The organism is Vibrio sp. A1-1, from assembly GCF_021728175.1.
GTDB lineage: Bacteria > Pseudomonadota > Gammaproteobacteria > Enterobacterales > Vibrionaceae > Vibrio > Vibrio diabolicus.
Genome location: NZ_JAKKCL010000006.1, coordinates 1 through 57671 on the forward strand (window position 1 = coordinate 1; position 57671 = coordinate 57671).

General features: G+C 46.9%; 42 protein-coding genes (1 of these 42 running past the window's edge). 21 read left to right on the forward strand and 21 right to left on the reverse strand.

The features are described 5' to 3' along the window. Positions 1-260: 260 nt before the first annotated feature. From L3V30_RS10635 to L3V30_RS10650, 4 genes are all read right to left on the reverse strand, one after another. Positions 261-1874, reverse strand: coding sequence for an alpha-amylase family glycosyl hydrolase (locus L3V30_RS10635; protein WP_085342494.1), 1614 nt, complete (start codon positions 1872-1874; stop codon positions 261-263). Between the two features lie 120 nt (positions 1875-1994). Further along, positions 1995-2501 (reverse strand): glycosidase, encoded by a 507-nt coding sequence (locus L3V30_RS10640; protein WP_104972966.1) that lies wholly within the window; start codon positions 2499-2501, stop codon positions 1995-1997. A 317-nt stretch (positions 2502-2818) separates the two neighbouring features. Beyond that, positions 2819-3628: a MalM family protein gene (locus tag L3V30_RS10645; RefSeq protein WP_005398230.1), complete on the reverse strand. Its 810-nt coding sequence runs from the start codon at positions 3626-3628 to the stop codon at positions 2819-2821. A 100-nt stretch (positions 3629-3728) separates the two neighbouring features. After that, entirely contained in the window at positions 3729-5000 is a 1272-nt protein-coding gene (locus L3V30_RS10650) for a maltoporin (protein WP_006740823.1), read from the reverse strand. Positions 5001-5446: 446 nt separating this feature from the next. Here L3V30_RS10650 and glgX point away from each other — a divergent pair, with 446 nt between their 5' ends. Next, positions 5447-7438 (forward strand): glycogen debranching protein GlgX, encoded by a 1992-nt coding sequence (gene glgX, locus L3V30_RS10655; protein ID WP_237308880.1) that lies wholly within the window; start codon positions 5447-5449, stop codon positions 7436-7438. A gap of 78 nt (positions 7439-7516) precedes the next feature. On the opposite strand, the gene L3V30_RS10660 is transcribed toward glgX, so the two are convergent. Together L3V30_RS10660 and L3V30_RS10665 are read right to left on the reverse strand one after the other, a co-directional pair. Then, positions 7517-8887, reverse strand: a complete 1371-nt coding sequence (locus L3V30_RS10660; RefSeq protein WP_237308881.1) for an L-serine ammonia-lyase — start codon at positions 8885-8887, stop codon at positions 7517-7519. Positions 8888-8898: 11 nt separating this feature from the next. Further along, entirely contained in the window at positions 8899-10440 is a 1542-nt protein-coding gene (locus tag L3V30_RS10665) for a sodium:solute symporter (RefSeq protein ID WP_005374777.1), read from the reverse strand. Positions 10441-10779: 339 nt separating this feature from the next. Here L3V30_RS10665 and L3V30_RS10670 point away from each other — a divergent pair, with 339 nt between their 5' ends. The 7 genes from L3V30_RS10670 (at position 10780) to L3V30_RS10700 (ending at position 18419) form a co-directional block, all read left to right on the forward strand. Further along, positions 10780-12075, forward strand: coding sequence for an MFS transporter (locus L3V30_RS10670; protein WP_237308882.1), 1296 nt, complete (start codon positions 10780-10782; stop codon positions 12073-12075). Between the two features lie 101 nt (positions 12076-12176). Continuing rightward, complete coding sequence (locus L3V30_RS10675; RefSeq protein WP_005374772.1) at positions 12177-13193, forward strand: nuclear transport factor 2 family protein; 1017 nt, start codon at positions 12177-12179, stop codon at positions 13191-13193. Between the two features lie 177 nt (positions 13194-13370). Continuing rightward, positions 13371-14456, forward strand: a complete 1086-nt coding sequence (locus L3V30_RS10680; RefSeq protein WP_134646186.1) for a porin — start codon at positions 13371-13373, stop codon at positions 14454-14456. A 257-nt stretch (positions 14457-14713) separates the two neighbouring features. Further along, on the forward strand, positions 14714-15721 hold the full coding sequence (locus L3V30_RS10685) for a LacI family DNA-binding transcriptional regulator (RefSeq protein WP_237308883.1): 1008 nt from the start codon (positions 14714-14716) through the stop codon (positions 15719-15721). Positions 15722-15869: 148 nt separating this feature from the next. Continuing rightward, the gene (locus tag L3V30_RS10690) at positions 15870-16514 is read left to right on the forward strand and encodes a recombinase family protein (protein WP_237308884.1); all 645 of its coding nucleotides are present in this window, start codon (positions 15870-15872) and stop codon (positions 16512-16514) included. Further along, positions 16511-17695 (forward strand): multidrug effflux MFS transporter, encoded by a 1185-nt coding sequence (locus L3V30_RS10695; protein ID WP_109169268.1) that lies wholly within the window; start codon positions 16511-16513, stop codon positions 17693-17695. The genes L3V30_RS10690 and L3V30_RS10695 overlap by 4 nt, the downstream gene beginning before the upstream one ends. 79 nt (positions 17696-17774) lie before the next feature. Next, a complete protein-coding gene (locus tag L3V30_RS10700; RefSeq protein ID WP_174856113.1) occupies positions 17775-18419 on the forward strand; it encodes an START domain-containing protein in 645 nt (214 codons plus the stop codon). 16 nt (positions 18420-18435) lie between these two features. Here L3V30_RS10700 and L3V30_RS10705 read toward each other — a convergent pair whose 3' ends face one another. Beyond that, positions 18436-18609, reverse strand: coding sequence for a DUF3955 domain-containing protein (locus L3V30_RS10705; RefSeq protein WP_237308885.1), 174 nt, complete (start codon positions 18607-18609; stop codon positions 18436-18438). A gap of 435 nt (positions 18610-19044) precedes the next feature. Between L3V30_RS10705 and L3V30_RS10710 the strand changes: the two genes are divergently transcribed. Beyond that, a complete protein-coding gene (locus tag L3V30_RS10710; RefSeq protein WP_237308886.1) occupies positions 19045-21291 on the forward strand; it encodes a CehA/McbA family metallohydrolase in 2247 nt (748 codons plus the stop codon). A 90-nt stretch (positions 21292-21381) separates the two neighbouring features. On the opposite strand, the gene L3V30_RS10715 is transcribed toward L3V30_RS10710, so the two are convergent. Next, the gene (locus L3V30_RS10715; RefSeq protein WP_237308887.1) at positions 21382-23136 is read right to left on the reverse strand and encodes a hypothetical protein; all 1755 of its coding nucleotides are present in this window, start codon (positions 23134-23136) and stop codon (positions 21382-21384) included. A 428-nt stretch (positions 23137-23564) separates the two neighbouring features. Between L3V30_RS10715 and L3V30_RS10720 the strand changes: the two genes are divergently transcribed. Then, positions 23565-24518, forward strand: a complete 954-nt coding sequence (locus L3V30_RS10720) for a M23 family metallopeptidase (RefSeq protein WP_005395595.1) — start codon at positions 23565-23567, stop codon at positions 24516-24518. Then, positions 24422-24874 carry a polymer-forming cytoskeletal protein gene (locus L3V30_RS10725; protein WP_074190324.1) on the forward strand — a complete coding sequence of 151 codons (453 nt, stop codon included), beginning with the start codon at positions 24422-24424 and terminating at the stop codon, positions 24872-24874. Before L3V30_RS10720 ends, L3V30_RS10725 begins: the two co-directional genes overlap by 97 nt. An 88-nt stretch (positions 24875-24962) precedes the next feature. Here the strand turns inward: L3V30_RS10725 and L3V30_RS10730 are convergent, their stop codons facing one another. Continuing rightward, positions 24963-27713 (reverse strand): M16 family metallopeptidase, encoded by a 2751-nt coding sequence (locus L3V30_RS10730; protein WP_237308888.1) that lies wholly within the window; start codon positions 27711-27713, stop codon positions 24963-24965. Between the two features lie 364 nt (positions 27714-28077). Here L3V30_RS10730 and L3V30_RS10735 point away from each other — a divergent pair, with 364 nt between their 5' ends. Next, positions 28078-29964 (forward strand): methyl-accepting chemotaxis protein, encoded by a 1887-nt coding sequence (locus L3V30_RS10735; RefSeq protein WP_182035954.1) that lies wholly within the window; start codon positions 28078-28080, stop codon positions 29962-29964. A 117-nt stretch (positions 29965-30081) separates the two neighbouring features. Here L3V30_RS10735 and fecE read toward each other — a convergent pair whose 3' ends face one another. The 6 genes from fecE to L3V30_RS10765 all read right to left on the reverse strand — a co-directional run bounded on the left by fecE (position 30082) and on the right by L3V30_RS10765 (position 38171). Further along, entirely contained in the window at positions 30082-30846 is a 765-nt protein-coding gene (gene fecE / locus L3V30_RS10740; protein ID WP_054575393.1) for a Fe(3+) dicitrate ABC transporter ATP-binding protein FecE, read from the reverse strand. 2 nt (positions 30847-30848) lie between these two features. Beyond that, entirely contained in the window at positions 30849-31820 is a 972-nt protein-coding gene (locus L3V30_RS10745) for an iron chelate uptake ABC transporter family permease subunit (RefSeq protein ID WP_237308889.1), read from the reverse strand. Then, entirely contained in the window at positions 31817-32854 is a 1038-nt protein-coding gene (locus L3V30_RS10750; protein ID WP_237308890.1) for an iron chelate uptake ABC transporter family permease subunit, read from the reverse strand. Before L3V30_RS10750 ends, L3V30_RS10745 begins: the two co-directional genes overlap by 4 nt. Beyond that, positions 32851-33774 (reverse strand): Fe(3+) dicitrate ABC transporter substrate-binding protein FecB, encoded by a 924-nt coding sequence (locus tag L3V30_RS10755; protein WP_140208347.1) that lies wholly within the window; start codon positions 33772-33774, stop codon positions 32851-32853. The genes L3V30_RS10750 and L3V30_RS10755 overlap by 4 nt, the downstream gene beginning before the upstream one ends. Positions 33775-33875: 101 nt before the next feature. Continuing rightward, positions 33876-36014, reverse strand: a complete 2139-nt coding sequence (gene pvuA / locus L3V30_RS10760; RefSeq protein WP_237308891.1) for a TonB-dependent siderophore vibrioferrin receptor PvuA — start codon at positions 36012-36014, stop codon at positions 33876-33878. 120 nt (positions 36015-36134) lie between these two features. Next, positions 36135-38171: a TonB-dependent siderophore receptor gene (locus L3V30_RS10765; RefSeq protein ID WP_237308892.1), complete on the reverse strand. Its 2037-nt coding sequence runs from the start codon at positions 38169-38171 to the stop codon at positions 36135-36137. Positions 38172-38421: 250 nt separating this feature from the next. Here L3V30_RS10765 and L3V30_RS10770 point away from each other — a divergent pair, with 250 nt between their 5' ends. The 5 genes from L3V30_RS10770 to L3V30_RS10790 are packed head-to-tail and all read left to right on the forward strand — an operon-like array spanning position 38422 to position 45670. Then, positions 38422-39633 (forward strand): hypothetical protein, encoded by a 1212-nt coding sequence (locus L3V30_RS10770; RefSeq protein WP_109169277.1) that lies wholly within the window; start codon positions 38422-38424, stop codon positions 39631-39633. Then, positions 39630-41462: an IucA/IucC family protein gene (locus tag L3V30_RS10775; protein ID WP_237308893.1), complete on the forward strand. Its 1833-nt coding sequence runs from the start codon at positions 39630-39632 to the stop codon at positions 41460-41462. Before L3V30_RS10770 ends, L3V30_RS10775 begins: the two co-directional genes overlap by 4 nt. Positions 41463-41468: 6 nt before the next feature. Beyond that, a complete protein-coding gene (locus tag L3V30_RS10780; protein WP_237308894.1) occupies positions 41469-42674 on the forward strand; it encodes an MFS transporter in 1206 nt (401 codons plus the stop codon). After that, positions 42646-44475, forward strand: coding sequence for an IucA/IucC family protein (locus L3V30_RS10785; protein WP_237308895.1), 1830 nt, complete (start codon positions 42646-42648; stop codon positions 44473-44475). The genes L3V30_RS10780 and L3V30_RS10785 overlap by 29 nt, the downstream gene beginning before the upstream one ends. Further along, a complete protein-coding gene (locus L3V30_RS10790) occupies positions 44468-45670 on the forward strand; it encodes a type III PLP-dependent enzyme (RefSeq protein ID WP_237308896.1) in 1203 nt (400 codons plus the stop codon). Before L3V30_RS10785 ends, L3V30_RS10790 begins: the two co-directional genes overlap by 8 nt. Positions 45671-45743: 73 nt before the next feature. Here the strand turns inward: L3V30_RS10790 and L3V30_RS10795 are convergent, their stop codons facing one another. From L3V30_RS10795 to L3V30_RS10805, 3 genes are read right to left on the reverse strand one after another with little or no spacing between them, the layout of a single operon-like run. Then, the gene (locus L3V30_RS10795; protein WP_237308897.1) at positions 45744-46988 is read right to left on the reverse strand and encodes an ABC transporter substrate-binding protein; all 1245 of its coding nucleotides are present in this window, start codon (positions 46986-46988) and stop codon (positions 45744-45746) included. Positions 46989-46990: 2 nt separating this feature from the next. Beyond that, complete coding sequence (locus L3V30_RS10800; protein WP_237308898.1) at positions 46991-48421, reverse strand: ATP-binding protein; 1431 nt, start codon at positions 48419-48421, stop codon at positions 46991-46993. After that, positions 48411-49118, reverse strand: coding sequence for a response regulator transcription factor (locus tag L3V30_RS10805; RefSeq protein ID WP_237308899.1), 708 nt, complete (start codon positions 49116-49118; stop codon positions 48411-48413). The genes L3V30_RS10800 and L3V30_RS10805 overlap by 11 nt, the downstream gene beginning before the upstream one ends. Positions 49119-49371: 253 nt before the next feature. On the opposite strand from L3V30_RS10805, the gene ptsG reads away from it, so the two are divergent. Further along, complete coding sequence (gene ptsG, locus L3V30_RS10810; RefSeq protein ID WP_237308900.1) at positions 49372-50814, forward strand: glucose-specific PTS transporter subunit IIBC; 1443 nt, start codon at positions 49372-49374, stop codon at positions 50812-50814. 95 nt (positions 50815-50909) lie between these two features. Here ptsG and L3V30_RS10815 read toward each other — a convergent pair whose 3' ends face one another. After that, positions 50910-51356, reverse strand: coding sequence for a DUF302 domain-containing protein (locus tag L3V30_RS10815; protein WP_005383492.1), 447 nt, complete (start codon positions 51354-51356; stop codon positions 50910-50912). 227 nt (positions 51357-51583) lie between these two features. Between L3V30_RS10815 and L3V30_RS10820 the strand changes: the two genes are divergently transcribed. The 3 genes from L3V30_RS10820 (at position 51584) to L3V30_RS10830 (ending at position 55246) form a co-directional block, all read left to right on the forward strand. Further along, a complete protein-coding gene (locus L3V30_RS10820) occupies positions 51584-53575 on the forward strand; it encodes a U32 family peptidase (protein WP_237308901.1) in 1992 nt (663 codons plus the stop codon). A 152-nt stretch (positions 53576-53727) separates the two neighbouring features. Then, complete coding sequence (locus L3V30_RS10825; protein WP_047009674.1) at positions 53728-54372, forward strand: class I SAM-dependent methyltransferase; 645 nt, start codon at positions 53728-53730, stop codon at positions 54370-54372. Continuing rightward, the gene (locus L3V30_RS10830; protein WP_237308902.1) at positions 54362-55246 is read left to right on the forward strand and encodes a hypothetical protein; all 885 of its coding nucleotides are present in this window, start codon (positions 54362-54364) and stop codon (positions 55244-55246) included. Before L3V30_RS10825 ends, L3V30_RS10830 begins: the two co-directional genes overlap by 11 nt. 20 nt (positions 55247-55266) lie before the next feature. Here L3V30_RS10830 and L3V30_RS10835 read toward each other — a convergent pair whose 3' ends face one another. Then, on the reverse strand, positions 55267-56268 hold the full coding sequence (locus L3V30_RS10835; protein ID WP_005395558.1) for a glycosyltransferase family 2 protein: 1002 nt from the start codon (positions 56266-56268) through the stop codon (positions 55267-55269). Between the two features lie 39 nt (positions 56269-56307). Continuing rightward, on the reverse strand, positions 56308-57671 hold the 3' portion of the coding sequence (locus tag L3V30_RS10840; protein WP_237308903.1) for a glycosyltransferase family 39 protein. The gene runs 358 nt beyond the window's last position; the window shows 1364 of its 1722 coding nt (coding positions 359-1722); its start codon lies off the right edge, out of view; it ends in the stop codon at positions 56308-56310.

Below are 57671 nucleotides of genomic sequence, written 5' to 3' on the forward strand. Positions count from 1 at the left end.
CACTCGAATTTGGCGGCCAAAGCTTCATAACGGGTGTTCAAGAGCATCAGACTCGGCTGCTTAAGCTTCTTGGTGTTCTGTATGAAGCAGTTTATTCCTAAATTGGCTGCGAAATCTCGGTTGGAAAACCATTAAGGGAAAAGTAAAACGGACGGAAAAAAGCCAAGTGTGCGCCTATGGGGGTCAGCAACAACACTTGGCTTGTGTATGAGAAAAGCTTCTGGTCAGCTCAACTGATGAGCGGTGATTCTGGATACTTCCTAGGGTGTAACCGCAAAGAATCGACCTTGTAATGGCGACATCGGAATTTGATATTGACCATTGCTTGGCGTAATTTTTTCATTCGTGAGCAGATCCACCAACTCACCAGTACTAACACTTTCCTGATTAAGAATAATTGTTCTCGCGCTTTTCGAAGTGTTTAGCGCAAACAGTACTTTGTCTGTACCAGATTGTTTCAAGTCCACATAACTGCCGTTACTCGCAACTAAATTCGTGCGTGACCCCTGATACAATGCTGGGTGCGCACTGCGCATCGTCATCAGCGATTTCACGTAAGCTTTGAGATCGGCTTGGTTTGCGTCAAGTGTCGCCGTCACACCTTCAATTTTTGCACTGCTGCGCGCAACGTGATCATCGCACAAACCTTGAATGGCGCAGGTGTTGTTGTCTTCTTTTGCGGCAAAACCATCCACTTGATCCCCGATTTCATCGCCGTAGTACAGCGTGATTGGCCCAGTGTAGGCAGCTTGGAAGGCAAACGCAGCTTTATGGCGTAACCAATATTCTGCATCATTCACATCCGCCAAGTTTCCGCGTTGCAACAAGTCACCAAAGCGCACTAAATCATGGTTGCCGATCATCAAATTCGGTTGCGCATGCGTTGGATATTGGTTGTGTGTGCTGTAGCCGTTGTCTAGCCAATCCACACCGCGACCACCCACGCCGCTCTCATTCACGGCCAAAGTTTCTACGATGCGATAGCGCATCGGGAAGTCAAATGCAGAGCACAATGCTGGATCGCTGTTCGATCCATACGCCTCATTCGCGATCTCAGACTCCCCTTTCCAAATCTCTGCCACCATGTAACCCAACGGATTCACTTGTTCGCCTTTGCTATTGGTGTACGTGACACCTTGCGAGGCTTCATCGACAGCTTTACGAAGTTGTGTCCAAGCGTCTGTCGGAACTTGATAGGCTTGATCTAAACGCCAGCCGTCAATCTTGAGTTCTTTGATCCAATACGTTGCTACCTCTTTGTAGAAGTCGAGACTGGCCGGGTAATCAACGGGGTTACTCGATCCCGTTGGCAACAAGCCGGAGGGAGATGGTTTGATCAAACCATCTTTGTGATGACCAAATACGCCATCAAAAAACACGTATAAACCGCGCTTGTGTGCTTCTTCGACTAGAGTTTTCGCGGTCGCTAAATCACCAAATTTTGGGTCGATCTTAAAGTAATCTGTCGCAAAATAACCCGTGGCGTCCAAACGATCGGCCCAGTGATCTTGTCCTGCTATCGCTTCAGACTCAAAAATCGGCGTCAACCAAATCGCATTCATCCCTAAATCTTGGATGTAATCAAGTGAATCAATCACCCCTTGCAAATCGCCATTATGGTGACTGGTGCCATAGCCCGTACCGTGACCAATGCTTGCATCACCATCCACAAAACTCTCGACCATGATTTGATAAGTACGAAGTTGGTTACTTTGCGCCATGACATTGGCTTGGCAAGCATAACTGGTATCCGGTAGCGGAGTGCTGCTATTAGTATCGCCACCACCAGAAGAATTACACGCAGATAAAGCACCAATCACACTTAACGCAAGCAGCGATCGATACAGGCGATGGTTACGTCGGACGTTACGCATTTTACTCTCCCTAACTTACTCAAATTAAGTAAAAACATTTGAGTAATAAAATTAACCCCAACATGCTTCCCATGTAGGGGTTAATAAATAAAAACAGATTTTAAATAACTGAATGGAATATTATTGACACTTATTTACCATAACATGAAGCGGTTTGCCTTTTCCTTCAAATTGAAGGCTCCAGACATATTTCCCGTCTTCTTTAATATCAACTGAAGTATCTGTACCGTAACCACCAAATGTTAATGGTGTTAATTCACCAACGTTCATTCGATTCCCTTTAGCGGTAAATTGTGGGAACCACAACTCGGTCGCATACTGCATTTTGTAGGAGCCTACTTTTTCTTGAATCACAGCTTGGTAGAAGTTATTTCCTTTGTAGGTGTATTGACGTTGAGGCACGTGTTTCCAGTCGGAATCCGCAAACGTGCCCACCACAAACAGTGGTTTAGAAATTGGTCCTTTCGCCGTGCTATCTGGGTTGTCACACGCTTTCATGAAAGCAACCACTTCGTCTTGAGACATATTCACAACGGGCTCTGCGGCCGCTTCTGGTTCTGCAGTCGATTGACAACCCACCAAGGCAACAAGTAGGGCAGCAGCAAGAGAGGTCTTCATCATGTTCATTTCACGTAATTCCTTTTTAGTATATCCAAAGCAAAATAAACTCAACGTTTAAAAGAAATATTAATCGTTATTAAAATGGAAATATCAAACGCTAAATAAATATCGTCGGATTGCGAATTTAAATTACTTCGAGAAGTTTATTTATTTCCTAAGTACAAAAAATAAGTTAGGAACTGTCAATAATTATTGATCTAACCAATATAAAAAACAAAACAATAAAAATAATTATGTGAATAAGATAACTCTATGTAGGGGTATTTTTATTGGTTTATATTCTATGAAAAAAGGCCAGCATTTTGCTGGCCTTTTATATTCAATTATTTTTTATTTACGGCTTTCACAAACACTTGTTGCGCACCTTCAATACCCAGCTCTTTTGCTTCATCGAGCAAGGTGAGTGCTTTCGGAATATCGTTCGCTGCCACTGCCGCTTCAATTGAGCTGTGGTAGTAGCTAGTGAGATCCGTACCTTGAGGAATGTTGTCGTTTTTCGCAACAATCTTGGTATTCACGATATCATTTGCGGATACCGACAAACGGAACTGACCCAGTGGGCTGTGTTTCGCTAAAGGGTCTGCAATATCTGGCGGCTGAGTGTGGCGCGCCATGGCGAAGGCTTTTGCAGGATGCAGAACTTGCGTACTGCCTTTTAGATCAGCGGAAGTCGTGTACACCAATACATGCAGATCGTTACCTGTCATGTCTGGAATCACATTGAGATCAAGTACGAATTTATCATTGTCCAACAGTTTTGCTGGTTCGTACTTAAACTTTGAGAAATCTGCTTGGTAAATAGTTTCTCCTGCCGAGTTCATCACTGCGACATTAGGAGCATAAAATTGAAGTTCTTTACTTACGAATGTCTCTAATTTGATATCGAGACTGCCACGGTTGCCCGGAAGAGCAAACGCTGCAATAGCGCCAGCACTGTTACCATCCAACAGCATTTGGCTTTTATCAGTCAAAGCGAATTCAGTAACCACAGGTACATCAACCGTTACCCATTGAATATCACCCGATTGAGTGATCACTTGTTGCTGACCTTTTGGACTCATCTCTACTTGTTCTACGGACGCACAACCAGTAGCCAACATGCCCAGCAGTACGGGAGCAAGCCATTTTTTCATTACTGTCTACCTCGACTCTTTATTGTTTTTTAAATAAATACAGCCAGATAAGTTCTGGCTGTATCATTCTAGGACAATTTAGGACTTAGTGGTTAGATGATTACCACCAAGCTTCAGCTTGTACACCGAATTGGAACGTATCGTCTGAACGACCGTTGTCAAATGTGTTAGAGTTGTCTTCTTTGTCAGCCGTTAGGTAAGAAGCGTAAACACGGATTTCAGGACGAGCCCAGAAGCTAGAACCAGCAGACCATGCTTGAGCAACAGTTAGCTTACCGTATTTGTTTTCGTCGCCGTCGTTATCATCGATAGCGTAACCAGCTTCGAAGATAGTTTTGTGGTTGTCATCCCATTTGTACATTGGACGAACTACAACAGACATTGTTTCCCACTTGTCTTGGCCAGCCCACATGTCTTCACCAACACCGTAAACTAACTGGTGACCCATTTCCCAGCTGTCACCCATGCCGATTACACCCCAGTTGATTAGGCGGTAACCAGATGCACCGTTATCAGCTTCTGCGCCGTACCAGCTACCGTCGCCGTAGAATGCCATTGTTTTTGAGTAGCCTTCAGTACCGTACTGAAGCACTGTTTTGTTGAAACCAGCGTCTAGACCTTGAGTCAATTCTGCTGTGAACATTACGCCGTTTTTCGCATCTTTAGTGCCGTTTGGCGCAGCGTCAGTTTCGTTAAGGATTGCGTAGTTCAAGCCCATTTCTAGAGAACCGTTGTCCCATAGAGGAAGACCTGCATAACGTACGTCTAGAGTGTTAACGTTTGTATCGCCGCCATCGTTACCTGGATCTGCGATATCGCCACGGTCGTTACGAACCCAAGCGAAAGAAACTTTACCTGGACCAGCTTCGATACCTTCAACACCAGCGCCCGCGCCAGAGATGTTCCAGTAGTAGAAGTCAGAGATATGAATGTCGTGACGTTGGTAGTAGCGCTTACCAGCCCAAAGTGTTGCTTCTGGAGCAAAGTTTAGTAGGCCTTTAGCTTGAACGTTGAATTGACGTAGTGCGAATTGTGCATCGTCAACACATTTCACTTCGCCGTTATCCAAACCACAGTTAGCAGAAGTGCTTTCCCAGTCGTTTGAACCATTAGAAGTCATTGCAACCATAGAGTCTACGTAGAACGTTTTGCCGTTGTTGTTGTAAACTTCTTTACCTAGTTGAATCTCGCCGTAGATATCGCTTTCATTACCTAGACGACCGATCTTGTTCTTTTCGAATGTTAATTGTTGACCACCGTCAGCGTTCACGCCAACGCCAGCACGCATGTAACCGTGGAAATCCACTGCGAACGCAGAACCAGCAGCTAAAGTTGCAGCCACAGCAGCAGCAATTGCACTTACTTTTTTCATTCTTAACTCCATTAAGGGTATTTATAATTCTGTCTTCCCTGCTCACTCTTTTAGGTGAATATAGGCAGTAAAAACACACCTAAAGAAAGAGAGGTAAGATGGGAACGAATCCCCGTTTGTTTCAACAGTTATGAGATTACCCGAGGCGTACAAGGATGACTTCCTCCGCCCCAAACTAATTTAGGGGGGATGAGAAGGGAGTAGAAAATTTACCGAATGGTGTTTTTTCGAGTCAGATCACCAATCTAGGGAGGAATTAGTAAGTTTATTCGGTTTTGAGCCGCTACAAAGTGATAGCCATTTCATATTTTTGACTCTAAGCCGTCACATAAAGTAATTAAATTACATGAATATTTTTATATTTAGGGTGGTTGACCTTAGTAAGACAAAGTTTTTAACTTATAGTTTCCTAAAGGTAGCAATAAATATTAAATAAAGTATCTCCGATGACACGACTTCTCTCTCGCCCTTACCCCTTGGGTGCAACTGTAAATAAAGAAGGTTGTAACTTCTCTATTCACGCTCCGGGGAATAAAGACATAAAACTCGCCCTGTTTGCAGGCGATGGCAGTTACGCGCTTCATGATTTACCGAATGAATACGCTGGCATACGTCATACTTTTATTCCGGATATTAAGCCGGGGCAAAAATACGGTTACCTTGTCTCCCACAAGGAAGAGCCACTATTAATTTCTGACCCTTACGCAAAGTCAATTGATAAAGCCCTCCACTACCACCCTCCCTACTCTCCAGCCAAAAGTTTCGATATGCCGAAGTGCATCGTTATCGAAGATAATTTTGACTGGCAAGATACGGATCATCCGCGTATACCAAGAGAAGAGATGGTGTTGTTTGAGACACACGTCAAAGGGCTTACCCAACTCCACCCAGAAGTTGAGGACAAACTGAAGGGGCGTTATTTAGGTCTTGCGTCACCTGAAATGCTGGCCTTTTATGAACAGCAAAACATCAACACGCTGCAATTGCTACCTGTCGCTGCGTGTATGCATGAGCCTCACCTACTAGAGATGGAAAAGGTCAACTATTGGGGATACAACCCTTATCTCTTTATGGTGCCTGATCCGCGCTATGCAGAAAAAGACGCCGTCACAGAGCTCAAAACAACGATTCGAGAACTGCACAAAAACGGCATCGAAGTGATTCTCGACGTGGTTTACAACCACACTGCAGAGGGGGGGGAAGGGCCTACAATTTTCAACCTGAAAGCGCTCGACTCCCGTTTTTACATCAAGCATGGTAACCACTTTGCAAATTACACTGGCTGCGGAAACACGGTCGATCTCACCTATCAACCCGCTTTAAACCTTGTAATGGATACATTGCGCTACTGGGTTAGCGAATTTAAAGTCGATGGCTTCCGTTTTGACTTGGCTGCAACGTTAGGTCGACAGGGCGATGATTACAACCCAGAAGCAGCTTTCTTTAAAGCCGTAGCGCAAGACCCAATTTTGCGTGAAACCAAATTGATTGCCGAACCTTGGGATATTGGTCCAAATGGCTACCAAGTGGGTAACTTTCCATTTGGCTGGAACGAGTGTAATGACAAACTGCGTGATATTTCCCGCAGTTTTTGGCGCGGTGATCAAGGCTATTTAAAAGAGTTTGCCACTCGATTAATGGGCTCTCGTGACATTTATAGTGCAGCGAACTGGCCATACAAACTCACGGTGAATTACATCACGTATCACGATGGCTTCACACTGCAAGATTTAGTGTCTTACAAGCACAAACATAACGAAGCTAATGGCGAAGAAAATCGCGACGGCCACGGTGACAATCGCTCAGAAAACTACGGTGTCGAAGGCGAGACGGAAAACCTGATGATCATCGCCACGCGTGAGAAGCAAAAACGCAACCTTATTGCCAGCTTGCTGTTTGCTTTTGGAATCCCACACATCCTCACTGCTGACGTGCTGTCTCACACCCAAGGCGGTAACAATAATGCCTATTGCCAAGATAACGAAACCAGTTGGCTTAACTGGGGAGAAACGGAGCGTAAGCAACATTTCAAAACGTGGATGTCACAAATGGTCGCCAACCGAAATCAATACATGGTGCCATTTATCCGAGCTTTCAGTGGCGAAAACCGCAATAACAACCGCATTTTCTGGCGCCGAACAGACGGTCGCTTAATGGAGCATGATGATTGGAACCGTTTAAGCTCTGTCGCACTTCACCTTGGCATCGGTAAAGAAGGACAAGAGCTGGTCTATCTCATCAACCAAACTAACGCTACAGCGCGCTTTAAGCTCCCCAATGAGCGAAAGCAAGAATGGGTAACGATCTGCGACACAAACGTACGTAACCTTAACCCAGGGCATGCTGAAGGCGAGGTTTTGCTATCACCTACTTCGATGGTGATTTTGCACTATCAACCAAACCAACGCACACCAAAAGGTGAGCAAACGCATAGCTAAGTTATAAACGTTCCAAAAAAGGAAAGCCGATGCATCTCAGTGCTTCGGCTTTTTTGTTGGTTAGATTTGCCTAACTCATTATTCGCAAGGTGGCGCTAGGTGAATCAAAGCCAATCCACCCAGTGACGTCTCGCGGTATTTCTTGTTCATGTCTTTGCCCGTTTGATACATGGTTTCAATCACCTTATCCAACGAGATCAAACATTTACTATTACGCTTTAATGCCATGCGAGAAGCATTGATCGCTTTCATTGCACCCATCGCATTACGCTCAATACACGGAACTTGCACTAAGCCCCCAATTGGGTCACAAGTCATGCCTAGTGAGTGCTCCATGGCAATCTCGGCCGCAATACAAATTTGTTCATTGCTACCACCACGCAGCGCCGTCAAGCCAGCTGCCGCCATGGAAGAAGACACGCCAACTTCGCCCTGACAACCCACTTCGGCACCCGAGATAGACGCATTAGTTTTGTACAAAATGCCAATCGCACCGGATACAGCAAGGAAGTCTTTAAGCTGTTTAGTATCGAGCTCTTTGATGAAACGATGGTAGTACATCAATACCGCAGGAATCACACCCGCCGCACCATTGGTTGGTGACGTTACGACTTGTCCACCAGCGGCGTTTTCTTCACTCACAGAAAAAGCAAACAGGTTAATCCAATCCATGATTTCCATTGGATCGTTTTCGATTGCTGCATTTGCTTCAAGCTTCTTCAACAAGTTTGGCGCACGGCGGGTCACGTTCAAGCCACCATCCAAGATACCTTCTGTCTCGAAACCGCGCTCCATGCAACGCGTCATCACACGCCAGATCTGTTCTGCACGTTGATTGATGGCTTCCATATCCTGAAACGCTTGTTCATTTTTCAGAATCATGCCGCCAAGGCTCATGCCATTCTTCTCTGCCTGTGCCAACATTTCGTCCGCACTGGAGAATGGGAACTCAACGTCTACAGGTGCAGTCGCACTGCCATTTTGCAGTTCATCCGCCGTTGCGATGAAACCACCACCGATAGAGTAGTAAGTTTCAAACCCAACCTGATTGCCATGCGCATCGAGCGCAGTAATCGTCATGCCATTCTCATGCAGAGGAAGATTCTCTTCATGGAACAACATATCCGTTTTGTAGTTGAATTCGATTTCATGACGGCCATCGACAGACATCATGCCCTCTTCAATCGCCTTGCGCATCGCTTTGTTCGCAGAAGCGATTTTGATGGTATCTGGTTTGTTACCCAACAGACCCAAAATGGTTGCACGGTCAGTATGGTGACCAATCCCCGTTAACGAGAGTGAGCCGTATAAATCGACTTGAATACGAACCACTTTTGCCAAGTTCGATTCAATCAAACGAGTGAAGTGGTAGCCCGCGATCATTGGACCATTGGTGTGAGAGCTAGAAGGGCCCACACCAATCTTGTAAATATCAAAGATGGACAGCATAAACTTACCTATTACGACAATGCAGCATAAAGCCAATCAGGGAGAACCATACAAGCAGCGATGGTCGCCACAGCGAACACCAATAGCCCATAATGGCTTGCGGTTGGCTTTGCAAAAAGATGTTTTTGATTATTGATAAAAATTTGTTGCTCGGCAGTCACAGCGCCCCAACGACGGCTCACTAACACACCAAACAAAAGGAAGACGAACGTACCAATTGGCGCGAACCACGGCCAAGCCACGTCGAGATACATCGCAGTAAACACCGCAATCACACTCATGATACTGCCAACGATCACGCCTTTCTCATTGGCTTTTGCCCAGAATAAACCAAGCACGAATGAACCTAAACGGATACCAACGAAGATAGAAGTCAGACTAGCGATGGTTTTGAGTACCGATTCATTCGATACCGCCAGAAGAGCTGGCACCACCACCATGGCCGCAGCAAGTAAACTCATCTTTCTTGCGACTTTTTCGTAGTGCTCATCATCGGCACTTTTGCGAACGAAACGCTTGTAGATATCGAACGTTGCGACGGTCGCCATTGAGTTGTAGGTCGAATCCAAGGTCGACATTGCGGCCGCCGCCAATGCGGAAATGATCAAACCAACGACGATTGGGTTAGTGTGGTTGAAAACGAAATCCAAAATCACTTCGTTGCTGTTTTCAAACGATTGATCTTGATAGAAAACACTTAGAAGCACACCGAGTACCGCGAAGAATAAGTACACGAAAAAAGCACCGTAACCACACAACAACATTGACTTCTGCGCCGTTTTTTCACATCTCGTCGCTAACGTGCGTTGGATGATCAATTGGTTGGTACCGTACACACTCAAATGTAAAAAGCTCACGGCAACCACGCCAGCCCAGAGTGTGGTATCCACGCCCAAATCAAAATCTAAGTTGATGATATTCAAGTGATCACGAGAAAGATAATCTGCCGCATTAATCTCTGTCATTAGAATGGCAAAGATAGCGATACTGCCCGCAACCAATACTGCAGATTGCAACATATCGGTCCAGATAACCGTGGAAATCCCGCCCGCATAGGTATAGCAAGCGGTGAAAATACTTATGTAGATAATGGCTTCAGAAATACTGATAGGCAGAACTTGCACTAAGATCAGCGCAACGGCATACAAAATCACCCCCGCAGAGATACATTGAACCACGATGAACACAATCGAGTTGATGGTTCTTGCATACACCCCAAAGCGGTGCTCAAGGTATTCATAAATCGAAGTCAGACCCAGCTTATAGAAGACAGGCACAAAGAAAATGACAGTAAAAAAGATAACGATGGGATAGTTAAGGTGAATACTCATCGCTTCCATGCCAGAGCTATAAACCCAACCAGGCATCCCTACAAACGTCATCGCACTAATGTAAGTCGCAAGTATCGAAACACCCGCCGTAAACCAGCCAAATTGCTTTCCACCCGTGGAAAAGTCGCCACCATTGCTGTAGCGCTTATTCACTAAATAGCTGATTAGTATGGTGATTAACACGTATAACGCAATCACCACAAAACTTGAGTACGTAACCATTTCAGGGTTTCCATAATTCTGGGTGCTAATTATTTGTGCTTGGATATTACTTTAAAAAAGCATATCTAAACGATAATCCCGCCATAACTGTGACTATAATCACCAATATAGACGGTTATATATTCAAAAATGCCAAAAATACCGATTTAATGAGACCCCCATCACTAAAAACCACCAATTGGGTACGCATTCATTTTAAAATTGATATTGATCACGGATCTAATGACCTTAAAAAAACTATGATTCACCACGACACGAAATCGAAGATGATCCCAATAAGATCGTGTTCTTTAAGTTTGAATAGCAACAAATCCTAAGTGAAATAGAGGTTTATCGGTCATGAATGCCAAAAGACACATGAGCGAAGTTCCTATGATTCAAAGGGTAGCTGCCTATCTAGCGATACTGGTTGGTTACTTTTTTTATTGTTATAACTTTGTAATTATTGACTACGTACGCCCATACATCGTTGAAGCGTATGATGGTATTAGCCTGTCAGACACTGCCCAGTTCTATACATGGCAGTCGGTTGGTGCACTTATCGGTGCATTGAGCTGTGCTTGGTTCGCAACAAAATTTGGTAAGAAATCCACTCTTATTACCATCACAGCCCTAAACGGTGGCGCAACGATCATCAATATGATGTTCACCGACTACACAACATGGGCAGCAATGCGTTTCATCATTGGTTTGTCACTGGGTGGTTACTTCACCGTGGCAGTGAGCCTGATGATCGGCCTATTTACGCCAACGGTACGTGGTAAGTTGACGGCATTCGCGTCTTCTATGTTCTCTGTAGCACTGATGGTAATGGGTGCGTATGCAGCATTTATTGCAAGCATCGATGCACCATGGGAAAGCCTAATGCTTGTAGGTGGTATCCCACCATTGGCAGCAGCTGTTGTCATGATCTTTGTATTACCTAGCGACAGCAAAGTGATCGCCTACGGTGAAGAAGAGCAAGCAAAAGCAGAAGAATCAAATACACCAGCGAAAAAAGGCTCTTGGGGCGAAATGCTAAGCAAGCCTTACCGTAAGATCACACTAACGTGCCTATTACTGGCTGGCCTCAACTTCTACGGTTTCCAATTCTTTGGTGGCTTCGTAACCACTTACCTACGTGATGTACGTATGTTCGACGGTGCAACCATCGGTCTCATCTTCTCTATCTCAGCATTTGGTTCACTGTTTGGTGCGTGGTTCTGGGGTTGGGTAGCTGACAAATTCGGTCGTAAGGTGAACGCATTTGGCTTCTTCCTAGCGGGCATCATGGTTTCAATCTTCTTTGTTGCACCTGGCGACATGGTGCTTGGCGGCCTAAACATGCTGGCTCTACTTGGTCTGATTTACAACTTCGGTCTGTCTTCTTCAGCGGTATGGGGTGGTTACTTCTCAGAACTGTTCCCAGCACACCTACGTAGCTACGGCGCGGCGCTATTCCACGGCGGTCGTATCCTCGGTATGTGGGCACCAATGGTACTTATCTTCATCCAAGAGCGTACCGACCTACAAACCGCAATGTGGGGTTCACCAATAGTATGGATCCTTGCTGGTCTTCTATGGCTATCACTGCCAGAGACACTAAAAGGCGGCGTGTTCGATAAGAGCAAAAAAACCGAAGCAGCAAAAGCGTAACTGAATTTCAAAAACTCCGGCTGGCTCCCCGGCCGGATGAAAAAACTTAATTTCGAGTCCTGTTCCCAAAGCCGACTCGACAGCAAATAAGAGAGTTTATTATGTCTAAATATCAAGAAGCGAAACGCGTTGTACGTGAATACTTCAGCGCAATGGAAAACGCAACTCACGAGAACGTGGCAGAAGTACTAAAAGCACACACTTCAGAAGATTACCTATGGCGTGGTGTTTACCCATTCCGTGAGCAACAAGGCGCTCAAGCAGCGGCTGACGTTTTCTGGGCTCCTTTGATGAAATCAATGACTCGCATGCAGCGTCGTCAAGACATCTTCATCGGTGGTGAGAACGAAGTAACATCAGGTGAAATCTGGGTAATGAGCATGGGTCACTTCATGGGTCTATTCGACGCTGAATACCTAGGCATGCGCCCAACTGGCAAAATCATGAACATCCGTTACGCAGAATTTAACTGTGTTGAAAACGGCAAGATCACCAAGACTGGCCTATTCCTAGACCTTCTAGGTGCGATGGACCAAGCGGGTTGTTACCCACTACCACCATCAACAGGTAAGCACTTCGTATACCCTGGTCCTCGTAATCACGATGGTCTACTGTTCGAAGACGCAGCACCAGAAGAAGGCGTAGCAACACTAGCACTAGTGAACAAGATGGTTGATGACCTATCTGCACTGAACGACAGCGGCGCTATGGGTTGCCCACCAGAAGTTCTTGAGAAGAGCTGGTCTAAAGACATGATCTGGTACGGTCCATGTGGTATCGGTGCGTCTTACACAATCCCTCGTTACCAACAGCAACACCAATTGCCGTTCCGTAACAACCTGAAAGACAAGAAGTTTAACGGCCACGTATGTCGTTTCGCAGAAGGTAACTTCTCTTGTTTCTTCGGCTGGCCAAACCTATCTAACACACCAATCGGTGGTTTCCTAGGTATGACAGGTGGTGAAGTACGTGCAGACATGCAAGTGGTTGACGTTTACTACCGTGACGGCGACAAGCTATCTGAGAACTGGGTTCTGATCGACCTTCCTTACTGGCTAAAACAGCAAGGTCTAGACGTGTTCGAGCGTACTCAACAGATCCTAAACCCTTCTCTATAAGAAGTCCTAGGGGCGGATTGTCAACCCGCCTTTATGTTGCCTGAATCCCCTCTCGGTTCAGGTGACATGCTCCCAACTCGTGCCTCAAGGATGGGGCACAACCTCAAGATAGAACCCTTATTCAAAACGGGCATGAACGCACGGTGGCTTTCTGCGCCCTGAATAATGAGATTGATAATGAAAAAGTCGACCCTTTCTACAGTGATTTTAGCAGCGCTTACTTCTAGCTCAGCCTTTGCTGCACACACTTTTGTTAATGACGCTGGCGACAGCCTAACCATCGATGGCCGTTTCGATCTTCGCTACCAAGACCGTGGCGGTGATGACAATGGCGAATGGAACAGCGGCAGCTCACGTTTCGGTTTGAAAGGCCAAATGGGTCTGGATAACGGCTGGACTGGTTTCGGTCACGCGGAATGGGGCTACAACTCTGGCGCGAACGGCGACAACATTTACGACCGCTTGCTATACGCAGGTGTTGATCACGAAAAATACGGCAAGATTGCTGCGGGTACTAAGCAGTGGTCTACCTTCTACGACGTAGCATGGTACACCGATTTAGGTCGTGTATTCGGTACTCGTGGCTCAGGTGTTTACAACCTAGCTGACTGGGGTATCGCATCCGGTGCAGGTCGTGCAGAAAACTCAGTTACGTACCGTAATTCAATTAATGAAAAAGTGAGCTACGGCTTTACTTACCAAACCACGCGTGAAGATGTTGCTCTAGCAAGCAATGCGACAGCCTCATTGAAAAACGGCATGGGTGCGTCTATCACTTACAAACCCGTTGATGGCGTAACACTTGGTGCGGCTTACCATCAAAATGAAGTTGCGGATCTAGACGCAAGCGTGGTTGGCGTAGAAAACGGCGACAACATGCGCATCATGCTATTGGGCGCAAACTACAGCAACGGTGGCTTCTACGCGGGTGCGACTTTCCACGTTGGCGAAAACTGGGAAGCAGTGAGCCAAGGCGGTACGGACGTAATGTTCGATACCCTAGGTGGTGAAATCTACACTTACTACCACTTCGACAACGGCCTACGCCCAACGTTGAACTACAACTACATGGAAGATCGCGGTGACGAGACACAAGGTTACGAGCGTAACTTGCTGATTCCTGGTCTTGAATACCACTTCCAGAAGAACAAATTCCTAGTTTGGACTGAATACCAGTTCGACCTAGGTAAAGATCAGTACGATGGCAGCAAATTCGAAAACCGTGATGATCAATTCGCGGCAGGTATTCGCTACTACTTCTGATAACCACGAGATAAGTTATTCCGGTTACGTAACTTATTCGATTTAGTGGAAATGGGAAATAAGAGCAAGCCTTACCTTTTTTGGGTAAGGCTTTTTTCGTATGCAAAACATGAAATGTGACTTGGGTACTACCCAAATTTCGCCACCAAAGACAATCCAACCCTTTATTTACCTAAATCTTGCTTATTTCCCTTTATGACTACGTACCTATTTGTGTTAACCTAGTCACAGTTAAACTGACTTATGAATCCACTCACATGAATCCTGCAAAACAAACCGTAACATCGAAGGACGTTGCCAAACTGGCTGGCGTTTCTCAATCTACTGTATCGCGTGTGTTTGTTCCGGGCAGCTCAGTGTCAGAGAAGACCAAGCAAAAGGTCTTCGAAGCCGCGAAAGCCCTAAACTACCGTCCAAATGCTTTTGCACGTAGCTTGACCACCAACGAATCTAAGTTGATCGGTTTGGTATTCCCCGATGCGGACTACCCTATCCACATGAAAACACTTCAATTGATTTCAAGTGAATTGCAGAAGCAAGGCTACTCAGCAGTGTTGATTCCATGGCAAGTGGATGAAGAAGAGGGCCACTCAATCCCGAACATCTTCCAATACCGTGTAGATGGTGTCATTGCCGCTTCCGCTACCTTCAACAAATCACTGTATGAAGAGTGTGAAGAGTTCAATATCCCTATCGTTCAGTATGCACGCGTCGTAGAAGGCACTAAGAGCAGTTACGTTATCAGTGACAACTACGAAGCTGGCCAACAAGCCGCGCAACTTCTGCACAAAAGTGGCGTGAAGAACGCGGTTTACCTGACCGGTGAAGTGCCAACCTTTACCAACGACGAGCGCCAAAGCGGCTTCTGCTCTGAATTTGAAGACCTAACTAGTAATACGCCACGCATCGTTGAAGCCACTTATGATTACGCTAGCTCACTCGACAAAATCCGCGAAATACTCGCTGATAAAAACCGACCAGAAGCCGTGTTCTGTGCGACCGACAACCTTGCAATGGCTGTTATGGATATTGCGCGTATCGAATGCGGATTGAGTATCCCGCAAGACTTACAAGTCATTGGTTTCGACAATATTCCGCAGACAGAGTGGTTGAGTTATCAGTTAACCACATTCCGCCAAGATTTTCGTCGTCTCGCTCGCGAATGCGTAAAGATCATTGTTGATCAAATCAATACTAAAAACGGTAGCTTGGTCAAAATGATGGTACCAGTGAAACTAATCGAGCGGCAGACAACGAAAGCTTGAATGACTAAAGCCAACCATTCGGTTGGCTTTTTTATTTGCTTTTGCTCAACCTCCATGGTCCATTTAGTGTTGTAAGCATTAATGAACCTCTGTATATTTATGAGCCATTACAGTATGTGAACCAGACAAAAAAAGGCTCATAATCTATATGACTACTTATCTTTACACACGTTACTCGCCAAAGAATCGAGCTTATCAAGAGCACCTCGGTGTCCTAAAAGCGTTCGTGCCTGACGCCCAACATTTTGAGGATAAGGTTCGCGGTTGCATGCCTCCAGCAGAACGAGAAGCTTTCCAACAGCTACTCAATATCGTCAAAGCAGGTGATACGATTGTGCTCTGGTGGCTAACGGCATTTGGTCGAGATTTTAGTCAGGCGTTAAATACAATCAAAGTGTTACTAGCAAAAGGGGTCACACTAAAAACCGTTTGTGAGCCACTCACATTTGAACCGGATTCTGTTCAAACTCAAACGCTACTCACCGTGTTATCTGGATATGGAAAAGTGCAGACTGAACATCGCCTGTTTGCCGCAGAGCAAGGACGGCAAGCCATTAAAGAGCAGCCAGATTTGTGGAAACAGAAATTTCGCGGACGCCCAGCAGACAAAACTAAACACCAACAGATCGCAACGTTACTGTTAGAAGGCTATACGTTGAAGAGTGTTTCGGAGCAGTGTGATGTCAGCCTATCTACCGTAAAACGCGTCAAATCTAAGTTAAATGAAGTGGATGATGAAGGCTGCCTCAGAACACGAAAGCAAAGAGGTTATTCTGATGGTGATCCATCATGAGTCGCCCAATCAACTTTCGCACTATCTTACTCGCCTGTCTTATTATCAGTGTTGGCCAATTGAGCATGGGGCTTGTTATGCCCTCTTTGCCATGGATCGCAAAAGACTTTTCTATCTCCCTTGATCAAGCCCAACTGCTCGTGAGTATTTACTTACTCGGTTTTGGTCCCTCTCAGTTCATTTACGGTCCGGTATCGGATGCTTTGGGTCGAAAAAAAGTACTACTGACGGGTTTGCTCATCGCGATGTCTGGTCTATTAATGATCATTTTCCTTAGTGACACCTTCACAGGCATGGTGATGGGGCGTTTTCTACAAGGCTTAGGAACTGGGTGCTGCGCGGTACTCGCAAGAGCATCGACTCGAGATAGATTTAGCGGTGATGAGCTCCCTGTCGCCATGTCTTATATCGCTATGGCAGCTTCGATCACGCCACTCATTGCGCCTGTGATTGGCGGCTTTATCAACTTCCACTTTGGTTGGAGTATGGTGTTCATTTCACTGCTAGGTTATGTCTCACTCGCTTGGGTAATCATCGCCTTTAAGTTTACAGAAACCATTGCAAAACGATCTGTTATTCCGTCACCACGCAACATGCTTTTCCAGTATCGAGACTTGGTGACGTCACGTTACTTTATGAGTTTTGCCAGCATCAGTTGGTTAAACTTCAGCCTGATGATAACGACCGTGTCCGTGATGCCATTTATCATGCAAGACCAAATTGGCATGACATCCGATCAATACGCAATGTGGGCACTCATTCCCGCTTTAGGTATGTTAGGCGGCACCACGATTTGTAACCGAGTAAGGCCAATTATCGGCAACAAAAGAATGCTACTTTGTAGTCCATTCCTGCATCTCAGTGCTGCAATATGGTTGTTCTTCTGCTCGGTAGAACCGCTGTATTTAATGTTGGGCCAACTATTAATGATCTTAGGTAACGGCATTGCTCTACCTTGCGCGCAAGCCATGGTAATGCAACCCTACAAAAAGCAGGCTGGTGCTGCAGCAGCCATGTCTGGAGGTGGACAAATGATCGTATCCTCATTGGTCAGCTTAACATTGGTACAGCTTGGTTTAAGCCAAGCCTGGCATCTATCAATCGTTATTGTGGTGTTTGCAGCAATAACGCTCACCAATATTCAACGAGGTTTTGGAGCAGAGCAACCTTCAGAACAGTAACGAAAAGACTGACTATTGTCCTTATAATTAAGAACACATCGTATAAGCTTTAACTAAGAATAAGTTGGCGGGTACTAACATGATGTTGCATTTACGAATTGGCGCGCTACTACTCGCCACTTTTATATCCGCTGGCACCGCCGCGAAAGCCAACGAGTACTGGCAATTTGATAGTGACGATAACGGAATCACTATCTACTCTCGAGAGCATACCGACGGTTTAGTTGAGATTCGTGCTCGGATGTTCACACCCACCAGCTATGGCGCATTTTTAACGCTATTGGAAGATAGTGACAATATCCCGAACTGGATTGACAATGCCAGTCATAGCCGGGTTTTAAATCAAATATCAGCCACCGAAAACATCGTTTATACCCAATTTACGGCGCCATGGCCTGCAAAAAATCGTGATATGCTCACCTACTCTAAATATTGGGTCGATGAGCTTGGGTTCACGATAAAAATCAAAAGCGCACCAGACTCATATCTTGCTGAACAAAAGGGCTATGTTCGCATTCGTTCGGTTGATGCAACTTGGGAATTACAAAAGCTCACTAATGGCACGACACTCATTGACTACAAAGCGTTTGCTGACCCCGGAGGCCTTTTGCCAATCTGGCTAATCAACAAACTATCAAAACAAAGTGCACGAGCAACATTTAGTAACCTAAGAAAAGAGTTACCAAAATATCAGCAATACTCCCATCCTCAGATAAAGGAGTAAACTTCACGTTTGCTCTTTAATTACGATTACGGTGTTTGAAAAAAGTGCCCACAAAAGAGGCGAAGGCTAACCCCAAAAAGAGCCAAAACAAAGGGATAAACCCAAATGGCTCTACTAATAAGCCATTTTCATCTACGTAAGAGCCCTGAGCGTGGTACGCAATTAAACATGCCACACCACTCAAAAACATATTGTCTCTATGTTTGCTCCAATCTTTATTAGAGGTCTTTTAGCTAGACACAAGATAAAAACCCAAATATAAAGAATAAAAAGTCAAATTGAACTCAAAATATTATATGCGTTCTCAGAGCCATCTTGACCTTTTTTCTCACATATACAGTGTAATTGTTATCATTTTGTTTGCTCAATGCTGCCAAAAATCGTTCACACCTCTCTCAAAATAATTAGTGTTCTAAATATTTTTATTACTCTACGCAAAAACAAACCAAACAACAAAAAACCTTTAAAATCAAAAATTAATATTTAAAAATCAATTGTAAAACAATAATAGTAACGAGTTAACCTCTTCATCTCTTTCGCTTTTTTAATTGAACGTCTAATCAAGTTAACGCACAATGCCATCGACAACTCACATAATAAATCATGAAAAAAAGGAAGTGTCTTCATGCATAATTTTTCAAAAAGTGCAGTGGCAACTTTAATCTCTGGCCTTTTGCTTGGAACTTCAGCGCATGCGGGAGTGAGTATCACACAAGGAAAGACCACGATCCCCGATGGCGAAGCAACACACGCTCAAGACATTACCGTTCAAAACGAACATGTCGCCTTCGCTCTCGCTGTTGAATCAGCACCACCATGGGGCGTACCGCGAGGAACATTGGTCGATTTGGCAGCAGTAAAGAACGGTAAAATAGATCTTGACCGAGTCGCCTTTGCTGACTTCATTCCTAACAGCTGGTCCGCATGGCCGAATGATCGCAAATCCATTGAGATTATCGAAGACAGCGACAATAAAGCGGTCATTAAAGTGAGCCGCAACTTCGATAACGTTGATATCACAACGTGGTATACACTCGCTTCTGGATCTGACTCAATTGCGCTTAAAACGGTCATGACCAACCAAGGTAAAAAAGATCTCGCGTTAGAATCAGGGCACACCATTTGGCCAGACACGGGCTACCAATTTGCCGTGCCGGGGTTGGAAGGGAAAGAAGAATCCATGGCCGACAATGCCCTTGCCGATCGCATGGTCGCTTATGATCGAGACTGGGCCTTTGCACTTCATGCTCCTTATTTTGATCGCGTCAAATACAATGGTCGTGACATGTACCTGGGGCATACCTTGAAAGCAGGTGAAAGCCGCACTTTCCAATCCCGATTACAAGTGGTTCCAAATGGAGACATGGCCCCCATTGTCAAGGCAGAAGCTGACCGACTAGGACAAGCGACAGGCACCATCAACGGCCAATTACGCGCAGATAATGGTCGTGTTCCTGAAGATGCTATCGTGATGATCGAAAAAGAAGGACAACCCTATGCCTGGACATTGGCCAAAGATGGCCAGTACAGCATGGCGCTGCCTGAGGGTGAGTACCAAATCTACGGCACAGCGACTGGTCACGCAAACAGCGAGCTGCAATCGATTCAAGTGGCGAGAAATAGCGAGCAAACACTCGATTTTACGTCTCTAAAACGCCCAGCAACTCTCTCACTTCAAGTTGAAGAGGCAACATCAGGTCTGGCCAAAGATGCGAGAATCACCATCCTTGAAGGTCAAGCGCCACCGGTTGAATTTTTGGGTAAACGCACCTTCTTTACCGATCTGCTGCCTGCAGGTCATGCGGAGCTAAAACTGGCACCCGGTCAATACAAATTAGGTATCAACTCTGGTGGAGGTTTTACAGCTAAAACCCAAACATTAGACGTAACCCTAACGTCCGGTAAAACGACGAAGCAACGAGTAGAAGTGCCTCAAGTGACGTTTCCTAACCATCAGCATTGGTATGGCGCAGATTTACACCATCATGGCAACGTGTTGGAAGGCGTTACTCCACCAGAAATTGTTGTGCGTGCTCAATTGGCAACGGATCTTGACCTGACTTTCATTAGCGATCATGACTCAACCATTAACCACCAAACGTTTGCAGAACTATCTGCGAAACGTGGCGTGCCTTTCATCCCGTCGATCGAAGTTTCGCCATCATGGGGACATATGAACCCATTTCCTATCGATAATGGCGCCGAGCTAACGGTCGATCCTGGCACTGCTGACGTTCACACGTTACTTAACGCCGTACATGAGATGGGGGCTGAAGTCGTACCGATGAACCATCCATACAACGATTATGGCTACTTTACGAATATCGCTAAAAATGCAGTCCCTGGTGGTAAAACGGATCGCTTCGACCTTATGGAGCTTAATGCGCGCGTAGACAATGAACCAACGTTGAAGAAAGCGCATAAACTCTGGGACCTGGGTGAAGCAATGTACTTTACGGCGGGAACCGACACCCACGATGCGTGGAACCAACTCACGGGGCAGATTCGAATGATGGCAAGAGTCGATGGAGAGCTAACGCCGTCGAAGTTTGCGCAAGCACTTAAAGCCGGCCATGGCTACGCAACACAAGGCCCTATTCTTTATCCGCAAAACATTATGTTTGGTGAAACAGCAACAGCTGGCGATACGTGGGATATCCACGTCGTTGCAGCCGATGGTCTAAAAGAAATTCGATTGATCGGTAAAGGCGGCAAAGTGCTGAATACCCTGACGATTAACCCGAAAGTTGATACTCAACGCATAGAGCTGTCGCTACCTATACCTAGCGACGCAGAGGGATGGATAAGTTTAGAAGTCGAAGATAAAGACGGCAGCACGGCCTGGAGTAACCCTGTTTGGTTGCAGTCATAGTCTTGATGAATGTCTGACTCGATGGTAAACAAACCTGAGTTCGACGATGAAATAAAGGCGGCACAGTGCCGCCTTTTTCTACTCGATGTTTTACTGCTGTGCAACCGTCACGGGTTTGGTCGCACCACGGTAATCAAACTCAAAACCAATACCTTGATCTGTTACATCCATCGTCATCCCACCAACAAGCTCACCTTGTAAGCTTTTCATAACATCATCAGGTAACGGCTCACCAGTCACGGCTGACGCACTTTCCAACACTTCCAAAATGCGTTCTGAATCGAAGTCAAAACTGAACAAGCCATTTGGAGAAAGTGGTTGTGCCATCACTTCTTTGCTCGCGTCTTCGGCATTCTCACCACTGTAGAGCGTAAAATGGTTTTCGTTTAAGCGAGCAAACACATCCATCTTCAAGCCTGTGTGCATTTCGAGCAGGTCACTGACATTAACTGGCTGGTTATCCGGCTGAATTTGTAATTGAGCAAGTTCAGGGACAAACATTTGCGCGGTTTGAATCAGCATCATTGGATCATTGGCAGATAGAGACAACATACCATCTAGCTGGCTAAATACTTCACCGTGCTGAGCATTAGTGTCAACGTGGATATCAAACATTTGCAGGCTTAATCCTTTCAGGCCGTTAACCATGCCTGAGCCCATGCTCACAGCTGCGGCTGGGTTTTGGCCACCCATCTCTTGCTGCATTTGAGTCAATAAAGAACATTGGTACTGAGGCTGAGTCAAGTCGCTCCAAATCTGACCAATCGATGGCGCTAGCGTATTAATGTCTAAACCAAGCGCCATGCTAAAGAAGCTCTTATCATTGTTCGATTCTGCCAAAACGCCACGAATCGACTTAAGCGCATCTAGAATCACTTTATTTTTCGATTCAACAACAAAAGCACCTTTAATGAATGCCTGCTCGCCTTTCAGCTTGTATTCCGCAAATGCGACGGATTGAGGCCAGTTTTCTGCAACTTGAGTAAGTTCAGTATGACAGGCTGGTGAGCGCATCTCCTGAATAGTCGGCTCAGGATCAATGGCATCCAGCATGCTGACTTGACGCGCAAAGATATTGCCATCTTTCGTCGTCAAACCTTTAACCAATTCACGGTGATCAAAGTAACCGAAAGAGTTATTGTTTTCGCCGTATTTAGCCTGCAACGCCGCTAGGCGTCCACTCTCCGCAATGTTTTGACTTGGTGACTCAAGTCCCAATGCCATTTTAAGCGGGTTTTGAACACCCAGTTGCGGAATATCAACCGTTAACGTAAGTACGTCGTCAACCACGGCAACAACCAAGCCAATGCCATCTTGCGGGTCAACCGAATCTGTCATCTCGTAACGACGAAACTCAACTTCACCGAGTTTAACCAGCTCGTGCTTAGCACCGCTCATCTGCTCTTCGTGATCCAATGTTTTCCATAACGCGGCAGGGTCTTCAATCTTCAATTTGTACACTGGTACCATACCGATTGTGTACAACACAGGATTAATGTTTTCTCCGGTACCTAAATAGGCTTTTAACGTTTCTGGCGATGCAGCGCTCTCCAGATATCCATCAAACAAGTTAACGGCAAACTGTTGCTGTGGAGAAAGTGATTCATCGGCAAAAAGTTCAGCAATCGAGCCTTGGTTAGCCGTGCCAAATGCATTCATGTATTTATAATGATTAAAAGGTTCCGTCTGATACGTCACCATGAGCGAATCCGCAGGAACTTGCGAAAGTAGTGATGCTGAATCACTCGGGGTAGTATTGTTTTGGTACAGGTAGCCAGCGCCCCCTGCAGCTGCGACCACTGCTGTAGCCAATAGTAGTTTTTTCACGACCAACTCCGTTGTCATAGTTATGTGTTCCTAAGCGAAATATCACGCTTAGGTTTAAAGCCTTTGAATAGCACTTTTATATCGACCGCTATCATAAACAAGTTATCGATATAATGAATGTCGGTTTGATAAATTATCCAACATTTATAAGGTAAACCGTGAAGTAAGTTGAATTGCGTGAGGATGCTATTGGCAATATTCACAATCTAATTTCTCGGATAACCACCTTACAAATCAAAATCTTCAGTTCAATAAAGCGATTTGGAGTAACTACGACCAAAAGCGCTAGGATATTAAATCTTTATTGAGTCTTTTATCTAATATCTGAAAACGCCTCACGACCTGACACTTCTTTCCAATTTGCCTCTAGCGGTCCCCGTTCGTTTTCCTTACATTCCCATTAACTCAGTGACGAGACGTATACCAGATACGAGCAGTAGAAGACGATGAAAGACCAGTTGACGATCTCTATATCAACCATCAATGGCTCCAGACATTGGTACTTCAGTAAAAGGATGCAACGCAATCTAAAAACGTTTTTATGCTTTTTTGTCATTGCTCTGGCCGCAACCGCGATCTTAATTCATCACTTGTACACTCGCGTCGATAATGCCGCGTTAAAACAAGCTGAACTGACAGAACATTCGCGCACTATGGGTGAAGAGCTCAGCACACTGAAAGCATTAAAATCCGAGCTGGAAAGTGATCTCTCAGAGCGAGAAGAGCGAGTACAACTTGTTTCGGAGCGTTTGGGAGAGTTAGAGAAAGTCCTTGGAGTTGGAGAACATACTACCACGGATAATTTGGATGCCCGACTTGATGCGGCGGCGATTACGTCGAACGTTCGCATGGTGTTGTTAAACCAAATACCAAGCGGGTCTCCGGTCGGTAAAGCGCGGCTCTCTTCTCGCTTCGGTAAGCGCATTCATCCGGTGACAAAAGTCGCTAAGATGCATCGCGGGCTCGATTTTGCCGTGAATACCGGTACTAAGGTTTATGCCCCAGCAGATGGGGTTGTGGAAGTCACCCGCCGCAGCAATAAAGGCTCTGGTAACTTCCTCAGGCTGCAACATTCTTTCGGTTTTTCGAGTTCTTATTCGCACTTGAAAAAGTTCAAAGTAAAAAGCGGTCAGTTCGTCAAAAAAGGGCAACTGATTGCTATTTCCGGCAACAGTGGGCTCTCTTCTGGCCCTCACCTTCACTACGAGGTGCGTTTTGTTGGGCGAGCACTGAATCCGAAGCCATTTGTCGATTGGAGCCTCAATGATTTCGAAGACATTTTTACTAAGGAGCGAAGAATACGATGGGAATCTTTAATCAAAACCGTGGAACAACGAGTAGCTCAGCAGCTTCAACTCTCATCGCCAAAGGCTGTGCTGTTAGCGGAGAACTCAAAGTAGAAAACGATGTCCAGATTGATGGCATCGTCGATGGTCAAATTAATGTAGAAGGCACTCTCGTCGTTGCAGAAAGCGGCCGAGTAAACGGTGAGATCTACGCTAAACAACTGATCATCAATGGCATGATGGATGGTAACTGTCACGCAGAACACATTCAAGTACTTGCCAAGGGACGTGTAAGTGGGAGGATCTGGAGTAATAACCTCAGCATCGAACCTGGTGGTAAATTCTTTGGTGAGGCGGCCGAATTACCTGAAAAAGAAGTGGTGACACTGAAAGGAAAGACTCAAGAGAACGCCAGCACGAAAGAAAACAATACCAACAATGAAAAGCGACCTGCGCGTAAATCAGCATAAACTCTTTGGTTAAAGTGCATAAAAAAGACGGCTTTCACGCCGTCTTTTTTATTACTAGAGACACGAGCTTCGTCAGAAACTACAGTGATTATTCGGCCGGGTTTAAAATCATCACCGAGCGCTTTGCTTGTGGACCAAAAGCCGCTTTCGCATGCGCTTTCACTTCTTCTAATGTCACACTCTTAGCCGCTTTCTCAACGTCAAGTAACACATCGACGCCGTAATCATGCACTAAGTATCGAGTATACGACCATGCGCGCTGAGCAGGGTTATCATCTAATCCTTGCATCGCTACCGCCAATTGCTTCGCTGCCGTATCCACCTCTTTTTGCGTGATGTTCGAAGCCAAGTCATCAAACATTTTGCCTAACTTGCTATCTAAAACTGCCACGTCTTCGGGCTCAACTTGAGATTCCAAGAGCCAATCAGAGATTGGTTCGCGATCTTGCGTCACGGTGTAAATATTTGGGCTGTAATCGAGACTAGACTCTTCTCGCACAATATCCAAGACACGCGCATTACTGATACGTTGCAAAATATCTTCGATAACCGTATCCCTTGCCGTACGTTGGTAATCGTTCGTGTTAGTCAAACGCATTACATACAAGGATGAAGGTTCATGACCATCCGCAACGACTGTTCGCGCCGGCACGTCGGTGTTGAACGCAACATGGTAATCAATCGAACGACCCGGTTTCATCTCGATGGAGGCCACATACTTACGCAAGAGTGGCGTAATTTCTTCCGGCTCGACATTTGCCACAATGACCATCTTAAAACCATCATTGGTTTTGAAAAGTTGCTCATGCACCGCCAGTATTTGCTCGGAAGTCACTTGCTCTACATCGTCACTGGACACGATACGATGACGACTACCTGGCAAATAAGAATTGCCGTTTGCTTTTTGAATCAGTTTTCCCATCGGTGATTCAAAAAAAGCACCGCTCTGCTGCTTAAACTCTTGCTTCGCTGCCGCCATCTGGCGCTCGTCGACTTTAATCTCCGTCGCTAGGTTGTATAGTCCATTCAACGCGTAAGTTAAATGCGTTGTTGGCGCGGTAATTTGTGAACCGTGACTGGTCGCATCAAGAATCGCGCTAAGCGCAATGTTATTTTTGCGTAAGTAACTGTCTAACTCTGAACCAGAAAATACCCCTAACCCACTGCGTATCGCCGTCGTTGCAGCGATTTCATACGCAGCATATAACGCTGGATCAACGGCGGCTTTACCGCCTTGGCTCGCATAGTAAATATAAGCTCGACCACCCGCTTTGGCATCTTTTTGGAACCACACTTCGACACCGTTTGATAGCGTATAAACTTGAAAGCCACCCGCTTCCTGACGCATGCTGGTGATGGTACCTTCTTGAGTAGGCTGTAAGAATCCATCCACTTTGTCATACATCTCTAACGGTTTTTCGCCCGTTTGGAGGTAGGCACTGTATAGATCGGTAAATACATCATTGAACTGAGCTGACGTTTCACTTTTCCCCAACCCAATCACAAAGATTGGTTGCTCAGACAACAAGGCATTCAATTGCGTGTTAATGCTCTCTAGGTTCTCGTTGTTGATGAATTCAGACAAACTCTGGGCGTAACTCTCTTTTGATTGACTCACACTGCCTTGGTCAATTTGGAAAACACGCGCTTCTGCGTAACTGTTTGGCTTACGCTGACTCCAATCTGAATCAATATTTGCAAGTTCACCTTGCCAATTTGACATGATGCTCTCTAACTCAGATTGAGTCGCACCATAATCTCTCAGTGACGCCAACGTGCTGATGAAAGTTTGATGCATTTGTTCACGACGCTCAGGCGCAAACGAAATACCTGCCGACATCATGCGCTGGTAGTTGGAGTAGTAAGGCTGGGCATAAGCATACTGAAAAGGTTCAGCGGCATCATTAAGTACACGAATCAGACGTTGTTGAATTAGCTGTGTTGCGACTTCATCACGCCACACTTGATGCTGTTGTTCAATCGTAGTGCTGCCACTTAGACCACGCTCAATCACTAAATGAAGGCTTGGTGATTCCATCGTGTTACTTGGCAAGATTCGGTTTTGGTTGTTCACTCGAATATCGCGGCGCTTCTCTATTACGGTATCCGAGGTGCTTTCCCAGTTCGAGAATTTGTTTTTGATAATATTGGACAGTGAATCCACGTCGATATTACCGGTCACAACCAACTCGGCATTTTGTGGTTGGTACCACTTGTCGTAAAACGCTTTTAGCTTGCTTGATGAGGCATTTTGAATCGCTTCGCGAGTACCAATTGGGTCGTGTTCACCATACATAGTGCCTTCAATCGACGCTTGATAAGCATGCATAGAAAAGGACTTATCATCCGGGTTAGCACGTCGCCATTCACCAAGAATCACCCCTTTTTCTTTCTCTACTTGTTCAGGAGCAAACTGAAGTCCGTTTCCGATATCTCTCATCCATTTCAGGGCATCTTCCAGCTTTGTATTATTGGCAAGATCAAGTTGGTAAGAAGTTTGCTGATAAGTGGTAAAGGCGTTGATATCGGCACCAAAGCTACCACCAGATTGCTCGAAAAGTTTAACAACGTCGTTGCCGGTAAAATGCGTGCTGCCATTAAACGCCATGTGCTCAACAAAGTGAGCGTAACCTTTTTGATTGGTTTCTTCTTGGAATGAGCCGACATTCAGAACCAAACGGACCGATACTTCTTGGTCTTTTGTTGGGTAAAGATGGTATTTCATACCGTTCGATAACTGGTCGACATGCCAGTTGGCGTCAGGCTGAATCGGCGTCGATTGTTGTGTCAGAGCACACCCTGACAGTAATAACGCGGGGACTAACAATATACTGCGCATAACTATTGCCCATAACAATGATTAAGCCGATCAATATAATCCTCGTTCGATGACCTTCACATTTTTAATGGATTATTTACTACTCAAACGTGATGTAAATCACCTTTTAATGAAATCAATTATCATTTACAAAAATAGACAAATCCTTACTTTACAAATAGATAAATAACACAGCTTAAAAGCCTTTTTCTTATTTGATGTAAAACTCAAAATCGCGACATGGAGTCAGTATTTATTTTGAGCAATAAAATATAATTATTGAACAGATTCGAATCTGACTTTCTGCTGCATATTCAACGGCTCGGTGAGTCCTGATGAGAATAAAAACACAACAACTATTATTCAAAGATCTATTATTCGCTTTATGTTCAAAAATCTATCATTAAAAAACAAACTGGCAATCTCTGCCAGTGCTGCCATCATTCTCGGGGGAGTGCTGGTAGAAGGGCTGTCTTTTCGAGATTCATTAATCAGGCTGGATGTCGAAGTCGCGCAACGACTAGAAAGTACCAGCGCATCTTACAATCAATACGTAAAGGACTGGTTACTCTCAAAAGAGCGAGCACTGACGTCACTCTCTTCCGATTCAGAGAAGCGTTCTCTGGTTACGCACTTGAAACAAGTCCGAGACTCTGGCGCGTTTGATAACGTCTTTCTCGCTTACCCAGACGGCTCACAAGACAACGCTAATGGGGTGGTTTTGCCACCAGGTAATAACGACCCTCGCAAATGGGGTTGGTACACCAACGCCATTGCCAATCCATCGAAAGTCTTTATGGATAACCCAACCGTCGCAGCGGCCACGGGGGCCAACGTCGTGTCGCTTGGTAAAGCCCTGCAACTACATGGTCAAACCGTCGTTCTGGGTGCTGACGTCGAGATCGGTGATATTCTGAACAGCCTCAACCAAGTGATCCTACCGGGTGAAGGCTACATGTTTATTGCCAATGAACAGGGCAATATTTTCACCCATAACGACGGTAAGCTGCTGAATCAACCTGTTAGCAAGCTGGGCCTAAACAACAGCGATATTACCTCTGCCGCACGTTCCGGCACAGAGCGTCGTGTCTCGATTAACAACACCGAATATGTGGTTTACGCGCGCCATATTGAGGGCACCAAACTCACAACGGTCACAGTGTTAGATCAAAACTCGTTGGTTGCCCCACTTTACGATGCTGTTTGGGATCAAATCATCGCAACCACCATCGTCGTCGTTATCTGTGTAGCTTTGTTTAATCTGCTATGTAACATCTTGTTCCGTCCGCTCTACAACGTTTCGAATGCGCTTGCACAAATCGCAAACGGTAGCGGCGACCTAACTCAACGCATCAAAGTAGAAAACCGTGACGAAGTTGGTGAGCTGGCTGAAAATTTCAACCAGTTCGTTGAAAGTTTGCAGCAACTTATTGGTCACATTCGTCACCAAGCGGAAGAACTGAGCCAACAATCGGAGCTGAGCACGACTCGCGCGAATCAGTCGGTTTCTGATCTGAACCATCAGCAACAAGAAATCACTATGGTGGCGACCGCTGTGACCGAAATGGCATCGGCAACGCAAGAGATTGCAGCACATGCAGAGCAGACGGCTAAAGCCGCTCAAGACTCTTCAGCAAGCACACAAAACGGTCATGAGTTGGTGATCAACTCCAAATCGTCCATCAATAACTTGTCTTCTGAAGTCAACCAAGCGAGCGTTGTCATCGGCGAGCTCAACCAGCACGCGCAAGACATCTCAACCGTGCTATCAACGATTCGAGACATCGCAGAACAAACCAACTTACTGGCTCTGAATGCGGCGATTGAAGCGGCACGCGCCGGTGAGCAAGGTCGCGGTTTTGCCGTTGTTGCAGACGAGGTTCGCGTGCTATCACAACGCACACACACCTCAACCGAAGAGATTCGCTCGACGATCGAGACTTTGCAACAGACCACACAACGCGCTGTGACCATCATGGATACAAGCTCTCAACTTGCCCAAGGATCAGTGGAAGATGCCGATCGCGCAGCACTGGCTCTGGATGAAATCAACGCGGCCGTTGCGTTGATCAGCGATATGGCAACGCAAATCGCGACCGCAGCCGAAGAGCAAACGCACGTAACCAATGAAATCACACAAAACGTCACGTCAATTAAAGATGTGACTGATCACTTGGTGGTTGGTGCCGAAGAATCGATGAATCAATCTGCTGAGCTGAAATCACAAGCCGAGGATCTCAACTCGAAAGTAGCGACGTTTAAACTGGCTTAAACGCCACGTTAGGAACGCACTTAAAAACAACAAACCCCGCTAGCAAATGTATAACTAGCGGGGTTTATTTTTATGGCTCGACGTTTTTATTGCAGATAGCTTTCGAAAGACGTAAACCTACACCGCCACACACATCGGCGTACCTGAGATTGGGTCGTTAAATACTCTCGCTTGTAAATCAAACACCGATGCCAACATGCCCTCTGTTAGTACCTCTTGCGGCGTTCCCTGAGTGACTAACTGACCTTTTTCCAACACCACCAAATGATCACAGTAACGGCAAGCTTGGTTTAGATCGTGCAGCACTACCACTACAGTTTTGCCTTTGTCGTTCATCTGCCTCATAAGTTTCATCAGCTCAACTTGGTGAGAGAGATCCAAGTAAGTGGTTGGTTCATCAAGCATCACTACGTCAGTATCTTGCGCCATTACCATCGCAATCCACGCCCTTTGTCTTTGACCACCAGACAACGATTCAACTGGCTTGTCAGCAAACTCTATCACGCCAGTATCTTGCATTGCTTGCTCGACTAAGGTCTTGTCTTGTTGACTTAACCGGCCCCAATGAGAGAGATAAGGCGAGCGGCCATATTCGACCAGTTTTCTGACGGTAATACCTTCAGGACTGACAAGAATCTGCGGCAGCAAAGACAACGAACGCGCCAAGCGTTTATCACCGTAGCTGCTTAGTGGTTTGTCGTCATACAACACTTGGCCAGAAGCGGGTTTATTGATGCGTACCAAGGTTTTTAATAGTGTCGATTTACCGCAACCATTTGGACCAACTAGTGCGGTAATTTTACCTTGAGGAATCGACAAAGAGAGATCTGGAATGATGGTCTGTTTGCCGTACGCGACGGATAAGTTCTGCGTTCGTAACATGCTTACCAACCTCTATAACGATACAAAAGAAAAATGAAATATGGTGCGCCAATAACAGATGTCAGCACTCCCGCTGGTAGCTCAATTGGCGGCTGTAAGCCTCTCGCTAAACCATCGGCGCAAATCACCAACAAAGCGCCAAGGGTTGCAGCGGCTGGAATCAACAACTTGTGGTTGTGGCCAAACAGCAAACGTGCAAGATGCGGCGCAAGCAGGCCAACAAAGCTGATCGTGCCTGCCACAGACACACTGATGCTCGCCAATAACACGGCAGCAATCAGCGCAAGAATTTGGATCTGTCTTGGTTTCGTGCCAAGTGTAGTGGCGCTTTCTTCTCCCAGTCCCATCACATCTAGCCGCCAAGCCAGCCAAAACGCCAATGGTAGTAGCAGCAATAAAGCACTCCAAATAAACGGCACTTGTTGCCAGTTTCGTCCCCACAAACTGCCGGTTAGCCATACCATCGCCGTGTTGATTTCGATAGGGTGCACAATCAGAAGAAAATCGATACCGCTGGCTAAAAATGCGCTGACAGCAACACCAATCAGCGCCAAACGTGCAGGTGTTGGTTTTGACCAGTAAGCCAGCACAGCAATAAAGCCAGCAGCAAGCAAGCCTCCCGCCATGGCGACCATCGGCAACATTGCCACTGGCGCATTTGGATACAGCACCAAACAAGCGGTAGCCGCCAGTCCTGCTCCAGCGCTTATCCCCATTAAATCTGGTGAGGCAAGTGGATTACGGATGACGCCTTGCACTAAAACGCCTGACAGCCCCAACCCAGCGCCCACGCCAATGGCGAGCAACATTCTCGGCAATCGATATTGGTTAATCACAAAGTCCGAATCAGAGAAAGAAAACAGCAATGCAAAAACCTGTTGAGCCGATAGATTCGCCGCGCCAACAAACAGCGTGAGAGAAGACGCAATCAGCAACAATCCAACTAATGCAAACAGTTTGGTTTGATTCATCATGATGATTTCCTCATTGCAATCGCGATAAAGCAAGGTGTGCCCAACAGCGCGGTAATCACGCCCACTGGCGTTTCAGCCGGAAAGGCAATCGATCGTGATAAAGCATCTGACCACGTCACCAGTGCCGCGCCACACAAGGCGGAAACCGGAATGAGAATGTGATAGTTGTGACCAACAATCGGGCGTACCAAGTGCGGCACTAACAACCCGACAAAGCCAATTGGCCCTGCAATAGCTACGCTAGTACCTGCCAACAGCACAACCGATAAACCACTGATTAATCGCGTAAGACGAATGTTACCACCTAGCCCAACAGCAACTTCGTCCCCCAACGCGAGTAAATTTAAGTTTCGCGCTGAGCCCATGGCGAGCACCAAACCTAAAGTCGCAAAAGGCCACAGTTGCTGCCACTGCTGAGAGTCCACCGCAGAGAGTGAACCCGTTAACCAATGCAACACGCTGTAAGCCATGTCATCCGCCAAAATTACCGACGCACGAGTTAACCCTATCAGCAGTGCACTGATGGCAATGCCCGCTAGCACTAAACGCAATGGGTGAGAACGCGCGAAAAAAAAACCACCCAACAACATGACCGCACCACCACTTAGTAGCGCGCCGAGTACTGCGTTGATGATTGGGTTCAATTGACTAAAGAATGGTACGCCGATGGACGCCAAGGCCATAAAACACGCCGCACCAGCATTAATGCCGAGAATGGATGGCGACGCCAAAGGGTTACGAGTTAATCCTTGCATCAGCACTCCGGATACCGCAAGCGAAGCGCCAATTAATAACCCAGCATAGGCACGAGGCGCACGCAGCGTCGCGAGGATTTGATGCAGCATATTGTCCTCATCAAACGCAAACCAATAGCTTGTCAGATCATTAACACTCAAAGAAAAGTTGGACCACCCAATCATTGAGGCTGCGTAGCCTGAGAGCGTACACAACGCCATAGCGCAGACAAACAAGCTCGCTTTCCAATGCGATTTGCTAACCGAAGACGGGCTTTCTGAGCTTATCGACGCACTCATGAGCGCCCCAATAACGCTTCAAGGTTGCGGGCAATTTCTTCCGCCGCCAACATGCCGCGATTTAATGACCACAGTTCCGGCGAGACTTCTACCAGTTGCTGCTTTTTCGCCGCAGTTAGCAGCCTAAATAATGGATTTTTGCGCCATTCATCCACAATATTTGGTTGAGAGTAAAGTCCAACTAACAACCAATCAGGGTTGGTTTTTAGTAAAAGTTCGAAGCTGGTTGGGATATACGCTTTTTGCTCAGATGGAGCCAGCGGGCTTTGGATGCCTAGTGTACTCAAAACGCCACCAGCGTAAGAAACAGGGCTATGCAGCCACATCCCTTTATCGGAAACCACACCAAACTGAATGGTTTCTTGTGTCGCAAAATGCTGTTTGAACTCCGCCATGGTCTGTTTGTGCTGCTCGATTCGTTGCATCATTTGCGCTTGCTTGCCAATTGCCACGCCGATTTTGTGTGCGGATTCGAGATTTTCTTGATATGTCTCACCACGGCTTTTTAGCAGCAAAGTTGGCGCAATTCGCTGCAAATCTTGATAAATCGCACGATGACGTTCTGCATCAGCAATGATCAAATCCGGCTTGAGCACCGCAATCGCCTCTAAACTCGGTTGTGAGCGCATGCCGACCGATTGCCAAGGTTCAATCTTGGCTCGAACAGCAGGGATAACTCGTGTGGCATCGTTGTCATCGGCAACGCCTACCGGTGAGACATCGACTGCCGCTAATGCATCGACAAACGAAAACTCTAAAACCACAATACGTTGAGGTATCGCTTCTAGCTCAAACGTGCCTTGCTCATCTTGCACGCTGCGCGCCTGAGAAAATGCGCTAAATGACATCAAAGCTGAGCTCAGTAGCATCAGCAAAACGGTTGAAAAGTGTTTGATCGTAAATTGTTTTTTATTTTTCATCTTGCTTTTTTCCAGTGCTAAGAGTTTTCCAGTACCTAAGATCGGCAAAGTCGCCAAGGTAAATTGGCGACTTTTCTTTTCAAACTCGGTGAACGAAACGCTTAAAACTGATAGTTCAGATCCAGTGTGTAAGAGCGTCCCGGAGCTGGGTACCGACCAACTGGGCTTGTATCAATCCCGCGGAAGTAATACTCCTCGTCAAACAAGTTGTTCACCGCAACATTCATGCGTAACTTGCCTTTGTCGTCTTTGTATAAATCCGTCCCCAAGTTGAAATTCCACACCATGTAAGATGGTACTTTACCCGTTGCGCCTGTTGCATCTTCGGCACTGGTGTTGGCGTTATCGGTATACGAGTCACTGAAGTAGAAGCCCGATAGCGTGGTGTCCATGCCGTAAAATGCGTAGGTTGCATCCCAACCAAGCTGATGCTTAGAGGTGTAAGGCAGTTGATTACCTTTATTCGCGCCTTCTTCTTCAAGCGTAGCGTCTAGATAGTTGTAGCTTGCGCCTAAACTCAGTGCAGGTAGTGCTTCAGGCACGTAACGAGCAGAAAGCTCTATGCCTTGGTGAAGTGTTTTTCCGATGTTATCGAAGGTCTGCGTTGAGCTTTGCCATTGCAATTGATCTTCAAAGTCGATGCGATAAAGTGCAGCGTTAAAGCTGGTCGCATCTTGGGTGTAACGCGCGCCGACTTCGTAGTTCCAAGCCAGTTCGCTACCTTCTTCACCCAAACCTCGGATGTAGGCAATTTGTGGCGCACGAAGTGATTTTTGCGCGTTCGCATACGTCACCCACTGGTCAGTTAAGTTGTATGCCACCGTCAAACCTGGCAACCATTCCGTCACGGTGTTGTCTGCCGTTTGTTTTTTACCACGATCGGTAAACGTCATTCGAACCGACTCAACACGCAACCCAGGCGTTACCTTCAATGTATCATTGAACAAACCAATTTCGTTGCTAACGTATCCAGCAAACGCGTCCGTATCTAGATGCCAATCACGCGGAACGCTGGTTGCACCACCGGCGATTGGAGTCTGAGTGAGTTTGTAGTCAATGTCTTCGTTAACATAACGGGTACCCACGATCCAGTTTTGAGTAACGGATTTACCTTCGCCAAAGTACATCGCCATTTTTGGCTCTATACCATACACGGTAAATTCACGTGGAGAGGTACGAACGTCCGTCGCTGGCAAAGCCGGATCTGCCCAATGGCCACCCGCGCTGTTAAAGCCCCACTTGAAAAGACGCTCTGACTTATGACCAAACGTTAGCACTTCTAGCTCGGCACTGTCGGCAAATGGCAAATCGTGAATGTACTTAACACTCCAGCGCGTCGACTTACCTTCATAATCATCGTAAGGACGTTTCGATTGGTGACGATCTTGCTCGTAATCTTGTGGCGAAAGTGCGCCCGGCATTTGCGTTTCAGCATCGTAACGTTGCAGGAATGCTTGAATCTCTTGAGTGTCACTCAATAGCCACTGTGCTTTAGCTTGAAAGTTCTTCACGTCCGTATCGGAATGTTCACGGAAGCTTTCACCTTTTAGGAAGTTACCTTCCAACTGCAGTGCAAACGTGTCGCTTAACCAGCCGCCCGTGCGCAGGTAAAAATCATTCAGCGGCGCATCACCGCCATCAAACACGGTAAGACGGTTACTGATTTCAGTTTGCCACGTGTGTGGAATCGGTTTGGTCACTAAGTTGATCACACCACCGACGTTGTTTGGGCCGTACTGTACTGCGGCACCACCGCGTACAATGTCAATACGATCAAGCATCGACAGTGTTGCTGGGAAGATAGACTGACCAGTGTGACCATATGGCGCAAGTGTTAGCGGTACACCATCCATCAAGAACTGAGCATGACCACTACGGCTTGCTTTCAAACCACGTACAGAAATGTTAGGCAATACGCCCGTTCCGCTTTCATCCTGAACTTTAATACCCGGCACGTGCTGTAGCGCGTTATCAATCGAGCCTGCGGCGGTTTTCTCGATTTGATCGCGGGTAATGACGGTACGAGCACCTGGGTACTCTTTGACATCTTCAATTTCAGAGTTACCAATCACGCTACCAGTGACAACAACCGTTTCCATCACGGTGGTTTCGTTTTTTGCGGCAGGAGCGGCAACTGCGCTCATGGAGGTGGCAGAAGCGATAGCAATCGCGAGCACACTGTAAGTGGTAGACAAACCAGCACGTACACGCACTTTACCATCCAAATTCTGGTAAGACATTAAGATCTCCTTTGCGAGAAATTGAGCCTCGGGCAGAATACATCCCGTAGGCTCTCGGGGCTAAACATCCTCAATATGAGGTAAAAATTGGCTAACAGGCGCTAACTACGCACAAAAAGCCTAGAACTGATATCCGTAGCTGAGCATGAACTCGGCTGGTGCGCCGTAGCCAATCTGGTTTAAGCCAGACGTGCCGTTTGTTGCGCCAAGAATGTATTTCTCATCCAAAATGTTGTAAGCGTTCGCTTGGATTTTGTGACGACCAGTGGTGTACGCCGCCATCAAATCCACCGTTGTGTAATCGCCAAGTGCGACTGCTTCGTCGTTACCTGCGTAACGATCGCCCACGTACTTCACACCACCGCCTAAACGCCAGTTGTCATCCAATTGGTAAGTGCTCCAAAGAGAGAACAAGTGGTCTGATACATCGTTCGGCTTTTTGCCTGTGGCTTTGTCTTCCGCATCCAAATAGCTGTAACCCACAGAGATGTCCCACTGTTTGGTGATTTGACCGCGAGCCTCTAATTCAATGCCTTGGTGACGCACTTCAATTTTATCGATCACATCGCCGTCCACGTTGGTTTGTGGTTGCTCTTGATCAATCTGGAACAGTGCCGCATTCAACATTAATGCGTTATCCAAAAGGTACGCTTTTGCACCCACCTCTTTTAAGTCGGTGTGGAAGAATTCCGCCAATTTTGGATTGATGTAGATACCAGCGTACGGTAACTGCCAAGAGCGCGCTAAACTGGCGTATACGGATGTGTCGGAATTGATACGGTATACCAAACCAGCACGGTAGCTGACTTTGTCATCATCCAACTTTTCCTTATCTGAGCCCGCTTTTTGTTGTTCGAGCTCCATCGAGTCGTAACGCACGTTACCGATCAAAGAAAGGTCGCCCCACGTATAGACGTCTTGCACATACAAACCTGTCGTGGTGGTGGTATTGTCACGAAATGGCTTAAAGCCCGGATCAGTCGTTGGACCAACGACTGGGTCGTAGATATTTTGCGGAGGAAGCGTTTTATCACTTGCCAACGTTAGGTCGATATCGATCTGGTTGAAATCTGCACCCACCATCAATTGATTGTCCCTGGTTTCCCAAACCAACTCAGATTGCAAAGTGGTCGTAGTACGTGGATCGTAACCAAAGTTGTTAACGGTTTGAGACACTTCATTACCCGTCACTTTGCCCTGACGCGTGCCTTTTTGCTCAAGTTCGATATGGTTGAACGCAGCTCGGTTGTTCCATACCCATTGATCATTCAGACGCCATTCGTAATCCACCGCAATACGGAGACTGTCTGACTCCTGATAGTCGTTTGTGCCGCCAAAGTAAGTGCTTACTGGCAAATCAACTGGCTTGCCATTTTTTGATGGCACACCACGATATGGCACTAGTTCTTGATGGGCGTATTCCACGTCAATATCAATGGTGTGACCATCCGCTGGTAACACACGAATGGTCGGTGCAATGAAGAAATCGTTTGAATCAACATGATCAACGTACGAGTCGGCTTGACGGTATTCCAAGTTAATACGCCCGTTGACCTTATCTGAAAACGCCATTGAGCTGTCGACCTGACCAACATACTGGTTGTTGCTGCCTACACTGCCGTTTACGTGAGTAAAATCCTCACCGTTAGCGCGTTTCGTCACCAAGTTGATGATGCCCCCAGCAGAACCACGGCCATACAAAGCACCCGCAGGGCCTTTCACAATTTCAACGCGTTCAACGTTCGCTAAGCTGCGGTAAGACTGCAACGTACCGTCATCTCGCAAGCCATCACGGTACATATCGTTGAGTGAATCAAAACCACGGATCATGAACTGATCGCGGCTGCCTTCGCCCAAGGTGTTATTGACCCCGGCTACCCCATCTAGCGCATCCACTAAACGCACCGCGCCTCGGTCTTGCATTTCTGTTTTCGTTACTACAGATACCGCTTGTGGCACATCAAGCCATTCCACATCGGTTTTGGTGCCTGATTGAGGCATGTGTTCAGCATAACCTTCGTACTGATGACCGAAGACTTGAATCGTTTCAGTTGCTGATGAGGTTGAGTTCGTCTCTTCTGAAGCCACTGCGCTTGGTGCTACTAGTGAAGAACCAATCGCGACCGCCAAGGGGGTCAGGGTCAATAATTTATTCATTCCATAATTCCGTTTAGTTGTTATAAAGCCAACGGATGGAAATAAGAACAAATATTATTTCTATTTGCAATATTAATTTTATGCTCTATATTTATTTACCCTAAAAACACAACTAACAACAAAAAAAACCAAACATAATAACAATAAACACTAAAACTTCTGCCCTCCGTCTCGCGAGAGGCACATTGGAAGACGACCGTGAGCGACTTTATCAACGTTAGAAGAAAATGTTAGAAAATTAGGAAAGCTCATGAAATCTACGATGATTATCGTAAGTCATGTCGTTAACGATGCAGTCACTCACGGCTTCGTGCCTGCAGCTAAAGCGATGGACCTTCACGTCGTTCTTATCACCGACCATAAGCTCAGCCATTTAGAGCTGGCGAGTCGTGATAGTCACTTTAATCCGGATACCATTCTAGAATGTGATGTCTTCAACCCATTAGAACTCATCGAAACCATCACGGAGCATGAATTAAAGCCAGACGCTATTTTCAGCAATAGTGATCACTTACAAACTTCCACCGCCATCTGCGCGCAATTTTTTGGCCTCCCATCCAAAGATTGGTCTGTCACGTTAAAAGCCAAAAACAAACACTTAACTCGACAAGTGTTAAATGAAAAAGCCCTACCCAACACACAAAGCTGTTTGCTGCACCGCCATTCGAATGTGGCATTAGGCATGGCCTTTCCTGTCGTGGCAAAACCCAAAGAAGGCGTGGCAAGTTTAGATGTGCAGCGCTGTGACTCCCAAAGCGAGCTCGACGCATACTGCGATGCGTTTTGGCAAAAACACCCAAACGCCGCCATTCTGGTGGAGCAATTCCTTCAAGGGCCGTTGGTTACGCTAGAAACTTTAGGAGATGGTGAGCGCCTTATCGCCGTGGGCGGTTTTGATGTGTCGCTCTCTGAGCCGCCTTACTTTATCGAAACGGCCGCAGACTGGAACGGACCAAACGGCATTGCTCACCGAGAAGCTTGCGTGGCTCAACTGAAAGCGTTTGGCGTTGGTTTTGGTGTTTGCCACAGCGAATTTATTATCACTGAAAACGGCCCAGTCCTAGTGGAAATTAACTACCGCAGCATTGGAGATGGTCGCGAATTCTTGCTCAACAATCTCGCTCACTTCGGTTGGTTTAGCACAATTTTAGGTCTGCATTTAGGCCGAAGATTGGACGGCGATTACCAAATTCATGGCTCAGCACACGTGCACTATGTGGTTGCGGAACACAGTGGTGTGATTGATGGAGATTCGACCTCCTTCATCCAACACGATGACGATATCATCACCCAGCAACAGGTACTAAAAACCGCTGGAGAACACTTCCAACAGAGTTATTCCAATAAGGATTATCTCGCCCGAATTTCGATTGTCTCACCATCAGGGCGAAACCTCGACCAAGCGCTGCAGAACGCGCTTAGCAATTTCGATCTAGCTCCGACTCGCGAGGTGGCAGCATGAATGACAACGCTTTGTATCTAACGCAACGATTGATCGACACTTGCTTACGCGAAGATATGTTTGGCATTTTGTCAAAAGCCAAGTTCAGTAGCGACGCGCCAAAAGGGGTAATTGTTCCTCAAGACGAGCAAGTCTGGCTGATATTTGCCAACTCTGATTTCACGTTGTATTTACCCGTTGCGCCAACGTATTACATGCAGCACTGGCGCTACGGTCACGCCAATGACGAAACACCGCAAGGTTGGTGGGTGGAGAAAAATGGCCAAGTCGAGCATCAACAACATTACAAAGAGTGGATTGCGCTACTAACGACACTGGCGCATGAGAGCTCTCACGAATTGTTGGCGGGGTACCTTCAAGAACTGGGATGCGCAGAGAAACACAAAGCACTGTGTGACCAAGCGTTTCGTCACCACGCCGACCACATTTCTCAACCAATATCCGAGCTTGGTTCTTGGCATCAAAAACTGCTGCTTGCCGACCAGATCGCTTCTTACCTTGACCACCCGTACTACCCAACTGCGCGGGCGAAGTTTGGTCTGAGCGATGAAGACCTTGCTAAGTACGCGCCCGAGTTCGCACAAAGCTTTGCTCTGCATTGGATTGCGATTGAAAAATCACTGGTGACATTAACCAGCGAACAACCAGATTGCTGGCCGACGATGGAGCAAGTTGGGCTTCCTGCTGATTTTGCACTGAGCCACGTACTGTTCCCTGCGCATCCGCTCACCCTTCGCTCTTTAGAAGCCTTACCCGAAGGCATGATAGAAGCGCCGTTTACGTACCTAGACGTGACGCCAACGCTTTCCGTTCGTACTGTGGTAGTCAACGACGCACCGCATATTCACATCAAAGTTCCGCTGATCATGCGATCGCTAGGTACGAAAAACATTCGCTTAATCAAGCCTTCAACACTGTATGACGGCCACTGGTTTGAACGTCTACTCAGCCACCTTGAACAAACGGACGCAGACTTAAACACTCGCTTGTTCCATTGCAACGAAAAACACGGTGGGCACGTCGGCGAGGATAAAACCTTCGCGTACATCGTACGTGAGTACCCACTTACTCATTGCGAAGACAAAGCGTTAGTTCCGGTTGCAGCACTGGCAAGCCCAATGCCTGACGACCGCTTGTTCTTAGAACATTTGGCAGAGCAATACTATAAACAAGATACGCTGGCGTGGTTCCAAGATTATGTCGACCTTCTTTGCCAAGTACACCTCACCTTGTGGCTTCGTTATGGCATCGCATTGGAGTCCAACCAGCAAAATGCCATCGTTTCATTTGATCAACAGGGCAAAATGACGCTCGCGATGAAAGACAACGACGCGGCGCGAATTTGGCCAGAGCGCTTCCACTTTGCAACAGAGCATGCTGCTCAAAACCACGGCGCAGAAACACTTCCAGTGGATTGCGATGAACTGCTCGACCAACGCATCAAAGTCGACAATGAATTGGCGCTCGGTCAGATGTTTACCACCATCACATTACAATTGGATATCGCAGCGATTGTAGAAGCTATGGCAGCGAAGGGCATTGCCTCTTCAGCATCGCTTTACGCCATCGTGGCCAAAAGCATTGCTGAGCAACTCAACCGATTGGAAGGCGAAGGGTTAGAAACAAAACTGGCACGCGAGTTACTGCAAGAGGCGCCTGATTTGTACGCCAAGTACTTGTTGAGCTCTGGCAGTTTGCTCTCGAAAGAAGCCTCCGGCGCGAGTGACATCAATAAATTCTATGGTTTGTCGGCTCCGAACTTCTTACTGCTTTCTAGCGAAGAAGCGCAGCGCGCCTACTTAGAAGCCATCAAAAAAAGCGTACGTTAAACGATTATGACCAAACTCATCTACAGTGTGTTGTTGTGCCACTTTATCGCTGCGTTTGCCGCGTTAGGTATGCCGCTATTTCTACCCGTCGTATTGCCAACGTTAGGCGCAAGCATTGATGCGGACTGGGCAGGGGTATTGTTTATCCTACCTACGTTTTGTACTGCGTTGGCGGCGCGATTTTGGGGCAACTTTGCCGATCGCTACGGTCGCCGCCGCTCACTCTTGCGTGCGCAACTTGGCCTTGCAGCAGGGTTTGCGCTGTGCGGCTTGGCAGACAACCTCGCCATGTTTGTGTTTGGTCTTATTGTTCAAGGAACCTTTGGTGGCACCATGGCTGCCTCGAACAGCTACTTATCTAGTCAAATTAAAGAAGCCAAAACACTCGGCAAGTCACTCAATAAAACCCAACTATCTGCTCGCTTGGCGCTGATCGTTGCGCCCATTGGGCTCGGCTGGAGCTTGTCAGAGACCAACCCGCTCAACGCGTACCTTTGGTTATGCGTTTTGCCTTTAATTGCTATGGGCATCACGCTAACACTGCCTGAGGATAAACCCGCCGAACAAAACCTCGAAAAGCCAAACTCAGAATCTCAGCAAGAACAACCTGTTGCACAGAAAAACGCAATGCATGCTATTCGTTGGATCTTCTTTGCTCAGTTCGGGTTTGCTTTTTCCATGGTAGTGACCTTTCCTTATTTCTCGCCATTTGTGCAGCAATATGGCATCACTAACCACGCATGGATCGGTTTTTTGTACGCACTGCCGCATGGCATCTATCTGTTGCTGGCAGGCAAAATCCACGTGTTGTCAGATGGGCTGAATCGCCATCAACCGCTGCGCACGTTGTGGCTCGGGTTTGCATTGCTTGCCGTGAGCTCTGCCTTGCATTTGATTGCGTCCGAAACCGCACTCATTGCTGCGAGAATTATCTTCGGCATCGCGATGGTGTGTTGCTATCACGGATTGCATCAGCATCTTGCGAGCAATCTGGATCGCAAACTCAGTGGCAAAGTATTTTCTCGCTTTGATGCCATGTCCAAATGGGGTGGCGTGGCAGCGGGATTTTGCGCTTCTTTCATTTCTAGCTTGGGGCTACTTGAGGTTCCTTTCCTACTTTCTGCGATAGTCAGCGTAATCACCTTGATCGCGCTGGTTCTCCATTCAAAATTTGGAAATCAACATGTTACAAACTCAATCCTCTCAGACTAGCGAGTTGCGCGCGCATGATGTGCAGCTCAATCGGGAGAAGGCCCAACTCAACACGATAATGGGTGTTCTTAATTGTTACTTACGTGAATTTGCGCTACCGAATCAACAAGTGGAATGGCACTACCAATCGACATCGCTACCCCAAACGTTAAAACGCAACTATTCCGCCAAGCAGCGGGTAGCCGTTCATCTTTCTCAACAAAATGGCGTGCTGGTTTTGCCGATTCACTACGCGAGCAAACTGGGCAAAATCAAATTGGCAGAACTGCCTTGGGCGAAAATGCCGGGATCTGGTTGGGCAAAATTGGATGCCACGCAAACTCTTACGCTTTTGCTTAACTATCTCAAGCAGGTATTGGCGATCCCGTTTAACCATAAGCTGATCGAACAACTGGAAAATAGCGTGCTGGTTACCGAGCAGTTTCTCAACGTCGCGCCCAAATCGCATCACAACGAATTTATCGCTTCGGAACAGTCTCTGATTTGGGGTCATACTTTCCATCCGACCCCAAAAAGTCGTTCGGGCGTCACCATGGATGATCTCTTGGCGTTTTCTCCAGAAGTCGGCGCGCAAGTCCCGCTATACTGGTTTGAAGTGGATACGTCCTTACTTGATGTGCTGAGTTCCGACGGAGAAGCTAACCCTGCGCAGCGCATGCTACAACAGCTCGCGCCACAACACACCACCAGCAATGAGAAGACCCTCTACCCTTGCCATCCTTGGGAAAGCTACACCATTTTGAGCAACCCAAGCGTGAAGCGTGCCATTGAGCAAGGCAAGATCACACCACTGGGTTTAGGTGGTGAAAAGATGCAGCCGACCTCTTCAGTTCGTACCCTCTACCACCCAGACATGGATTGGTTTGCGAAATTCTCCATCAACGTACGATTAACCAATTGCGTGCGCAAAAACGCGTGGTACGAACTCGACAGCGCCGTGCAGCTCACGTCGATTCTCAAACCAATTAGAGAAAACGAACGACTGCACAACCCCGTATTTAAAGTGATGACAGAGCCTTACGCCACCACATTGAATCTAGAAAGTGTCGCTGAGCGTAATTGGGATGACAACACCAAAGCGCGCGAATCGTTTGGGATTTTGTATCGCGAAAATTTCTCGTTGAGCGAAGTCGATATCTTAAAACCAACCCTCGCTGGCGCTCTGTTTGCTTACGACAAAAACGGCAACAGTTGCATTGCTCAACGCCTTAAAAACAAAGCGCGTACTACGCAAAATCGCTATTCCGACATCGCGACACTGTGGTTTGAACGCTATTTGCATGGCCTAATTCCGGGTGTGTTTAACTACTACTTCAAACACGGTGTGGCGTTTGAGCCGCATTTGCAAAACACCTTGATTGGCTTTGAGCAAGAGATGCCGTGTTGTGTTTGGATTCGTGATTTGGAAGGCACTAAATTACTGCCGGAGTTCTGGCCAGCAGAAACATTAACTGATTTGTCTGAACGCGCGCGACAATCAGTTTACTACAGTCGCGAACAAGGCTGGAATCGCATCGGATACTGCACCTTTATCAACAACATCAGCGAAGCGATTTTCTTCATCGCAGAAGGTGATGAGCCACTAGAGCAAACGCTGTGGAATGCGGTGCAAAGTGCCATTGTGCGTTGGCAATCCGTGAATGGAAAACAGCCGGAACTAGAAGCGTTGCTGAATGGCGGTCACTTCCCAAGCAAAAATAATTTCACCACGCGTTTGATGCAAAAAGCCGATAAGGAGTCGGGCTATACCCAAGTCGCCGCGCCTTGGCAGCAACACGAAAAAGGAGCGCAACATGTCTAATTTACTCTCTCTACCGACACGCGTTAGCCAGCAAGTTCACACGCTCGCACAGCAGCAAAATCAACCCTTGTGCGCGTACTTGTATGACCTAAACGCCTTAGAAGAACACATCAAACAACTGCGTCACGTTTTGCCGAAAAATGTCGAGCTATTTTACGCGGCCAAAGCCAATCCATCGGGCCCGATTCTTAAAACGCTCGCGCCGTATGTCGATGGTTTTGAAGCGGCGTCTGGCGGGGAGCTGGCACACCTCCACCAGCAACAACTCGATAAGCCATTGATCTTCGGCGGCCCGGGGAAAATGCCAAGTGAATTGCAACAAGCGATTGAGCTTGATGTTGATGCAATTCATGTCGAAAGCCTCACCGAGCTGCAACGCATTGGAGCACTAACCGAGCGCCTCAACCGCCCTGCTTCGATCTTTTTGCGTATGAACATCGATATTGGCGACATCACGCTCAGCAAGTTGGCGATGGGCGGCAAGCCAACTCCTTTTGGTTTGGACGAGTCCGAACTGAGTAATGCTTTGATGTTGCTGCGCGATTTCCCGCAAGTGTCACTCAAAGGCTTCCATTTTCACTTGATGTCGCATCAGCTCGATGTTGAGCGTCACTTAGCGTTAATGCAGCGCTATTTCCAAGTCGTAAAAGCGTGGCAACAGGAGTTCGAACTCGGTGAGCTAATGATCAACTTGGGCGGCGGCATGGGCATCAACTACCAAAACCCTGAGCAACACTTTCCGTGGATGGAGTTTTGCGACAAGTTGGAATTCCTCATCGCTAAAGAGCAAGTGCAAGATTGGACACTGCGTTTTGAATGCGGACGGTTCATCACAGCGGCATGCGGTTATTACGTGATGGAAGTGCTGGATATTAAGCAAAATCTTGGCGAAAACTTTGTCATCGCACGCGGAGGAACTCACCACTTCCGCACGCCAGCAGCGCAGAGCCATGATCATCCATTCGTCATCCTGAAAAACGAGCAACACCATGAAATTTCTCATCCAATTCAGCATGCACAAGCAACTTTTGTCGGCCAGCTTTGTACGCCCAAAGATGTGCTGGCACGCAATCAACACGTCGCCCACGTCGATATTGGTGATTATGTTGTGTTTACCTTAGCAGGCGCCTATGCGTGGAACATCTCCCATCAAAACTTCTTGATGCATGAACCGCCGATCTTCCACTATTTCTAAACGGCATACTTCGCTTCACTCAAGCCCCAATCATTGGGGCTTTTTTATTCCACTCGGCACAAATTAATTGCCATTAACCGCTTTGCGAAATAGCAATAACGCGTTTAATCAGCTCATCGGGTTCCATCTTGGGATTGCGATAAAAACGGAATATTTCCGAGTTTATCGCTTGCTGAGCAACCGGATTGACCGCCATCGAATCAATCATACTCGGTACTGCGAGGTTGTGTTTTACGCCGTAGTGAAAGTCTTGATATGACTGGACCTGACACGGATTGAAATCGCTGATGTCGATATCGGTACGTACCGGAATCGAGCCTTTTACCTTATTGAACTTAGCTTGAAACTCGACGTCTGCCAGCGCGCTTGCGGTTTGCTGAGCCGCCTCGGCAGAAAACGACTTGCTCGACATAAACACCAAACTGTCCATGTTGTAGAGGAATACACCATCGCTGTCCGGCGTTGGGTAACAGCCGACCTCTTGCGGAACTGAGACTTGATTGGCGAGCAGCTCACCCAAAATCCAATCACCGCCGATTTGAAACAGCGCCTGACCGTCGGCTAGCGCTTGGGTCGCCGTATCCCACTTACTGTCAGGCAATTGGTTGTCGATCAACAAACTCAGACGGCGAAATTGCGTCAGCGCTTGGCGCAGAGTATCGCTGTCGATGCTGTCTCGCTCAAGTTTAACCATTGCATTGGTGTAGAACTCAACGCCGCCAGTGGAGATCACTAAGTTCTCGAAAAGTTGGGCGACTTGCCACGGCTGCTCACCGACCGCTATTGGCACGATGCCATTTTGCTTAGCAAGCTCCATGGCGGCGAACATCTCTTGCCAGTTTTTCGGCGCGGAGAGATTCAGTTGTTTCAGCAGCTTGTGGTTGACCCACAGCCAGTTCAAACGGTGCAGCGTAAGTGGCAGGGCGATATAGCCGCTTTGTGTTTTATTGATTTCGATAGACAGCGGGTAGAGCACCTCGTCCCAGCGCTGCTCATCCGCTACTGCGTTGACGTTGTGCAAAATACCGATGGCATCCCACGCTTTAATACTTGGCCCTTCGATTTGCGCGAAGCTCGGTGGATTGCCCGCCAGCGCGCGAGCTTGCAGTACCGTCATCGCGCTGTCACCACCACCGCCTAACACCGGGCTTTGCAGCAGCTCAATATCGTGCCGTTGTAGCTGAGCTTTGAGTGTTTGCAGCGCTTGCTGTTCGCCGTCAGAAGTCCACCAATGTAAAAACTCTACCCCTTGTGGCGACTCAGCGTGAGCGACGCAAGGGGCGAGCAACAGTGGGAACAAGAATGCCAGTTTGTTCATAGTCAGTCTCTCGGGAAAGTCAGTGTGGCGCAGAGGCCGCCAAACTGAGAATGGCTCAGCAACAAGTTGCCGCCATGAGCCTTTGCAATGCTCTGTGAAATGGTTAACCCCAGCCCACTGCCTTCTCTATCGTTGCTAGCGCGGAAGTATGGCTGGCAGAGCTTTTCAAGTAATAAATCGTCAACACCGTCACCGTGATCTTCAATTTCAATCCGGATCGACTCTGGGCTTTCACTCAGCGTAATGTCCGCTTGATGGCCGTATTTGAGCGCGTTATCGACCAGATTCTGAATGCAGCGCTTAATTGCTAACGGTTTACCAGCAAAGTGGGTGCGGATTTCGCCGTGGATGCGAATTGTGCCCGGCGCATCGGCGATATTGGCGGAAATGTGCTGAATCAGTTGGGTGAAATTGATCGGCTCAATTTCCTCGTGGATATCGGTCTCTTTAATGCATTGCAATGCGCCTTTGACCATCAAGTCTAGGTCGTTACTCAGGCGGATAAAGCGTTCTCGGTCGGCGTCGTCATCCAGCATTTCCGCCCGTAGTTTTAGGCAGGCAATCGGCGTTTTCAGATCGTGAGAGATGGCGCTGAACAGCATCTCGCGGTCTTTAATGTGGCTGTCGATGCGTCGATTCATTTTGTTAAACGCACGTACCGCCGCTTTCAGTTCGTTACTGCCGCGCTCAGACACTTCGGGCACGTCTAATCGGCTCGACATCAGGGTTGCGGCTTTTGCCAGCTCTCGAATTGGTTGAATTTCTTTGCGAACGATAAACCAGGTACACAGCAACAGCATTAGCGCGGACAGCAATAGCGTCAGCCATTGGCGCAGCTCAAAATAGTTAGTCTCTAGGTTGATGTAAGGCGCAGGCAGCACCGCCGCGAGATAAAACCATTCGTTCTGCGCGACTTCGACCTGCATCACCAGAATGGGCGGATTGAGGTCACCAAACGACAGCGAATAATGCGCCCACAATAGCGGCAGTTCGTCGATAGGTAGCTCGTTGTTGAACACTTTGAGTTTGTCGCGCTGGGTGAACTCCACCTCGATATTAGGAATGCCGCTCAGCTCGCTTTCTAATACCTCGCGAACTTGGTTGATGACCAACGTTTTGCGCTCGCTCTCTGGCAGCGGGTCGACGTCAATCTGGTGATTGTTGAGTGAGACGAAAAAGCGCGTACCACCCATGTTGCGTAGTTGATTGAGCACCAAGTGGCGATATTCCGAAGGGAGGGTTTGAAAGAAGGCGATGGTGGAAGAAGCGCTCAGTGCTAAGCTCTTGACCGTGGTGGTCAGGCCTTCTTTATCGCGTTCACTGGCGTGTTGATACCAGATAATCCCGGATAATACCTGCGCCAGAATGATCACCAGCAACAAGAACACACTGGTGCGAACGACCAGTGAGCCCGTCCAGCGTTTAATTCTCATAATGCACGTCCGTGGTCAGCATGTAGCCTTTATTGCGCACCGTTAGGATCAGCGAGCGGTCTTTATCTTCAAGGTGATGACGCAAGCGGCTGATCTGCACGTCAATACCGCGTTCAAACGGCTCAGCATCACGTCCCCAGATCTCGCGTGCAATGTCATCGCGAGACAATATTGATTGCGCGTGGTTGACGAACAAACCGAGCAGCGACAAATCCGCACCACTAAGTTGCTTGACCTCGCGGCTAGCAACGTGGGTCAGTTGCCGGGTTACGGTATCTAACAACCAACCGTCAAAACGCACTTTACGCGTCAGTTTGCTGTTGGTGGTCGATTGGCTGCGTCTCAGAATGGTTTTGATGCGCGCGAGCAGTTCGCGCGGACTGAATGATTTGGTGATGTAGTCGTCAGCGCCCATTTCGAGCCCTGCGACTCGGTCGGCTTCTTCAGTGACGGCGGTCAGCATGATGATCGGGATATCGGAGTTTTTGCGCAGTTTCTGGCACAAGGTAAAGCCGTCTTCACCGGGCATCATAATATCGAGGATGATCAAATCAGGATGGTGATCGTTGAGCAGTTGCCACATCACGCCGCCGTTTTCTGCGCAAAGCACTTCAAACCCTGCGCGACCAAGGTAATCTGACAACGCTTCGCGAAGGTCGAGGTTGTCATCGACGACCAGTATCTGCTTGTTTTCCATCCTACTTTCCCTGTGTCCGTCCCTGAGTTTGGCGCTGGCCAATATGATGCATTCTTAAACGCCCATGCACAATCGAGCCGATTACAATTTTCACTTCTCGGTGTAAGAGATTTGTAAGCGGCCACTTACAAACTGATTGCCTTTTGTAACCTTAGGCGCCGCCTTGCTCGCTATGATCATCCTGACCTTACGTGAAACAACATGACCTGAAGGAATCAGGTCCTACAACACTGGCATTCGTCAGGAGGAAACCATGTTTGCAAGTATATTTGGACAACTACAAAAAATAGGGCGGTCGTTGATGCTGCCTGTGGCGGTGTTACCGGTGGCTGGCTTGATGCTGGGTATTGGTAACGCGGGGTTTGCGTTTATTCCAGACGCGGTCAACAAAGTGATGCTCGCAGCCGGTGAAGGCGTGTTCGGCAACATGCAGTTGATGTTTGCGGTCGGTGTAGCGCTCGGGTTATCAAAAGGCAATGACGGTGCGGCTGCGCTCGCTGGCTTAGTTGGCCTAATTATTATGAACGCCTCGCTCGGTATCGTGACTGGTCTGCGCGGCTTAGAAACTGACGCCACCATCATGGGCGTTGAGACGCTGCAAACCGGGGTGTTTGGCGGCATCTTTATCGGTGCGGTCGCGGCAATCATGTACAACCGCTTCTACAACATCAAACTGCCGGAATACTTGGGCTTCTTCGCGGGTAAGCGATTTGTGCCCATTGTCACTGGTTTATCGGCGATCGTCGTTGGTGCGATTCTCGCGTTTGCATGGCCACCTGTCGGACAACTTCTTGATGCATTCTCTCACTGGGCCGCGTACCAAAACCCGGTACTCGCGTGGGCGGTTTACGGCGCGGGCGAACGTTCTTTACTCCCAGTTGGTTTGCACCACATCTGGAATGCGCCGTTCTTCTTTGAAGTCGGCAGCTACATAGATCCAGAAACAGGCAAAGAGTTTACCGGTGAGCTCACTCGCTTCTTCGCAGGCGACAAAACTGCGGGTTATCTGTCTGGTGGCTTTATGTACTCCATGTGGGCACTACCGGCAGCGGCACTGGCGATTTACCACTGCGCGTCTCCAGAGCGTAAGAAAATCGTCGGCGGTTTGATGCTATCAGCTGCGTTTACCTCTTGGTTAACTGGTATCACAGAGCCAATCGAATTTACCTTCTTATTCGTCGCGCCAGTGCTGTACGTAATCCATATTTTCCTCACCGGTATTGCGTTTGCGATCACCGCATTTTTGGAAATCAAACACAGTACGGACTTTGCGCACGGTGCGATTCAGTTCTTCCTTTACTACCCAATGTCGACCAACGCGTGGATGTTCATCATCATCGGTCCAATCTGGGCGACGTTGTACTACGGCTTGTTCCGCTTCCTAATTGTGAAGTTGGATCTAAAAACGCCGGGTCGCGAAACCGACATTGCAGAAGTGAAGATCGCCGGACAACCTGATGAAATTGCGGTGGATGTAGTGGCTGCATTGGGCGGCAAAGCCAATATTAAGTCAGTCGATGCGTGTATCACCCGTCTGCGTGTCTCAGTAAAAGACATTGCCAACGTTGATGTTACTAAGCTAAAAGCGCTCGGCGCGCGAGATGTGTTAGTGATTGGCGACAGTTTACAAGCGATTTTCGGTACGCAGTCTGACTCAATTAAGTCAGAAGTGCACAGCGTACTCGCCACCTCCTGATCTTACCTCCCCCAATCTAGGTAAGATTTGCCAACCTCCTTGTGAGGTTGGCTTTTTCGTTTTCGGAGTAAAAAAAGCGAAGCCAATAACCAGCCCTACTTCGCCGCCGCGTTGGTTAAATTGCCCAGCACGCCGCTGATTTTGTTCAATACCTCGTCGCAGCCTTCAATATGATGGCGCTGTTTTAAATACATCGGATCGTTGTAAGCTAACCACGTTTTGCCTTCAGCATCTTCATACACCAACACTTTTTGGGGTAAATCGAGCGCCACTTCCTGCGCACAGATCATCAGTGGCGTGCCCACTTTAGGGTTTCCAAACACGATAACTTCGGTTGGTCGCAACGTCATATCGACTTTCGTGGCATTCTCTTGATGGTTAATGCGCGCAAAGACGTTCAACCCTTTTTCTTGCGCGATAGCGACAAATTTATCCGCCGTATCTTTTGCTGAATGCGTGCTCGCAACGGTTACCACACCCTCACCAGCCAACGCACTCAATGACGTCAACGCCACGACCAACCCGATGATTACTTTTTTCATTTGTCGTCCCTTCCTCTCTCTGAGTCGAAAACTAGATATAGAAAAACCAAGTGTCGGAAAACTATAGAAGTCAGATCCCACTATCGCGAATTGCACTCTACCCACTCAAGAGTCGACCGTGTAACACGGATTAATTGATTCAGATTAATAAAGCGTTAACTAGCTGAGCATCAAAAGCGTGAAATACGTAACATTTGCCGCCTATTTTAGTAAGAAAGAGAAAAGTAGTGACACGCGATCAATTTGAGTTATTAGCACCCGGTGGTGATTTAGATTCCATCAAAGCCGCCATTGCCGCTGGCGCCGATGCAATTTACTGTGGGCTCGACCGCTTTAATGCTCGTAACCGAGCGACCAACCTCACCTTGGATAACTTAAATGGCGTGTTAACGTTAGCCCACCAGCACAGCTGTAAGATTTTCCTAACGTTGAATGTGCTGATTTTAGAAAGTGAAATTCCGGCGATTGTTCGCTTACTCAGCCAACTGAACACCACCAAAATCGATGGCGTGATCGTGCAAGATCTCGGTCTGGCCTACATTCTCAAACATCACTTTCCCGATTTGGATGTGCACGCTTCAACGCAATTAAACACGCATAACGAAGGCCAGATCCTCTTTCTCAACCAGCTCACCGCAAGCCGAGTAAACTTATCTCGCGAACTTAACATCGATGAAATAAAACATCTGGCGCAATTTGGTCGCGAGCACAACGTAATGATGGAAGTGTTTGTCCACGGCTCATACTGCATCGGATTCTCCGGAATTTGCTACATCAGTTCCGCTCGCAATGGCGCATCAGGAAACCGTGGACGCTGCAGTCAACCTTGTCGCGAACAGTACGAAACGACCAAAACGGACAACAACTACCCACTCAATATGAAAGACAACTCCGCCTTTGGGGACTTGGAAGCGCTTGCCGATGCTGGAGTGTATTCTTTAAAAGTAGAAGGGCGAATCAAGAAATCGCACTACGTCTATACCGTGGTCGACAATTGGCGTCAGCAAATCGATCGCTTGTGCGAGGGTTTGGAACTCTCTGAAGACACCACCGAGTTATACACGGTGTTCAACCGTGATTTCTCCAACGCATTTTTGCAAGGTGATTTCGGCAAGGCGATGTACATCGACAACCCGCGCGACCACGCTGTAAAACATTTTTCGAAGGTTTATCAATGCCAGTCTGCTGATGATGTGCAAGCGGTGAAAAAGAAACTCTACGACGACAAAACCGCGATCATTGAGAAAGTGGCTGAGCAAACTAAGTCGTTCGATGTCGCTTCGACACAAGTATCCGGCAGCAGCTTGAAAGGGTCGATTGATGTGCCAACTCTGCCAGCGTTACCTCAACCAGAACCTCGCCAGGGTGCACCAAAATTATCGGTTCTGATCTCGTCAGCACAAGAAGCCATGCTGTGCGAATACCACGACGTTGATGTTTACTATCAATTGCCAATGGGATTGTCTGGTGAACTGAGCGCGATGATAGAATTGTTCCAAGCCAACCCAATGCTCAAACCTTGGTTTCCTGCCATTTTGATTGGCGAAGACTACCAAGCCGCGCGCGTATTTTTGGAAACCATCCAACCTGAGTTGTTGATCACCAACAACTCAGGCGTCGGCATGATCGCAAAAGAGCTCGGCTTAGGCTGGGTGGCAGGCCCACAAATAAACACGGTGAACTCATACGCGTTTAAATGCCTTCAAGATGAGTTCGCGGCAAGTGGCGCATTTGTTTCTAACGAGCTGAATATGAAGCAGATGCGCCATATCAAGCGTCCGCAAAACATGCGCAGCTTCTACAGCATTTATCATCCAAATACCCTACTCACGAGCCGCCAATGTTTGTTCCAACAAACCGAAGGATGCCGTAAGGTGAAGGTCAACAAAGGTTGTTTGAAACGCTGTGATAAACGCACGTCTATCATCAACTTAAAAGACAATCCTTACGTGGTGCAAAAACAGAAAGGCAGCCACAATTCGATCTACAGCGAACACAACGTCTTAAACCTGCAAGTGCTGCACGATCTGCCTCAATTATTTACCGATGTGTTGATCGATCTGCGTGATATCCAGACCGAAACGAAAGTCTCAGCAAGCAAACCTGAGTTGATTGACGCGTTCTTAGCTCTACTTGAAGAACACAGCGAACAAACCGTCCAAACGCTGAATGCCATGATTCAACCAACAGCCAACGCGCAGTATTTAAAGGGGTTGTAGAATTTTTCTAACGAGGCAAACAAAACAATAAATTATCCTACACTCTACTAGAGGGAAGCGTAACGCTTTGTAAGTCAGATGGTTGGCTGAAGAACATAGTTCATCAATAGAAGAACTCCCTGGACATTTGAGATAATTTATTTGAGTACGCCATGAAAATATCTAAAGGTATCGAAGAGCAGGGAATCCCTGTCGGAAACTATTACGACAAATACAATACTCAGAACCCCATCGCCAGAAAAATGATGAGCAATTTCGATCATCATTTATCGCAACTGGTCGATATGGTCACACCAAAGTCGATACACGAGATCGGCTGCGGAGAAGGAGTCTGGGCACTTAAATGGCATCAACAAGGGATCCGTGTAAAAGGGAGTGACTTCTCCCAACAAGTGATTCAACTAGCAAGAGACAATGCCCAAGCACACAACTTGGAAGACATTTTGTTTGAACAAAAAAGTGTGTATGACGTTGCTAGAAAGACTGATTCTGCTGACCTTGTTGTTTGTTGTGAGGTCTTGGAACACTTGGAGCATCCCGAGCAAGCACTAGCAACATTGCAAGATCTCGATACTGACTATTACATTTTTAGTGTGCCAAGAGAGCCGTTGTGGTGTGCGTTAAACATGGCAAGAGGTAAATATTTAAACAGTTGGGGCAATACTCCCGGACATATCCAACACTGGTCCAAGAATGCCTTTCTGACTTTGCTCAAGCAGCACTTTGAGATTCTCGAAGTACGCTCTCCCATTCCTTGGACCATGGTTTTATGCCAGCGTGTGAATCATGAAACATAATAAGAGTAAATTCATATTACGCTGGGTTGGGCGAATCATTACTATTTTTTCCATCGCCTTTGTATTAATCAAGCTCTCTACATACTCGCAGCAACTGAATATTAACGATATTCCCTCTTACTCCTATCTGGTATTTATTTTTTGCATAGGCCTCTACGCCTTTGGCAATTATGTTCTTTCTATGGCGTGGCGACTTTTAGTCGCGAACAGTGAATATACTCTGTCTGCATCAACTGCCATTTGGGTGTTTGGCGGATCTCAAATTGCTAAGTATCTGCCTGGAAACATTTTCCAATTCGCTAGCCGACAAGTAATTGGCGTACAACACGGAATTAAAAATAATGTATTACTGAAATCGACCTTATGGGAAATAGGGTTGATGGGTATTGCGGCTGGTTCGTTTGGCGTCTTTCTGCTAAATGAGTACTTCCCTAATTTAATGGGGTACGAGATGACTTTATTCGCTGGACTTATCGTGAGCACCGGATCAATATTAAGCTTGATAGCCAGTCGCAATTACCTAAAAGCTTGTGGGCTTTATCTCTGCTTTTTTTTGGTATCGGGCGGCATTTTCTCACTCATATTTTTTACGCTAAACGACAATCCAACTCCAACTTTAGAGACATTTTTACAAACATCTTGTTACTTCATCATCGCATGGTTAATAGGGTTTGCCACCCCAGGTTCTCCTGCAGGGTTGGGTGTCCGAGAGGCTGTTTTAATCACACTTCTAGATTCGCCGAGTATTGAAGATACACTCTTAGTTGCCGTCCTTGTTTCCAGAATCGTCACGGTTCTAGGGGATATGTTGTTCTTCGCTATCTCGAGTTTATTTAGGCCTAAGCAAGCCGTATCAAATAACTCACTTCTTTAAAGTATCGAGGTAACTCGCTATTACTCTCCAGATCGTTTTCGCTTGGTTTCAAACTGATAAGTGGGCAACTTTTCCTGATGCTCCAGCTTTTCTTCCAATACCTCAATTCGGTGCAATACTTTTTCGGTCAGCTTTCGATTGAACCCTATTAGATCGGCCACCAACCCCATCAATAAAGTGATGAAACCCAAGATAAGTAGCGTTGACCCCAAGACCAATGACTGAATATGGCCATCTCCCGCTCCATTTAAAAAGAAATACAGGAATCGCATAATGGGAATCACACCACAAATCATCGCCACCGAGCCAATAAACAAAAACACTTGCAGAGGTCGATACATGGTATAAACCCTGACCAAGGTAGAGAGCGACATTTTTAGAAACTGCGGAATGCTCTTAAACAGACGGGACTCTCGCGTTTTTTCATTAGTTCGGATTGGCACCGAAACCACACCAATCCTTTTTGCACTTGCTTGAATCAACATTTCTATTGTGTAGCTAAAATCCGATACGATATTAAGTTGTTGTGCCGCACTTCTCGATATTGCGCGAAAACCACTCACAGCATCTTTAACATCCAATCCCGTCGCTTTGGCAATAATAAAGCTCCCCGACACTTGTAAACATCGTTTAAATACAGAGAAATGTGTATTGCTATACCCTCCTCGGTCACCAACAACAATTTCTGCTTTGTGCTCGATAATAGGCTTAACCAAGTGCGGAATATCGGCCCCATTATATTGATTATCACCATCGGTGTTCACAATGATATCAGCATGAAGACGAAGGCACTCCTCAATCCCTCTTCGAAATGAGTAAGCAAGCCCCTTATTGCCCTGGTTAGTAATAATGTGCTCAACACCACACTTGCGTGCGACTTCTGAAGTACCATCCGTAGAACCATCATCGATGATTAGAATCTCTATCTTAGCGATACCATCAACGCGCTTTGGTATTGAGCGAATAACATCAGCAATATTGTCCGCTTCGTTAAAGCACGGAATTTGAACAATTAACTTCATGCTTGCTCCTCATGTTCTGAATCAACATTACTGTGCGTATTAGAAGCCGGTAAATAACCTCTGCTTCTCTTCAAGATTGCGAGGTCGGTACAGGTTATCTCCCCAACGCAGAACGACTTTACCTGGCTCTTTCGACACTAATTCATAGACCCCCCGCGCCAAGTACCGTGCTTGACCTGCCAACCAAACCTTGCCATTAATCAGAAGACTATTGCTAGCTTCAAGCGTATATACGCCCTCGATGTTGACCTTAACTTCCCGACTAAGAGAGTTGGGCGTCAGTTCAAACGTCTTTCCTGCAACATACAGATGCGACCAATGATGAATGTAGTTCTGCCTTAACGCTTGAATATCTTGCCTTAATAGCCCTTTATCGGTTTTGTCAGGGCCAAACACATCTAAATAGTGCGAATTAACCAGTACAAAAGCCGGATTGTCTTGCTCTATAGCATTGCGAATAACGGGGATGTTTCTCGCAATATAATCTTCGTAACCCCACGTACTCATGAAAAAACCTTGTTTTGAAAAAGTCGGAACCATGGAGCATCGATCAATATAAGCAACAGGCTGAGGAAAGATTTTATGAACTTCATCAAGAAACTGACGCTGGTAGGCCAAGTTGCTTTTTATCGGTAAAACAAAACCATTCACCATAATGGATACCGCAAACAAGCAAGGAACAATAAAATTAAAAAATTGTGCAACTCTTGCGTTAGTGAAATTCTGGATACCAACCCAAGCCACAGCAAATAAAGCACTCACTGGAGCAAGCATAAAAGCGTAATAGTATGGGAAAGCGTTGCGATAAAAGAGCAAAGTGAAGAGTAATAAACTTAGGCACAAAAACTTAATCGATGACTCCCGGCTTAATAGCTTTTGCGAAAAACACGCATAAACAGCAGTACCAATACCAATGAAAAGAGCTAACCAATACCATGAGTTCGTCGAAACTGAATGAACAAAGTAAAACAATCGAGGAAAAAGCTCGCGCTGGTTTAGTGTCTTATCCGCAGCACCGAACATCGTTCCTGCATCACCAACCGAACTCGCTCCATGTATAGAAAAGTAATGCCAACTGTATAGCATCGCAAAGGCAACCAGTATTGCGACTCCATACATGAGAACTTGCCTAAAATAACGCTTACGATTTCGCGACCAATAAAGCGAGGTTAAAACTATGCCTGTAAAAGTTGGGATATACAGAGCGGTCTTTAAAGTGACGAGCAAGGCGACAGCCGTAAGGACACCAGCAAGAATGGATACACGCCAAGAAAATGTTGCACTAAACACATAATACAGCGCCGCCATGATCATACATGTCGCGATAGGATCAGTACGAAAACTGGCCCCCATACGAACATTATAAGCAAGAGAAAAATAGGCAAGCACCGCAAAAAGTGCCG

Coding starts and splice junctions, on each gene's coding strand:
- L3V30_RS10635 (WP_085342494.1), bottom strand. CDS start 1,874: ATGCGTAACGTCCGACGTAACCATCGCCTGTATCGATCGCTGCTTGCG.
- L3V30_RS10640 (WP_104972966.1), bottom strand. CDS start 2,501: ATGAACATGATGAAGACCTCTCTTGCTGCTGCCCTACTTGTTGCCTTG.
- L3V30_RS10645 (WP_005398230.1), bottom strand. CDS start 3,628: ATGAAAAAATGGCTTGCTCCCGTACTGCTGGGCATGTTGGCTACTGGT.
- L3V30_RS10650 (WP_006740823.1), bottom strand. CDS start 5,000: ATGAAAAAAGTAAGTGCAATTGCTGCTGCTGTGGCTGCAACTTTAGCT.
- glgX (WP_237308880.1), top strand. CDS start 5,447: ATGACACGACTTCTCTCTCGCCCTTACCCCTTGGGTGCAACTGTAAAT.
- L3V30_RS10660 (WP_237308881.1), bottom strand. CDS start 8,887: ATGCTGTCCATCTTTGATATTTACAAGATTGGTGTGGGCCCTTCTAGC.
- L3V30_RS10665 (WP_005374777.1), bottom strand. CDS start 10,440: ATGGTTACGTACTCAAGTTTTGTGGTGATTGCGTTATACGTGTTAATC.
- L3V30_RS10670 (WP_237308882.1), top strand. CDS start 10,780: ATGAATGCCAAAAGACACATGAGCGAAGTTCCTATGATTCAAAGGGTA.
- L3V30_RS10675 (WP_005374772.1), top strand. CDS start 12,177: ATGTCTAAATATCAAGAAGCGAAACGCGTTGTACGTGAATACTTCAGC.
- L3V30_RS10680 (WP_134646186.1), top strand. CDS start 13,371: ATGAAAAAGTCGACCCTTTCTACAGTGATTTTAGCAGCGCTTACTTCT.
- L3V30_RS10685 (WP_237308883.1), top strand. CDS start 14,714: ATGAATCCTGCAAAACAAACCGTAACATCGAAGGACGTTGCCAAACTG.
- L3V30_RS10690 (WP_237308884.1), top strand. CDS start 15,870: ATGACTACTTATCTTTACACACGTTACTCGCCAAAGAATCGAGCTTAT.
- L3V30_RS10695 (WP_109169268.1), top strand. CDS start 16,511: ATGAGTCGCCCAATCAACTTTCGCACTATCTTACTCGCCTGTCTTATT.
- L3V30_RS10700 (WP_174856113.1), top strand. CDS start 17,775: ATGATGTTGCATTTACGAATTGGCGCGCTACTACTCGCCACTTTTATA.
- L3V30_RS10705 (WP_237308885.1), bottom strand. CDS start 18,609: ATGTTTTTGAGTGGTGTGGCATGTTTAATTGCGTACCACGCTCAGGGC.
- L3V30_RS10710 (WP_237308886.1), top strand. CDS start 19,045: ATGCATAATTTTTCAAAAAGTGCAGTGGCAACTTTAATCTCTGGCCTT.
- L3V30_RS10715 (WP_237308887.1), bottom strand. CDS start 23,136: ATGACAACGGAGTTGGTCGTGAAAAAACTACTATTGGCTACAGCAGTG.
- L3V30_RS10720 (WP_005395595.1), top strand. CDS start 23,565: ATGAAAGACCAGTTGACGATCTCTATATCAACCATCAATGGCTCCAGA.
- L3V30_RS10725 (WP_074190324.1), top strand. CDS start 24,422: ATGGGAATCTTTAATCAAAACCGTGGAACAACGAGTAGCTCAGCAGCT.
- L3V30_RS10730 (WP_237308888.1), bottom strand. CDS start 27,713: ATGCGCAGTATATTGTTAGTCCCCGCGTTATTACTGTCAGGGTGTGCT.
- L3V30_RS10735 (WP_182035954.1), top strand. CDS start 28,078: ATGTTCAAAAATCTATCATTAAAAAACAAACTGGCAATCTCTGCCAGT.
- fecE (WP_054575393.1), bottom strand. CDS start 30,846: ATGTTACGAACGCAGAACTTATCCGTCGCGTACGGCAAACAGACCATC.
- L3V30_RS10745 (WP_237308889.1), bottom strand. CDS start 31,820: ATGATGAATCAAACCAAACTGTTTGCATTAGTTGGATTGTTGCTGATT.
- L3V30_RS10750 (WP_237308890.1), bottom strand. CDS start 32,854: ATGAGTGCGTCGATAAGCTCAGAAAGCCCGTCTTCGGTTAGCAAATCG.
- L3V30_RS10755 (WP_140208347.1), bottom strand. CDS start 33,774: ATGAAAAATAAAAAACAATTTACGATCAAACACTTTTCAACCGTTTTG.
- pvuA (WP_237308891.1), bottom strand. CDS start 36,014: ATGTCTTACCAGAATTTGGATGGTAAAGTGCGTGTACGTGCTGGTTTG.
- L3V30_RS10765 (WP_237308892.1), bottom strand. CDS start 38,171: ATGAATAAATTATTGACCCTGACCCCCTTGGCGGTCGCGATTGGTTCT.
- L3V30_RS10770 (WP_109169277.1), top strand. CDS start 38,422: ATGAAATCTACGATGATTATCGTAAGTCATGTCGTTAACGATGCAGTC.
- L3V30_RS10775 (WP_237308893.1), top strand. CDS start 39,630: ATGAATGACAACGCTTTGTATCTAACGCAACGATTGATCGACACTTGC.
- L3V30_RS10780 (WP_237308894.1), top strand. CDS start 41,469: ATGACCAAACTCATCTACAGTGTGTTGTTGTGCCACTTTATCGCTGCG.
- L3V30_RS10785 (WP_237308895.1), top strand. CDS start 42,646: ATGTTACAAACTCAATCCTCTCAGACTAGCGAGTTGCGCGCGCATGAT.
- L3V30_RS10790 (WP_237308896.1), top strand. CDS start 44,468: ATGTCTAATTTACTCTCTCTACCGACACGCGTTAGCCAGCAAGTTCAC.
- L3V30_RS10795 (WP_237308897.1), bottom strand. CDS start 46,988: ATGAACAAACTGGCATTCTTGTTCCCACTGTTGCTCGCCCCTTGCGTC.
- L3V30_RS10800 (WP_237308898.1), bottom strand. CDS start 48,421: ATGAGAATTAAACGCTGGACGGGCTCACTGGTCGTTCGCACCAGTGTG.
- L3V30_RS10805 (WP_237308899.1), bottom strand. CDS start 49,118: ATGGAAAACAAGCAGATACTGGTCGTCGATGACAACCTCGACCTTCGC.
- ptsG (WP_237308900.1), top strand. CDS start 49,372: ATGTTTGCAAGTATATTTGGACAACTACAAAAAATAGGGCGGTCGTTG.
- L3V30_RS10815 (WP_005383492.1), bottom strand. CDS start 51,356: ATGAAAAAAGTAATCATCGGGTTGGTCGTGGCGTTGACGTCATTGAGT.
- L3V30_RS10825 (WP_047009674.1), top strand. CDS start 53,728: ATGAAAATATCTAAAGGTATCGAAGAGCAGGGAATCCCTGTCGGAAAC.
- L3V30_RS10830 (WP_237308902.1), top strand. CDS start 54,362: ATGAAACATAATAAGAGTAAATTCATATTACGCTGGGTTGGGCGAATC.
- L3V30_RS10835 (WP_005395558.1), bottom strand. CDS start 56,268: ATGAAGTTAATTGTTCAAATTCCGTGCTTTAACGAAGCGGACAATATT.